This is a genomic window from Streptomyces sp. NPDC050842 (assembly GCF_044456565.1).
In the GTDB taxonomy this organism is placed as follows: domain Bacteria; phylum Actinomycetota; class Actinomycetes; order Streptomycetales; family Streptomycetaceae; genus Streptomyces.
The window spans coordinates 1-57,671 of the sequence record NZ_JBITGA010000005.1 but is presented as its reverse complement, the minus strand read 5'-3'; the positions used below and the strand labels follow the sequence as shown (position 1 = coordinate 57,671).

The following is a 57,671-nucleotide window of genomic DNA, read 5'->3' as shown; positions in this document are numbered from 1 at the left end:
GGCAACACCCAGCGCGCTCTCGTCCGGATGCTCCGCGAGGCCGGCGCGGCCGAGATCCACATCCGGATCTCCTCGCCGCCGGTGAAGTGGCCCTGCTTCTTCGGCATCGACTTCGCCACCCGCGCGGAGCTGATCGCCAACGGCATGTCGATCGACGAGATCGGCAAGTCGCTCGGTGCGGACTCGCTCTCGTACATCTCCCTGGAGGGGATGATCGAGGCGACCACGATCCAGAAGCCGAACCTCTGCCGTGCCTGCTTCGACGGCGAGTACCCGATGGAGCTCCCGGACCCCGAGCTCCTCGGCAAGCAGCTCCTGGAGACCGAGCTGGCCGCGGGACCGGCCGCCACCGCGGCATCCGACGCCCTGCGCCGCCCGTAAGACCCCGCTGCACACCCCGCAGTACGACACGAAAGTTCTTCAGCATGTCTGAGTCCACCAGTGCCGGAAGCGGCGCCAGCTACGCGAGCGCGGGCGTCGACATCGAGGCGGGCGACCGCGCCGTCGAGCTCATGAAGGAGTGGGTGAAGAAGACGCAGCGCCCCGAGGTCCTCGGTGGCCTCGGCGGTTTCGCCGGCCTCTTCGACGCCTCCGCCCTCAAGCGCTACGAGCGTCCGCTGCTCGCCTCGGCGACCGACGGCGTCGGCACGAAGGTCGACATCGCCCGCCAGATGGGCGTGTACGACACGATCGGCCACGACCTGGTCGCGATGGTCATGGACGACATCGTCGTCTGCGGTGCCGAGCCGCTCTTCATGACCGACTACATCTGCGTCGGCAAGGTCCACCCCGAGCGTGTCGCCGCCATCGTCAAGGGCATCGCCGAGGGCTGCGTCCTCGCCGGCTGCGCCCTCGTCGGCGGCGAGACCGCGGAGCACCCGGGCCTCCTCGGCCCGGACGACTTCGACGTCGCCGGCGCCGGCACGGGTGTCGTGGAGTACGACCGCCTCCTCGGCGCCGATCGCATCCGTACGGGGGACGCGGTCATCGCCATGGCCTCCTCGGGTCTTCACTCCAACGGGTACTCGCTCGTCCGCCACGTGGTCTTCGACCGCGCCGGCATGACCCTGGACCAGCGGGTCGAGGAGCTCGGCCGGACCCTCGGCGAGGAGCTCCTGGAGCCCACCAAGATCTACTCGCTGGACTGCCTGGCCCTCACCCGGACCACGGACGTCCACGCGTACAGCCACATCACGGGCGGCGGTCTCGCCGCCAACCTGGCCCGGGTGATCCCGGACGGCCTGCACGCCACGGTCGACCGTTCCACCTGGACCCCCGGCGCGATCTTCGACCTGGTCGGCAAGGCCGGTCAGGTGGAGCGCCTGGAGCTGGAGAAGACCCTGAACATGGGCGTCGGCATGATGGCCGTCGTGCCGGCCGACTCCGTGGACGTGGCCCTGACGACCCTCGCGGACCGCGGGGTCGAGGCCTGGGTCGCGGGCGAGCTCACCGAGCGCGGCGCGCACACGACCGGCGCGGAGCTGGTCGGGACGTACGCGAATTAGAAGCGCCGCCAAGTAAGGACGCATACGGGAGCGGCCCGGCAGCACCCCTGAGGGGTTGCTGCCGGGCCGCTCCCGTATGTCCGTACATCCACTGCCCGCACATCCGCACGGAGCAGGACAGCACGGAAACCCGGCCGGGTGTACCGGACCGGGTTTCGGTGATTCAGAAGGTCAAGCGCGACGTGGAGACGACGGACCGGACTCGTCGTCCTCGTCCTCGTCCTCGTCGTCGTAAAGAGACGCGTACTGCGCGTACGGGTCGTCTTCCTCGTCGTCGTCCTCGAACGGCTCGCCATTCGGCGGCTGGTTCGAAGTCGAAGCGCCCAGCTCATTGGCCAGACGCGACAGGTCAGTCCCGCCGCTGCTGTACTTCAGCTGGCGGGCGACCTTGGTCTGCTTGGCCTTTGCCCGGCCGCGCCCCATGGCTCGACCCCCTCGGTGACGGGGCTCGATGACCCCAGAGTCTTGACACGCGTTCATGATTCGGAACGGGCTCTCGACAGAGAGACCGGCCCGTAGGGCTTCAACGGTACCTGTTTCCTCGGCTCTACGGTACGCCGTGCGCATCACATACCTCGGTACAGAACCCGCGAGGCGCCCTTTCCTCGCTGGTCAATCGCGATTTTAACCTCTTCTTGAGGGTCGACCCGCCGAGGAGCGTGAGCGAAGTCTCGTCGACCTCACCCCATCGGCGGGGCGACCCTCCGTGCAAACGAGCGGGGGCTCAGCCCCGTCGGGCCTCCGCCATCCGCTGCTCGGCGATCCGGTCGGCCGCCGCGGCCGGCGGAATTCCGTCCGCATTCGCACGTGCGAATATGGCCAGCGTGGTGTCGAAGATCTTCGTGGCCTTCGCCTTGCAGCGGTCGAAGTCGAAGCCGTGCAGCTCGTCGGCGACCTGGATCACGCCACCGGCGTTGACCACGTAGTCGGGCGCGTAGAGGATCCCGCGGTCCGACAGGTCCTTCTCGACACCGGGGTGCGCGAGCTGGTTGTTGGCCGCGCCGCAGACGATCTTCGCGGTGAGCACGGGCACGGTCTCGTCGTTCAGGGCGCCGCCGAGCGCGCAGGGCGCGTAGACGTCCAGGCCCTCGACACGGATCAGCGCGTCGGTGTCGGCGACGACGGTGACCCGCGGGTGCTTGTCGGTGATCCGGCGGACGGACTCCTCGCGCACGTCGGTGATGACGACCTCGGCGCCGTCCTCCAGGAGGTGCTCGACGAGGTAGTGGCCGACCTTGCCGACGCCCGCGACGCCGACCTTGCGGCCGCGCAGCGTCGGGTCGCCCCACAGGGTCTGCGCGGAGGCGCGCATGCCCTGGAAGACGCCGAAGGCGGTGAGGACCGAGGAGTCGCCGGCGCCGCCGTTCTCGGGGGACCGGCCGGTGGTCCACCGGTTCTCGCGGGCGACGACGTCCATGTCGGCGACGTAGGTGCCGACGTCGCAGGCCGTCACGTAGCGGCCGTTGAGCGAGGCCACCATGCGCCCGTAGGCGAGCAGCAGCTCCTCGGTCTTGATCTTCTCCGGGTCCCCGATGATGACGGCCTTGCCGCCGCCGTGGTCGAGGCCGGCCATGGCGTTCTTGTACGACATGCCGCGCGAGAGGTTGAGCGCGTCGGCGATCGCCTCGGCCTCGGTGGCGTACGGGTAGAAGCGGGTCCCGCCGAGGGCCGGGCCCAGGGCGGTGGAGTGGATGGCGATGACGGCCTTGAGGCCGGTGGCGCGGTCCTGGCAGAGCACGACTTGCTCGTGGCCACCCTGCTCCGAGTGGAACAGGGTGTGCAGCACGTCTGCGGGAACGACAGGAACGCCGGTCACATCGGTCACGGTGGTGACTCCCAAGTACGAGGCGGCGGTTGCGGCCCTCCCTGCGGGTGGGGGAGGACCAGTTCGGCAAGAGAGTAAGTCCTACCTGTGCGTAGATCGGCCGCAGTGCTCAGGATCACCCCCTGTCCTTCGGGATCACCCCCTCCCGGAGTACCTCCGTGGAAGGATTCGCGGCATGACGGTCGCCTCCTCGGTCCTCGTCCCCTACGCGTCCTACCTGCGGGTGTACGAGCCGCTGGCCGCTTTCCCCGAGCCGGAGCGGAGCCACTGGGCCCGGTACGCCCGCCGGCCGCGCACCCCCGGCGCGCAGGAGGAGTTGCGGCGCTCGCTCGCCGACCTCCTGCCGACGCCTCCGGTGCCGGTGCCGGTCCAGGAGAGCGCGGAGGCGTTCGTCGCACATCTGGACGGGGTGGTGGTGATCTGTCCGTGGCGGACCCGGCTGCGGAGCTGGCTGGCCGTCGAGGAGCTGATGGCCGACGGGTACCCGGGGCCGGTGCTCGACGCGATGCTGCCGCCGGTGGTGCGGTCCCAGATCGCCGGCGACTACGAGCGGTGGCTGGAGCGGAACCCCGACGCGCGGCCGTGGATCCGTACGGCGGTCTGGCAGGTCCCGCTGCGCTGGTTCGCGCTCTTCGGGGACGAGGACCGGCGGTACGAGCCCGGCGGCCCCGAGACCGCGCCGGTGCTGCGCTACCGGACGACGATGGCGCAGGCGCGGCGGCGGCTCGCGCGGGCGCTGCGGGCCCTGCGGGAGTCGATCGAGGAGGGCCCGATGACGGAGGGTCTGGTCGACGTGGGCCGCTGGCTGGAGGAGTTCCATCCGCGGGCGCTCGTGGAGCTGGACTTCGGGGGCCTGGTGCACGCGGTCGCGGAGGAGTGGCTGGCGGCGGAGCGGTCGGCGGCGGAGATGGCGGAGGGGATCGCGGCGCTGCGGGCGGGGGACGGCGAGCGGGCCAGTGAGGTGTACGGGCGGCTCGCGGAGCGCTGGCGGGTCGTCAGGGACCTGCGGGGTGCGAATTGACATCAGTCGGGCATCTTCGTCAGGTCGCCATCGACAAGACATGTCCGGCTGGGGTAAATGATCTTCAGGCATCCGGACCCGACGGCTCCGGGGGCTTCTCGGTGCGCTCGGCGCTCCGAGGTCTTTCGGCACGTCGAGGGTGAGGACGTTGGTCCTGATCCGGGCCTTTGGCTCAAGCGTGACGGACAGCACTTAACGCACCCTTGCGCCCATCACCCACCCTCGTGCCAAAATAGGACAAGGAGTCCGGGGAGGGTTCCTTCCGTCCAAGTATGGGCGGAACGCTCAGCATTGCACTCTATGGGGGGTCTGAGGACTCCTGATCGCTCTGTGACTGATCGTCACAGCCGCGTGACTGTCCGTTATGGCATGGTCCATCGACTTCCGCCGCTGATGAACACCTGCGAGGGCAATTCCATCGGTTTGGCCGACGTGGCTGGACGGATGGTGTAGTTGTAGTGCCGAGGACAAGCCGTTCGTCCTATAACCGACTCGGCCCGCTTCTGCCATTTCGGGCAAGGCGGGTCAAGGTGCAGAATTTAGAGGAAAGAACCGAGATTGGTTCGGTTCTCCCGAGGAGGCCGCTCATGACCGCTCGCACCCCTGATGCCGAGCCGCTGCTGACCCCTGCCGAGGTTGCCACGATGTTCCGTGTGGACCCGAAGACGGTCACCCGTTGGGCGAAGGCGGGCAAGCTCACGTCCATCCGCACGCTGGGTGGGCACCGCCGTTACCGCGAGGCTGAAGTTCGCGCACTGCTCGCGGGTATTCCGCAGCAGCGCAGCGAGGCCTGAGGCTCGCTCAACACCCCGCAGCACCCTGTAACACCGGGCCTGTCCGGATCCCCCAATCCGGTCGCCCACCCCTAGTACTGCCGACGGAATCCTGCCCCAACAGGCCTTCGTCAACGATCGCGCTGGACTCCGCCGGGTCTGGCGCGATCTTTTTTGTGCCCGGCGCCACTCCGCGAGAGGTGGTGCAATTGCACATATTAAATCGGGCTGGTGTAGGAGGGGTGTAAGTGAAGGGGTTCTTGAAACTCACTCCGTGACACCCGTCACACTCGCGAAACCTTGCCAATCACCAGCCTGCCACTCCGGGGATCCCTTCCAACCCGCCGTTGGTCACGGGTCGGTGGGACTTTCGTCCTCCGTCGCCGGCTCCGGCCCCTCGGGGTCCGGGAACTCCATGACGAGCCGCTGGAGGCGATGGCAGACCACGCAGTGGCGGGTGAGGTGTCCGTACCGGGAAGCGGCCGCCAGATGGGCGCGCAGCAGCGCTCTCGTGTCGTGTCGTGCCGCCGATGCCGCGGCCATGCGCGACCACCTCCGCTGCGGTCCCCCGATGCCCTGTCTCCGGGGTACCGGCGGGCGCACCGCGCCGTCAATACACGGGAACACAACGAAGGCCCGCATCTCGCGATGCGGGCCTTCGTGAAAAGCGAACCTGACGGGACTTGAACCCGCGACCTCCACCTTGACAGGGTGGCGAGCTAACCAACTGCTCCACAGGTCCTTGCTCGCAGCCCCTCGTAAGTGGCTGCGAGGAAGACTGTACAGCAGGTCAGCGGTCTGGTCGAACTCACCGCCGGACCCGCCGCCGGTCAGGGTGCCGCGGCGTCGATCGCCTTCACGATCCGCTTGTCCGAGACCGGGTACGCCGTGCCCAGCGCGTGCGCGAAGTAGCTCACCCGCAGCTCCTCGATCATCCAGCGGATGTCGGTGACCTCCGTCGGCACCGGGCGGCCCTTCGGGAGCTGTTCGAGCAGCCACGCGTACTCGTCGAGCATCTCGTGGACCTTCTCCATGCGGGTGGTGTCCCGCTGGACGCCGGTCGCCATCTGCTGGAGCCGCCGGTCCACCGCCACCAGATAGCGCATCAGGTCCGGGAGCCGCTTGAGCCCCGTACGGGTGACGAAGCCCGCCGGCACCAGCCACGCCAGCTGCTCGCGCACGTCCGTGAGGTTGTTGATCAGGGCCAGGCTGTTCGTGGACTTCAGCCGCCGCTGGCAGGCCTGCCAGGCCGCCAGGATCTGCTGGACCTGCCCCACCGTCCGTACCGTCGTGTCCACGAGGTCCGCGCGGACCTTGTCGAACAGCTTCCGGAACGACTCCTCGTCCCAGGCCGGGCCGCCGTGGTCGGCGATCAGCTTGTCGGCCGCGGCGGTGGCGCAGTCGTCGAAGAGGGCCTGGATCGAGCCGTGCGGGTTCGAGGACAGGGCCAGCTTCTGCTGGTTGGTCAGCTTGTCCGAGGCGAACTTCGCCGGGTTCACCGGGATGTTCAGCATGATCAGCTTCCGGGTGCCCCGCCACATCGCCTGCGCCTGCTCGGCCTCCGAGTCGAAGAGCCGCACGGCGACGGTCGCGCCCTCGTCCACGAGCGCCGGGTACGCCTTGACCGGCTGGCCGCCCCTCTTGGTCTCGAAGACCTTCGTGAGGGTGCCGATCGTCCACTCCGTGAGCCCTGTGCGCTCCAGGGAGGGACCGGAGCCGTCCGGGCCGGCCGTCGCCGCCGCGGCGGCCTGGGAGAGCGCCTTACGGGCCTTGGGGCGCAGCTGGAGGCGGAGCGTCTCCAGGTCCTTGTCCTCGGCGAGCTTGCGGCGCCGCTCGTCGACGATCCGGAACGTGACCTTGAGGTGCTCGGGCACCTTCGCCCAGTCGAAGTCCTCGGCGGTGACCGGGACGCCGACCATCCGCTGGAGCTCGCGGGCGAGCGCGCCCGCCAGCGGCTCCTGCACCGGGACGACCGCGTCCAGGAAGCGGGTCGCGAAGTTCGGCGCGGGCACGTAGTGGCGGCGGATCGGCTTGGGCAGGGAGCGGATGAGCTCGGTGACGACCTCGCCGCGCAGACCCGGGATCTGCCACTCGAAGCCCTCGTCCGTCACCTGGTTGAGCACCTGGAGCGGGATGTGGACGGTCACGCCGTCCGCGTCCGCGCCCGGCTCGAACTGGTACGTCACCCGGAACTTCAGCGGCCCCTGCCGCCAGGAGTCCGGATAGTCGTCCTTGGTGACCCCGGCGGCCTTCTCGTTGATGAGCATCTCGCGCTCGAAGTCGAGGAACTCCGGTTCCTCGTGGCGCTTGTGCTTCCACCAGGAGTCGAAGTGGGCGCCGGACACGACGTGCTCGGGGACGCGCTTGTCGTAGAAGTCGAAGAGCGTCTCGTCGTCGACGAGGATGTCCCGGCGCCGGGCGCGGTGCTCCAGCTCCTCGACCTCGGTCAGGAGCTTGCGGTTGTCGGCGAAGAACTTGTGGTGGGTGCGCCAGTCGCCTTCCACCAGCGCGTTCCGGATGAACAGGTCGCGGGAGACCTCCGGGTCGATCCGGCCGTAGTTCACCTTGCGGTCGGCGACGATCGGCACGCCGTACAGCGTCACCTTCTCGAAGGCCATCACGGCCGCCTGGTCCTTCTCCCAGTGCGGCTCGCTGTACGTCTTCTTCGTCAGGTGCTCGGCGAGCGGCTCGATCCACTCGGGCTCGATCCGGGCGTTCACCCGGGCCCAGAGGCGCGAGGTCTCCACGAGCTCGGCCGACATGACGAAGCGCGGGGGTTTCTTGAAGAGCGCGGAACCGGGGAAGATCGCGAACTTGGCGCTGCGGGCACCCAGGTAGTCGTTCTTCGCCCCGTCCTTGACGTCCTTCAGACCGATGTGGCTCAGGAGACCGGCCAGGAGCGAGACGTGGACGGACTGCTCCGGAGCGTCGTCCTCGTTCAGATGGATGCCCATCTGCTTGGCGACGGTCCGCAGCTGCGTGTAGATGTCCTGCCACTCGCGGATGCGCAGGAAGTTCAGGTACTCCTGCTTGCACATCCGGCGGAAGGAGCTGGATCCGCGCTCCTTCTGCTGCTCGCGGACGTACCGCCAGAGGTTCAGGTAGGCGAGGAAGTCGCTGGTCTCGTCCTTGAAGCGGGCGTGCTGCTGATCGGCCTGCGTCTGCTTCTCGGACGGCCGCTCGCGCGGGTCCTGGATGGAGAGCGCCGCCGCGATCACCATGACCTCGCGGACACAGCCGTTCTTGTCCGCCTCCAGGACCATGCGGGCGAGCCGCGGGTCCACGGGCAGCTGGGAGAGCTTCCGGCCCTGCGGGGTGAGCCGCTTCTTCGGATCCTTCTCGGCCGGATCGATCGCGCCGAGCTCCTGGAGGAGCTGCACGCCGTCCCGGATGTTGCGGTGGTCCGGCGGGTCGATGAAGGGGAACTTCTCGATCTCGCCGAGGCCCGCCGCGGTCATCTGGAGGATGACGGAGGCGAGGTTCGTACGGAGGATCTCGGCGTCCGTGAACTCCGGACGCGACAGGAAGTCGTCCTCCGAGTAGAGCCGGATGCAGATGCCGTCCGACGTACGGCCGCAGCGGCCCTTGCGCTGGTTGGCGCTGGCCTGGCTGACCGCCTCGATCGGCAGGCGCTGGACCTTGGTGCGGTGCGAGTAGCGCGAGATGCGGGCGGTGCCCGGATCGATCACGTACTTGATGCCGGGGACGGTCAGGGACGTCTCGGCGACGTTCGTGGCGAGGACGATCCGGCGGCCGGAGTGGGCCTGGAACACGCGGTGCTGCTCGGCGTGGCTCAGGCGGGCGTAGAGGGGGAGGACCTCGGTGTTCCGCAGGTTCCGCTTCAGGAGCGCGTCCGCGGTGTCCCGGATCTCGCGCTCGCCGGAGAGGAAGACCAGGACGTCGCCGGGACCCTCGGCCTGGAGCTCGTCCACGGCCTCGCAGATCGCGGTGATCTGGTCCCGGTCCGACTCCTCGCCGTCCTCTTCGAGGAGCGGGCGGTAGCGGACCTCGACCGGATACGTACGGCCGGAGACCTCGACGATCGGGGCCTCGCCGAAGTGGCGGGAGAAGCGCTCCGGGTCGATCGTCGCGGAGGTGATGACGACCTTGAGGTCGGGGCGCTTCGGCAGCAGCTGGGCCAGATAGCCGAGCAGGAAGTCGATGTTGAGCGATCGCTCGTGGGCCTCGTCGATGATGATCGTGTCGTAGGCGCGCAGCTCGCGGTCCGTCTGGATCTCGGCGAGCAGGATGCCGTCCGTCATCAGCTTCACGAAGGTCGCGTCCGGGCTGACCTGGTCGGTGAAGCGGACCTTCCAGCCGACGGCCTCGCCGAGCGGGGTCCGCAGCTCCTCGGCGACCCGCTCGGCGACCGTGCGGGCGGCGATCCGGCGGGGCTGCGTGTGCCCGATCATGCCCCGGACGCCCCGGCCGAGCTCCAGGAGGATCTTCGGGATCTGGGTGGTCTTACCGGAACCCGTCTCACCGGCGACGATCACGACCTGGTGGTCGCGTATCGCCTCCAGGATCTCGTCCTTCTTCTGCGAGACGGGCAGCTGCTCGGGGTACGTGATCGCGGGCACACGAGAGGCGCGCCCGTCGACGCGCTCCTTGGCCTTGGCCGCCTCGGCGGCGATCTCGTCCAGGACGGCCTCACGGGCCTCGGGCTTACGGATGCGGCGGGCGCCTTCGAGACGGCGGCCGAGCCGGTGGGAGTCCCGCAGCGAGACCTCGGCCAGGACGGACTGGAGGGCGGCGAAGGAAGTAGACATACGGATCCCAGGATCGCACCTGCGGACGAGAAGCGGCGAACCGATTTCCGGGTGGGGGTGCGTACTATTTCGGGCACGTCGACCGGACCCGAGAGGTATCGCATGTTCCGCACCACCCGCGCGCTGGCGGCCTTCGCGGCGCTGACGGGTCTGGTGCTGGGCCTGCTGGTGTGCGGGACGGTGACCGTGGCCGCTTCTGCCGCGCCGCCCGGGACCCAGGCCGTCGCCGTCGTGCCGGGCTGCGACCCGGGCCACGCCGTCGACACCGGCGCCTCCGGTCCCGTCGTACCGCCCCGGGCCAACGGCTTCGCGGAGCTGCTGCCCGCGCTGGCCGCCGACCGGACGCCGTGCGCGGTCCGGCACGGGGAGCCGGAGGGGCGGGGGACGACACCGGGCCGCGAGCCGCCCGAGCGCGTGGCGCCGTCACCGGTGGAGCTCTCGATCCTGAGGGTGTAGACGGACGGCCGCACTCCGCCGTCCTTCTCCCTTTCCTCCTCAGGAGCGCTTCCGCATGTCCAAGTCCAAGCCGATCGTGATCGTCTCCGCGGTGGCGGCCGCCGCCGTGCTGCTCGGCGTCGTCTCGTACACCGCCACCGCGCCGTCCGCCGGCGGCGCGGGCGGCTCGTCCGCCGTCGCCGAGGTCTCCGCCGATCCGTCCGCCGGCGTCTATCCCGAGCTGGAGGCGTACGCCCGCCGCGACGCCTCCGACAAGCTCGCCCTGGGCCGGGCCGACGCGCCCGTCGTCCTCATCGAGTACGCCGACTTCAAGTGCGGCTACTGCGGGAAGTTCGCCCGGGACACCGAGCCGGTCCTCGTGAAGAAGTACGTGGACCAGGGCACCCTGCGCATCGAGTGGCGGAACTTCCCGATCTTCGGCGAGGAGTCGGAGGCCGTCGCCCGCGCCTCCTGGGCGGCCGGGCAGCAGGGCCGGTTCTGGGAGTTCCACAAGGCCGCGTACGCCGAGGGGGCCAAGGAGAAGGGCTTCGGGAAGGACCGGCTCGCGGCCCTCGCGAAGGAGGCCGGCGTCCCCGACGCCGCCCGGTTCGCGAAGGACACCGACGGGACGGCGGCCCGCGAGGCCGTCCGCGAGGACCAGGAGCAGGGGTACGCGCTCGGCGCGACCTCCACCCCGTCCTTCCTCGTCAACGGCCGCCCGATCGCGGGCGCGCAGCCCCTGGAGACCTTCACCGAGGCCATCGAGGCGGCGGCGAAGGCGGCCAAGCCCGCGAAGGCCGGGCAGTGACCTCCGGCATCGGGTACTTCGCCGCGTTCCTCGGCGGCCTGCTCGCCCTCCTCAGCCCGTGCAGCGCCCTGCTCCTGCCGGCCTTCTTCGCGTACTCGATCGACACGCGCGCGAAGCTGGTGGCGAGGACCGGGATCCTCTACGCGGGCCTGGCGACCACCCTCGTCCCGCTGGGCGCGGCCGGATCCTTCGCGGGCCGGTTCTTCTACGGCAACCGCGACCTCCTGGTGACCGTCGGAGGCTGGCTGATCGTCGGGCTCGGCGTCCTCCAGCTCCTCGGCCTGGGCTTCGCCTCCCGCCGCATCGCCGAGGCGAGCGGCCGCATCCGGCCGACGTCGGCGCTGTCCGTCTACGCCCTCGGCCTGGTCTACGGCCTCGCCGGCTTCTGCGCGGGGCCGATCCTGGGCAGCGTCCTGACGGTGGCGGCGCTGAGCGGCAGCCCGGCGTACGGCGGGCTGCTCCTCGCGGTGTACGCGCTGGGCATGGCGGTCCCGCTGTTCGTCCTCGCGCTGCTCTGGGAGCGGTACGACCTGGGCCGGCGGCGCTGGCTGCGCGGCCGGCCGCTGCGGGTCGGCCCCTTCACGCTCCACTCGACCTCGGTCCTCTCGGGCCTGTTCTTCATCGCCCTCGGCACGCTCTTCCTGGTCTTCGACGGGACGACCGCGCTGCCGGGGCTGCTCTCGGTGGACGAGTCGTTCGCGGTGGAGGAGCGGGTGGCCGAGCTGGGGCGCGCGGTGCCGGACTGGGCGCTGCTCGTCGCGGTGGTGACCGTGGTGGCGGTGGCGCTCGTGGTGCGGGGACGGCGTGGGAGCCGTACGGGGGAGCGCGAGGAGGTGTGACCGTACGCGGGGAAGGGGCGCGGGCCCCTTCCCCGTACACGGGTGTCCAGGCGTCCGGTGTCCGGGTGGGCACGTGCGTGCGGGGAAACGACGAAGGCCCCGTTCTTTCGAACGGGGCCTTCTGTTTGTGGCTGGGGCCGGGGTCGAACCGGCGACCTATCGCTTTTCAGGCGATCGCTCGTACCAACTGAGCTACCCAGCCACGAAGCTGTTTCCAGCTTCAGCGACTCTGACGGGACTTGAACCCGCGACCTCCACCTTGACAGGGTGGCGAGCTAACCAACTGCTCCACAGAGCCTTGCAATGTGCGAGACAAGTCTCGCACACGTTAATGCGTACCCCCAACGGGATTCGAACCCGTGCTACCGCCTTGAAAGGGCGGCGTCCTGGGCCACTAGACGATGAGGGCTAAGGGCCCGCCGGGGCGCTTCTCAGCGCGTCGGGGACGTGAGAAGCATATGGGATGTCGGCCGCGATCGCCAAAACGGTTTCCGCGCACCCCCGGCGAGTCCCTCCGACGGGGGGACAATGAGCGCGTGCTGGAGATGACGCGCGAGGAGTTCGAGGAACTTGTCGCCGAGGCGCTGGACCGGATCCCACCGGAACTCGCCCGGCTGATGGACAACGTCGCGGTGTTCGTGGAGGACGAACCCGCCCCGGACGATCCCGAGCTGCTCGGGCTCTACGAGGGGACGCCGCTGACGGAGCGCGGCGAGTGGTACGCGGGGGTGCTGCCGGACCGGATCACGATCTACCGGGGGCCGACGCTGCGGATGTGCGAGTCACGCGCGGACGTGGTCGCGGAGACCGAGATCACGGTGGTGCACGAGATCGCCCACCACTTCGGCATCGACGACGAGAGGCTGCACGCGCTGGGCTACGGCTGAGCCGAGGCGTGTCCCTCGCGGCGCAAAGGGAGTTGGGCAGGGCAACGCGTTCCGTTCCTGCCTGTTGTGTCCCTGGAGGTGCCCCCGTGCGCCATTTGCCCACCCGTTTGCCCACCCGTGTGAGATGGGCCGCCGCCGCGCTGGCCGTCGCGGCCTGCGCCGGTCTGAGCGGCTGTATGAGCGTGAGTGACGAGGGGGCGAAGCCGGCGCCCGGCGCGTCCGGGGGGAAGCGCGGTGTGGCGGCCGAGGCCGCCGGCGGCGGTGGTCTCCAGGACGGAGGCGGCGATTCCTGGAACGGGAGCCCGGACAAGGGCGGGCCCGACGCGGACGGCGGCGGGAAGTCCCCGGTGCCGAGCGGTTCGCCGACGACCTCCGCGAAGCCCTCGCCGGGCGCGTCGCTGCCCTCGGATGGCCCTGACGGTATCGGGGGCTCCCCGAAGCCCGGGCAGACGGGCGGCGGTGCCGGCGGCGCCGCGGGCGGTCAGCAGGGCTCGGGCGGGGGCCCTGCCGACGGCGGAAGCGGCGGCAACGGCGGCAACGGCGGGAGCGGCGGGGGCGGCGCTGCCGGGGGGAGCGGCGGGAACGGCGCGAGCGGGGGCAGCGGCGGCGGCGGTGACGGCGGCGCGGGGAGCGGTGGCGACGGCGGCGGGGCCGGTGGCCCGGGCGGCGGCGGGGTGACGCCGACGCCGGAGCCGACCCCGAACCCGACCGAGCCCCCGACGCCGGAGCCGACCCCCGAGCCCACCCCGGAACCGACGCCGGAACCGACATCGAATCCGACCGATCCGCCGACCCCCGGACCCGAGACCCAGCTGGGTGCGATGCGGGCGGCGGACGGGCCGGGAGCGCCGTCGGAGCCGGCGGCATCTCCGCAGGTCGGACCGGTGTGACGGAGTCCGGTTTGCCATAGGTGGGGGAGGGTGCGTATGGTGGTAGATCGTTTGATCCCATTGCCCGGCGCCGACACAGAAGAGCGCCGTGTGGCGCGTACTCTCCCTAGCCGTGGCTGACCGCATTGAGGCGGTCGATTTGCGAATTCACGGAGTTGACGGGCGCGTGCCGAGACTCCGGAAGGTTTCGCATTTCGCATGTCCATTTTCAGTTCTGACCACGCCGTCATGCCCGAGAACGACGAGATCGTAGAGGCCGTAGAGGCCACCGAGACTGTCGTCACCGAGGCTGCGGCCCCCGCCGAGGCCCGTGCCGAGGCCGTCATCGACACCGACGACGACACCACCGACTTCGACGACGTCGAGGACTCCGCCGAGGCCGACGAGGCCGACGAGGAGCCCGCCGAGCCCACCATCACCTTCGGCGACCTCGGTCTGCCCGAGGGCGTCGTGCGCAAGCTCGCGCAGAACGGCGTCACGACCCCCTTCCCGATCCAGGCCGCGACCATCCCGGACGCCCTGGCCGGCAAGGACATCCTCGGCCGTGGCCGTACCGGCTCCGGCAAGACCCTCTCGTTCGGTCTGCCGCTGCTCGCCGGCCTGGCCGACGGTCACACCGAGAAGAAGAAGCCCCGCGGCATCATCCTCACGCCGACGCGTGAGCTCGCGATGCAGGTCGCGGACGCCCTCCAGCCGTACGGCGACGTGCTCGGCCTCAAGATGAAGGTCGTCTGCGGCGGTACGTCGATGGGCAACCAGATCTACGCCCTGGAGCGCGGCGTCGACGTCCTCGTCGCCACCCCGGGCCGTCTGCGCGACATCATCAACCGCGGCGCCTGCTCCCTGGAGCAGGTCAAGATCGCCGTCCTCGACGAGGCCGACCAGATGGCCGACCTGGGCTTCCTGCCCGAGGTCACCGAGCTGCTCGACCAGATCCCCGGCGGCGGCCAGCGCATGCTCTTCTCCGCCACCATGGAGAACGAGATCGGCACCCTGGTCAAGCGCTACCTGACCGACCCCGTCACGCACGAGGTCGACAGCGCGCAGGGCAACGTCACGACCATGACCCACCACGTCCTCGTCGTGAAGCCGAAGGACAAGGCCCCGGTCACCGCGGCGATCGCCGCCCGCAAGGGCCGCACGATCATCTTCGTCCGCACCCAGCTGGGCGCCGACCGCATCGCCGAGCAGCTGTGCGACTCGGGCGTGAAGGCCGACGCGCTGCACGGCGGCATGACGCAGGGCGCCCGTACCCGAGTCCTCGAGGACTTCAAGAAGGGCTACGTCAACGCCCTCGTGGCGACCGACGTCGCCGCCCGAGGCATCCACGTCGACGGCATCGACCTGGTCCTCAACGTGGACCCGGCCGGCGACCACAAGGACTACCTGCACCGCTCGGGCCGTACCGCCCGTGCCGGCCGTTCCGGTGTCGTGGTCTCCCTGGCCCTGCCGCACCAGCGCCGTCAGATCTTCCGCCTGATGGAGGACGCGGGCGTCGACGCCTCGCGCCACATGGTCGGCGGTTCCGGCGTCTTCGAGCCCGAGGTCGCCGAGATCACCGGCGCCCGTTCGCTGACCGAGGTCCAGGCCGACTCCGCGAACAACTCGGCCAAGCAGGCCGAGCGCGAGGTCGTCGACCTGACCAAGCAGCTGGAGCGCCTCCAGCGCCGTGCGGTCGAGCTCCGTGAGGAGGCCGACCGTCTGGTGGCCCGCGCCGCCCGTGAGCGTGGCGAGGACCCGGAGGCCGCTGTCGCCGAGGTGACCGAGGCCGCCGAGGCCGAGGTCGCGGCCGCTGCCGTCGAGGCCGAGCGTGCCGCTCGCGCCGAGGAGCAGCGCCGTGAGGAGCGCCCGGCGTTCCGCGACGAGCGCGGCAACTTCGAGCGCCGTGACCGTGGCGGCGACCGCGGTGGCGACCGTGGCGGCTTCCGCGGTGGCGACCGTGGCGGTGACCGTGGTGGTTTCCGTCGCGACAACGACCGTCCGTCCTCGGGTGGTTTCCGTCGTGACGACCGTCCGTCGGGCGGTTTCAACCGTGACGACCGCGGTGGCGACCGTGGTGGCTTCCGTCGCGACAACGACCGTCCGTCCTCGGGTGGTTTCCGTCGTGACGACCGCCCCTCGGGTGGCTTCAACCGCGATGACCGCGGTGGCGACCGTGGTGGCTTCCGTCGCGACAACGACCGTCCCGCCTCGGGTGGCTTCCGTCGTGACGACCGCCCCTCGGGCGGCTTCAACCGTGACGACCGCGGTGGCGACCGTGGCGGTGACCGTGGTGGCTTCCGCCGCGACAACGACCGTCCCGCCTCGGGTGGCTTCCGTCGTGACGACCGCCCCTCGGGCGGCTTCAACCGCGACGACCGTGGCGGCCGCCCCTTCGAGCGCCGTGACAACGACCGTCCGGCCGGCGGCCACCGTGGCAGCGACCGTCCGTTCAACCGCGACCGTCGCGACGACCGCCCCGCCGGCGGCTTCCGCGCCGGTGGCGGCGACCGTCCGTACGGCCGTCGCGACGACCGCCCCGCCGGTTCGACCGGTTCGACCGGTGGCTCCTCCTTCGGCCGCCGCGACGACAAGCCGCGCTGGAAGCGCAACGGCTGAGTCCGCGTAGCACCCTGAGTCAGGGCCCGTACGAGCACTTCGGTGCTGGTACGGGCCCTGACTCGTATCCGGGACCCGTATCCGGGATTCGGGTGGCCGTTCGGGCGGATACGCTCGGCCGGTCATCAGGTTGCCCTGGGGAGGGACCTCTCTTTGTCTCGTTTCGCACGCGCGCGGCGTCCCCGCACGCGTACAGCCGTCCTCGCCACCGCGCTCCTCGCCTCGGCCGTCGGCCTCTCGCCCGCCGTGGCCGCCGAGGCGTCGCCGATCGTCGGAGTCGACCAGCTCGACATCGCGCCGAACTGGCGGGCCGTGCCCCGGCAGGTGACCGTCACCGCGGCCGGCCCCACGGGCTACGTGCACGAGACGGAGGACCCCGACCGGTCCTACGGCGGGCAGCTGGAGTGGACGGACTTCACCGACCCCACGAAGAGCGTGCCGCTGGGGTACGGGACGACGGCGGCCCTGCCCTTCGCCGAGTCCGGCACCGGTGGGCGTTACCTGTACGTCCAGCGCGGTATCGGCGTCCATGCCGTCCGCGACCTGGAGACCGGCACCGAGCAGTCGCTCGACATGCCGGCCGACGCGAGCTACCGGGGGCTGCTCGGCTCCACCCTGCTCTTCCAGCAGTACGCCTCCGCCGAGGACCACTCCACGACCGTCGGCTCCTACCTGGTGCGCGCCGACGACCCGAACGGGACCCGCACGCCCGTCACCGGCTGGCCCGAGGGCGCCTATCGGCACGCGGCGCCGCTCGTGGCCGGCGACGACTCCGTCGCCGTGATCCGCTTCGGCCGGTCCGGCGACCCGGCCGCGTACGGCTACTCCGACCTCGGCGTCATCGACCTGCGCACCGGGCAGATGACCGTGATCCCGGCACCCACCCCGCAAGGGAGCGGGCGCGGCGTGCCGGTGGCCGTGAGCCCCGACCGCATCGCCTGGATCGACGAGAACCGCACCGTCCACGTGCGGCAGCGGTCGGCCCTGACCGGACCCGAGCAGAAGATCGTCCTCCCCGAGGGCCTGAGCACCGCCCGTGTCGCCCTCGTCGGCGACTGGGTCCTCGCCCTGGGCGAGGCCTCCGGCGCCGATGCCTCTCTGAAGCGGAAGCTGGTCGCGCTGCACCCCGACGGGCGCTCCCAGACCCTCCTGGCGAAGGCCGAGGCGGAGCTCACCCAGTTCGCGGGCGGGGGCGCGGCCGTCGTCGGCGGGACGTCCTCCTCCGACTGGTCCGCCTTCAAGGCCGTCGCGGCGAAGGACGGCGGCGCGCCGCTCCTGGAGAAGCTGAGCCGCGTGGAGCCGCTGCCCGCCGAGGTGCGTTCGCTCGCCCTCGGCGCGGGCCGGCTCTCCACGCTGGAGCTGGACACCAGGATGGGCAGCGGCTTCTACGGACGGACGCCGCTGCCGGTCGGGCCGGTGCACACCGGTCATCCGCAGTCGGTGTGGGCGGGCGCCGAGTCGAAGCGGCTGGAGAGCAGCACGCCGCTGTTCGACAGCGGTGACGGCCGTACGGTCTATCTGGCCCATGACGACTTCACGCCGCTGGAGGTCACCGCCCGTACCTCCGCCGGTCAGGTGAGCCGGGTGTCCACCGGCGAGACGGACGGACGGATCGTCGACGTCTTCGGCCGGCGGGCGGTCTTCCAGGGCCGCGGCAAGACGCTCGTCGTGGACCTCGACGCGCAGACGGTCGTCAGCAGCAAGGTGTCCACGGCGCCGGTGGCCCTCTGGGGCGACACCCTGTACGCGGGCACGGCCACGGCGGGCGAGGTGGCGCGGACCGACCTGGCCACCGGCAAGGACCTCGGCAAGGTCACGACCGGGACGGCGTGCGTCCCGACGGAGCTCCAGGCGTCCGCCGGACGCTGGCTGTACTGGTCGTGCGGGCGGACCCAGCAGGGCGTGGTCGACCTCAGGACGAACACGAAGCTGCGCTTGTCTCCGGAGATGTCCGCCGACACCCTGCTGGGCGACGGCTACGTCGTCGACCGGGACGCCGACGCGTACCTCCGGGTCACCGACCTCACCAAGGTCACCTCCGGCAAGCCCGAGGTGCGCAGGCTCGTCGACGCCGCGCCCGTGCGCGGCGCCCGCCGCGAGTACTGGACCGTGGACCGCTTCGGCGGGGCCGTCGCCTACAAGGACGCCCGGAACCTCGTCCACGTCGTGTGGCCCGGCGTCCCCACCTCCAGCCTCACCGCCGCCTCGTCGAAGGTGCCGGCGACCATGCGGCTCCAGGACGGCTGGAAGGCGTACTGGACGCTGTCCAAGCCCTCGTCGTACTGGCAGCTGACGGTGCGCGACGTGCACTCCGGGAACCCGGTCCGTGCCTACGGGGGCGGCGAGACCCGGAGCCGTATCGACGTCTCCTGGGACGGCAGGACGACGGCGGGGAAGCCCGTCGCGAACGGCCGGTACACCTGGCACCTCCAGGCGAACACGGCGGACGGGCAGGGCAGCGACCTGTCCGTGACCGGCACGGTCACGGTCTCCGGCGGCCAGCCGGCCTGGCGTGACATGGCCGGGAACGACACGCAGGGCGATCTCCTGGTGATGGACACGGCGGGGCTCGTGTCGATGTACCGGGGCACCGGGTACAGCAGTCTGTCGGCGCGGATCGCGGGCAGCGGCGTGAAGTTCCCGACCGCTTCGGTCCTGGTGCCGTTCGGCGACGTGAACGCCGACGGGTGCGCGGACGTGCTGGTGCGCGTCGGGGACCAGTTGCGGGCCTACCGGCCGGGCTGCGGCAAGGTGGTCTCGGCCTCGTCGCCGTACACGACGATCGGCTCGGGCTGGGGGCAGTACGACGTCCTGACGTCCCCCGGCGACGCGAACGGTGACGGGTTCACCGATCTGATCGCACGCCAGACGTCGACGGGTGACATGTACTTCTACGCCGGCACCGCCGACCACCGGGTGAAGTCCCGGGTCCGGATCGGCACGAACTGGAAGCTGTACAAGAAGGTCGTCGGCGCCGGCGACCTCAACGGCGACGGGCGCGGCGACCTGCTAGGCGTGGACGCGTCGGGCGTGCTGTGGCGGTACCACGGCACGGCCACCGGCGGCGTGACGGCGCGGGTGAGGGTCGGCAGCGGCTGGGGCGTCTACACCTCTCTGGTGGGCGTCGGCGACATCTCCGGCGACGGCTGCGCGGACCTCGTCGCCCGTGACACGGAGGGCCGGCTGTACGACTACGACGGCACCTGCCGCGGCCCGTACGGCTCCCGCATCCTGATCGGCGGCGGCTGGAACGCGTTCAAGGCCCTCTTCTGACACGGCGCGCTACATGACGCACGGCGCGGCCGGTGTCGGATACCCGATCGGTTCCCGGGAGCTCTCGGGCTATGCTGCTCGGGTGTGCTTGTCCACGGGCCGTTAGCTCAATTGGCAGAGCAGTGGACTTTTAATCCATTGGTTGTGGGTTCGAGTCCCACACGGCCTACTGACTGCGCCGACGAGCGCCCCGATCGGTTTCGACCGGTCGGGGCGCTTCGTCGTTTCCGCGGTGTCAGTGCACCGGCCGGCCGGCGCGCAGGAGTTCGCGGGCCGGGAGTTCGTTCGCCTCGCGCCAGGCCTGGACGCGGTGCGGGGTGATGCGGAACCAGCGGTACGGGGCCGGCTCGGCGCGCGGGTCGAAGCCGGTTCGTTCGGTGAAGCGGTCGCCGCGGTCCCGCGGCAGCGCGTCGATCTCCAGGACCTCGACCGTGCCGTCGATCATCGACACGTCGCGGGTGTGGCCGAGGCCCACGCGGACGCGGCCGGTGGCGGCCAGGTTGCGGCCGGTCGGGCTGTTCGCCGGAGTGGACACGAGCAGGGCCTCGCCGTCCCAGTCGAAGGACAGCGGAACCAGGTACGGGGTGCCGTCCGGTGAGGCGGTGGCCACCCAGACGTCGACGTCGTGCGCCAGCCGGTGCTCGGTGTCCTGGCGGCGCTGGGCGCGGGAGCGGGGCGCGGCGGTCATCCGTCCGGCTCAGCTGTCCTGGAGGAGGCCGATGAGGTTGCCGTCGGGGTCGACGACCGTGGCGACCAGGCGGCCGCCGCCGACGTCCTTCGCCGCGTCCTTCACCGTGGCGCCCGCGGCGGTCACCTCGGCGAGCTTCGCCTCGATGTCCGGCACGTGCCAGTAGGCGAGCGACGAGGTGAGGCCCTGCGGGCCGCCGCCCGGCAGCAGTCCGATGTGCTGGCCCTCGGCCTCGAAGGCGACGTAGTACGGCTCGTCGATCTGCGGCGCGACGCCGAGCAGAGCGGCGTACACGGCCTTGGCCTTCGGCAGGTCGGACACGGGGTGCAGCACCGTCTTGATTCCCTGGGTGGTGGACGTACCGGACATGGTCACTCCTGTGGTGTGTGTGGGGCTGTGGTTTCCGGCGGTCTCTCGTTCGCCGTGGTTCCACTCTCCGTCAGGCGGGCGGCCCGCGCCTCCGTGGTGACCACGGAAAGGACTACGGAACGGACTCCGTACGAGCCGATAATGACGTCGTGTCCACTTCAGAGATCTCGTCTCGGGAAGCCGACGTGCTCGCTCTCCTCGGGGAGCACCTCAGCAATGCCGAGATCGCCGCGCGGCTGTTCATCTCCGTCCGGACCGTCGAGTCGCACGTCTCCTCGCTGCTCCGCAAGCTGGCGGTGCCGGACCGGCGGGCGCTCTCCCGGCGGGCGGCCGAATCCGCTCCCGTCGCGATGCCGGCGCCCGTTCTCCCCGCGCCCCTGACGGCCTTCGTCGGCCGTGTGCGGGAGCGCGGGGAGCTCACGGAGGCACTGAAGACGTACCGGCAGGTCACCGCGGTCGGTCCCGGCGGCGTGGGCAAGACGCGGCTCGCGCTGGCCGTCGCCGCCGAGCTGGCCGACGACTTCGCCGACGGGGTCTGGTTCGTCGACCTCGCCCCGGTCACCGATCCGGGCCGGGTGGGCGCGGCCGTCGCGGCCGCCGTCGGTGTGGGCGAACAGCCCGGGCGGGGTGTCGACGAGTCGCTGTTCGCCGCGCTGGCGGACCGTCACGCGCTGCTGGTGTGGGACAACTGCGAGCAGATACGCGACGGCGTGGCGCCCTTCCTGGAGCGGCTGCTCGCGGCCTGCCCGCGCGTGCGCGTGCTCGTGACGAGCCGGGCCCGGCTGATGGTGCCGTTCGAGCGGGTCTTCCCCGTCCCGCCGCTGTCGCGGGACGGAGGCGGGGAATCGGAGGCCGTGGAGCTCTTCCTGGAGCGCGCGGCGGCGGTCGGCGTACGGCCGGATCCGGCCGTACGCGACACGGTCGTGGCCCTCTGCGAACGCCTCGACGGCATGGCGCTGGCCATCGAGCTCGCGGCCGCGCGCTGGCCCACGCTCGGGCTCGACGGGCTGGTCGCCGGGCTCTCCGACCAGTTGCGGATTCTCGCCGGCGGGCCCCGCGCCGCCGACCGGCACCGGTCGGTGCGGGCGGTCCTCGACTGGAGCCACGACCTGCTGGAGCCGGCGGACCGGGCGCTGCTGCGCCGGGTGTCGGTCTTCGTGGTGCCGTTCACCGCCGAGGCGGCCGCGGAGGTCGCGGGTGTCGCCCCGCTCGATCCCGGCGCGGTCGCCGACGGGCTCGGCCGACTCGCCGAGCAGAGCCTGCTCACTGTCACGCCGTCCGCTGCCGGCACCCGCTACCAGGCCCTGGAGACCATCCGGCAGTACGGCGCCGAGCACCTCGCCGAGGCCGGTGAGTCGGCGGTCGTCCGGACGCGTCACGTGGCGTGGTGTCTGGACCGGGCCACCGGCCTCCTGGACGCCGGCGGCGCGGACTGGCGCGCCCGGTTCGACGCCGTGGCCGAGGACCTCAGGGCCGCCCTCGCCTGGGCCGCCGCGCAACCGGAGCTGCGCGCGGACGCCCATCGGCTCGCCCTGTCCCTGGCGGAGGCGGCTTTCACCCGCAACCTGCTCGGCGAGGCCCAGGAGCGGTACGAGCAGGCCGCCGCGCTCGCCGATCCGGGTGCCGAGGTCGGGGAGTCCCTGCGGCGCGCCGCCGCGGTGGCCGGGTGCCGGCGGCTGGGTGACGACATGTTCCGCCTGCACCGGGCCGCCGGGGAGGCCGCCCGCCGGGCCGGCGACCTCGCCGGGGCGGGCCGCGACCTGGCGGCCGCCGCCACCGTCGCGTACCGCTTCTCCAGCGAGTTCACGCGCCTCCCGTCGGCGGAGGAGGCGACGACCCTCCTCGCGGAGGCGCGGGAGCTGTCCGGGGGCGAGGTGGGCGAGGTGGGCGAGGCGGTCGAGGTGGGCGAGGGCGGCGAGGCGGTCGAGGGCGGCGTGTGCCCCGCCGTCGCCGCCGTCGCGCTCGCCGAGGCCGCCGTGCTCGCGGACGCCTTCGGCGCCGTTCAGGGCGCCACGGACAACACCGTGGAGGAGACGATCGCCCTCGCCGAGCGGGCCGTCGCGCTCGCCCGGAGCGTCGGCGACCCGGTGGCGGAGTCCGCCGCCCTCGACGCGCTCTCCGGCGCCCGGAGCTGGGCCGGTGACACCTTCGCCGCCGCGGCCGCAGCGCGCCGCCGGATCGACCTCCTGAGCCCCCTGCCGCCGGACCCCGCGCGTACGCACGAACTCCTCGACGCCCTCGCCATGGCCTCCGGAACCGCCCTCGGCGCCGGCCGGCTGGCCGAGGCCCGCCGCTGGGGGCGGCAGCTCGCCGGCCATCCGATCCTCGCGGAGGTGGGGCACCACGCCACGGCCTGGCTCCTGGTCGCGGACGCCTTCGCCGGCCGCGGCGACGACGTGCTGACCGGCAGCGGGCGGTTCCTCGACGCGTGGGAGCGGAGCGGCCGTCAGCAGTCCTTCTCCCTCGGCCCCGCGGCCGCCTCCGTCGCCATGGTCCACGGCCTGCGCGGCGACGACGACGGCCGGGCGGAGTGGCTCGGGATCGTCGACCTGGCGGGCACCGCCGACGAGTACCGCCACGGCTACGGCGCCATCCTCGACGCCACGGTCCTGCTCCACGAAGGGGACGCCGCCGCGGCCCTCGACCGGGTCGCGCCGGAGCCGGAGCAGGTGTGGAAGTGGGTCACCTGGATCTGGCTGCACTGGTACGTGGCCCTCCGGGCGGAGGCGTCCGTGCTCGCCGGGCACCCGGACGCCCGGGCCCGGACGGCCGCCGCCCGCGCCGTCGTCGCCGGCAACCCGGTCGCCACCGCCCAGCTGGACCGGGCGGAGGCGCTGCTCGACGGCGACCAGCCGCGACTCCTCGCCGCGGCACGGGCGTTCGACGCGGCCGGCAGCCGCTACCAGGCGGCGCGCACGCTGCTCCTCGCCGGGGGCGAGCACGCCGCCGCCGGTACGGCCGCCCTCGCCGGACTGGGCCTGGCTCTGTAAGGCTTCGTGTGGCCCCCGCGAGACCTGCGTAACGCCCCCGCGAGGGGCGAACCCGGGCGACTCGAAGATCTTTTCCTCCGAACGGGCCTTTCCGGAGCGCGGAGTGAGGGACCGTGGGGGAATGTGGATCCGGAGCATGGAGGTGGGTCGGTGACGGCGAGCGGTTCCGGTGATCCGGCGAGGTCGGCCCGGCGGCTGGCCCGTTGCGCGCTGCTGGCCGCGGCCGGCGCGGTGGCGGCGATCGTGACCGCCCTGACGGGCGGAGTGCTGATCCTGCTCACCGGGCTCGTGGGGCTCGTCGCCTCGGCCATGGGCCTCTGGTGGTTCTTCGCCCATCGCGGGCTGCCGCGGGTGCTCGGCGGGCTGCTCGCCGTGGCCGCGCCGATCGCCGTCCTGGTCCTGTACGTCGTCGGCGGCGTCTGGGGCAACGCGCTGGTGGCCCTCGCGCTCTGGGGCACGGCCCTCGGCTGCGCGCGGACCGCGCTGCGCCGCCCCGACCGGGAGCGGAGCGCGCTGAGGAGCGGCGCCCCCGCGCCCCGCCCCCGGCGGCCCGTCCTGATCATGAACCCGAAGTCCGGGGGCGGGAAGGTCGGCCGTTTCGGGCTCGTCGCGCGCGCGGAGGCCCTGGGCGCCCAGGTCGTCCTGCTCGACCTGTCCGCACAGATCGACGTCACCGCGCTCGCCCGGAAGGCCGTGGCCGACGGCGCGGACCTCCTCGGCGTGGCCGGCGGCGACGGCACCCAGGCGCTGGTCGCCGCGGTGGCCGCCGAGCACGACCTGCCGTTCCTCGTCATCTCCGCGGGCACCCGCAACCACTTCGCCATGGACCTGGGCCTCGACCGCACGGACCCGGCGACCTGTCTGAACGCCCTGACCGACGGCGAGGAGCTCCGGGTCGACCTGGGCGAGGTCGCCGGGCGCCCCTTCGTCAACACCGTCTCCTTCGGGGTGTACGCGGACGTCGTCCAGCGCCCCGAGTACCGCGACGCGAAGGCCGGCACCGCCGTCGAGGCCCTCCCCGACCTGCTCCAGGGCGGGGAGGGCGCGCGCCTCGACGCGACCGTCGACACCCTCCGGCTCCCGGCCCAGCAGGCGCTCCTCGTCAGCAACAACCCTTATGCCGCGCCCGATCCCTTCGGTGTCGCCTCCGCCCACCGGCCGCGCCTCGACCGGGGCGAGCTCGGGGTGATCGGCATCCGGGTGGACGGCGCCGCGCAGGCCGCCGAGCTGGCGGTACGGGGGACCCAGTCGGCCGGCCTGAACGTTCTGACGGCCCGTAGGGTCGAGGTCGTGGAAAGCCCGGGAAGTGGCGGCAACGGCAACGGCAACGGCAACGGCAACGGCAACGGTGGGATCTCCGTCGCCGTGGACGGGGAGGCGCTGACCCTGCCCACGCCGGTCGTCTGCACCCTCCGCCCCGGCGTCCTGCGGGTCCGTGTCCCGCGCGACCGGCCGGGGACGGTGCCTCCCCTGCCGCCGCTCGACTGGCGGCGGATCACCACGCTCGCCTTCCACACCCCTCGTACCCCCTGAACCATCCCAAGGAGTGGCGCATGACGGACATGACAGCGGAGACGGCGGAGCCCGAGACCTTCCAGGCCGTCCTGCACGACCTCCGCGCCGTCGACGGCGCCGTGTACGCCGCCGTGGCCGCCACGCCCACGCCCACGCTCGACACGGCGCTGCGCCGGCTGTCCACCGCGGCGAACCACTCCAAGATCTCGCTCGGCGTCGCCGCCGCGCTCGCCCTCGTCCCCGGCCGGCCCCGCCGGGCGGCCCTCGCGGGCGCCGGGGCGATCGCCGTGGCCTCGGCCACGTCCAATCTGCTGGGCAAGCGGCTCGTGCGCAGGCCGCGGCCGGACCGGGAGGCGGCCCGGGTGGTGGTGGGCCGGCACGTCCCCATGCCCGACTCGGCCTCGTTCCCCTCCGGGCACACCGCGTCGGCGGTCGCCTTCGCCACCGCCGTGGGGGTCGTGCTGCCCATCGCCGCCGTGCCCCTCGCGCTTCTCGCGGGGGCCGTCGGCTACTCCCGGGTGCACACCGGGGTGCACTACCCGGGCGACGTCGCCGCGGGTGCCGTCCTCGGCGTCGCGAGCGCCGCCGTCTCCCTGGCGGCCGTGACCTGGGTGGCCACCGGGGAGCGGTGACGCGCGGTCGGTGACGCGCGGTCGGTGACTCGCCGTCAGTCGGCGACGGTGAGGGGCGGGAGCCGCCAGCCGCCGTCGAGGACGGACGGATCGGGGCCGTACACCCGGATGGCGACGGTGAAGGGGCCGTCGGGAGCCGGCAGCCAGTTCGCGGCCCGCTTGGGGTCGGCCGGGCGGTCCTTCCGGATGTGGAGGGTGAGCCCGCCGTCGTCGTCGTACACGAGCCTCGGGGTGCGGTCGCCGATCGAGTACCGGTCGATCTCGTTGTCGACGAGCAGGCGTTCGGGCAGCCGGTAGATCGTGGCCGACCAGAAGAAGCGGGCCGGCGGGAGCTGCCCGGGCGGGAAGCGGACGGTGTGCGCGTGGTGCGCGGCGGTCGGCGGCCGGTTGCCCCGGTCGTCCTGCGCCCAGCCCGCGTACCAGGCCTCGGCGGCCGGGAGCCCGTACAGGCCCTTGTCGACACCGACCGCTCGGGTCAGGTAGTCCGTGCCGTGCTCGGCGCGGGTGCCGAACCAGTGCGTGGAGTCGACCGCGTCCCTCTTGGCGTCCTCCAGCCGGGCGCGGGCGTCGGCGATGCCCTGCTCGACGGCCGTACGGAGTTCGGGGCCGAGGGCCGACGGTTCGAACTCGCCCGTGCCGGAGACGCCGAGCGCCGCCAGGCGGTCGCGCAGCTCCCGCTCCTGCTCCAGGACGGGGAAGAACCCGAGCAGGAAGTCGAGGAGCGTGAAGAACTCGACGTTCCCGAGGTCCTCTTCCCGCCAGACCGGCCAGACCGGCTCGTCGACGGGGTGCGGCGCGGCCGTGTCCGTGTACGCGGAGAGGGGCCGCAGCAGGTACCGCTCCTGGACCGCGCGCAGGGCGGGTACGTCCGCGGGGCCGGACAGGTAGGTGCGGCCGAGGATGCCGACGAGGAAGGTGTCGGCGCGCAGCACGCCTGTGATGCCGTCGGGGACGGTGCCGTTCCAGCCGGGGCCCGCGACCAGGTAGTCGCCCGCCTCCTGGCCGGTCGTCCGGGCGCCGACGTAGCCGACGTACGAGGTGTCGAGGTCGTGGAACGGCAGCACGTAGTAGCGGTCGATCGCCGGGACGGAGACCACGACCGGCTCGGCGCGCAGATCGAGCCAGGCCCAGGAGTACGGGGTGTCGTTGTTCGGGGTCACCACGTCGGTGTTGGCGGCGGTGAACGGCTCCGAGTAGTGCCGGAAGCGACCGAAGCCGCCCACGTACCGGGGGTCGTCTGAGTCGATCGCCTGTGGGTACATCGTGCGGTAGTTCTCGAGGAGCGGGTAGCCCCAGATCCAGGCGTCGGCCGCCGTCCGGCGGGCCTCCTCGGGGGTCAGTCGCACAGCGGCCACCTTTGCGGGTTCGCGGACAGGAGGGGACCAACTCGTACAAAATCGCACGAAAGATCCCCTCCCGCATGCGGTGCGCGGTGTGAGGCCGGAGCCTCAGAACGTCGCGCGGGCCAGGTCCTCCTCCGAGAGGCCGAGCGCGGCGAGCCGCTCCGGGTCCGCCAGGATCTGGAGCCCGACGATCCGGTCCCCGGCGATCGTGAACGACATGAGGACGGTCGGACGGCCGTCGGCGACCGCCACGAACGCGGGCGAGCCGTTGACGACGACGGGCAGCGCCGCCTGACGGAACTTCGCGTACATGAGGGCCTGCGCGATGACGGCCTCGGCGCCGCGCACGACCTTGGACGCGGCCGCGAGGGCCATGCCGCCGTCCGCGCGCAGCACCACGTCGGGGTCGAGGACCGCGAGCAGGCCCTCGAAGTCGCCGCCGTTCGCCGCGGCGAGGAAGGCGTCGGCGATCTCCCGCTGGCGGCGCGCGTCCGGCCCCGCGGCGGGCGAGGCGTCCTGCACCCGGCGGCGGGCCCGGCTGGCGAGCTGGCGGGTCGCGGCGGGGGTGCGGTCCACGATCCGCGCGATCTCGTCGAAGGAGACGGCGAACATGTCGTGCAGCACGAACGCCAGCCGCTCGGCCGGCGACAGCGTCTCCAGGACGACGAGGAGCGCGAGGCCGACGGACTCGGTGAGCTCCGCCGTGTGCTCGGGGTTCATGGTGTCGGGGAGGCTGACGACCGGGTCGGGGACGTAGTACTCCAGCGGGTCCTCGCGGCGCGAGCCGCGGGAGCGCAGCATGTCGAGGCAGACGCGGCCGACGACCGTGGTCAGCCAGCCGCTGAGGTTCTGCACCGCGCTGACGTCGGCGCGGCTGAGCTTGAACCAGGCCTCCTGGACGGCGTCCTCCGCCTCGCTCAGCGAACCGAGCATCCGGTAGGCGACGGCCCGCAGGTGGCCCCGATCGTCCTCGAACCGCCGGGCCAGAGCTTCCTTGGTCTCGCCCGGCTCGTCCTTCAGGTCGCCGTTCACTCGTCGATCTCCCCCTTCGCGTCCCGTCATGCCTTCATGACGGATGGAACCCTGCCGATGTGACACGACCCGCGGTGTTCGAGCGGCCCGAACGGTCTCGTTGCGTGAGATCCCCGCCGCCCGGTGGCCAACGCCCGGGATTCCCCGGTCGAGGCCCCTGACCGCCGTGGATCCGTACTTCAGCACGATGATCTTCGTCCGTAGATTGATCACCATGACGACGACAACGACGCAGGTCAACCCCGTACTCCGCACCCCGCCGGCCTCTCCCGCCGCCGCTGCCGCCTACTTCTCCGCCAGCCTCGCCTTCCACGCCGACGTCTCCGACGTGGCCTCCGCGCTGGCCTCCGCGACCGCCGAGGGCACGGACCCGGGCTTCGTCGTGATCGACTCCCGCTCCACCGCCTCCTGGGACCAGGGGCACGTCCCCGGCGCGCTCCACCTGCCGACCGCGCTCATCCCGGAGCAGGCCGAGCAGCTCCTCGACCCGTCCGTGCCGGTCGTCACGTACTGCTGGGGTCCCGGCTGCAACGGCGCCACGCGCGCCGCGCTGGCCCTCGCCGAGCTGGGCTTCCAGGTGAAGGAGATGCTCGGCGGCTTCGAGTACTGGGTGCGCGAGGGCTTCGCCTACGAGACCTGGGAAGGGCCTGCCGAGAAGGCCGCGGACCCGCTCACGGCGCCCGTGGACTCCGACGACTGCGGCTGCTGAGAAACCGATTTCACGTTTGCGCCGGTCATGACGTAGAGTCGTGTTTACCGACGCGGGGTGGAGCAGCTCGGTAGCTCGCTGGGCTCATAACCCAGAGGTCGCAGGTTCAAATCCTGTCCCCGCTACTCAGTAGCAAACGAAGGCCCGGATCCGATTTTGATCGGATCCGGGCCTTCGTCGTGTTCCCGCACCACGCGTCATCGCGAAGTCCGCTTGACCTTGACGCGACGTCAAGATTTAGCGTTGTCGGCATGGAGTGGTCGATCCAAGAGATCGCCAAGAAGGCCGGCACCACCAGCCGCACCCTCCGCCACTACGGCGAGCGGGGACTGCTGGAGCCGAGCCGGATCGGCGCGAACGGTTACCGGTACTACGACCAGGCGGCGCTCGTACGTCTGCAGCGCATCCTGCTGCTGCGCGAGCTGGGGCTCTCGCTGCCCGCGATCGCCGAGGTCCTCAAGGGGCAGAGCGATCCGTCCGCCGCGCTGCGCACCCATCTGCTCCTCCTGGAGCAGGAGCGGGAGCGCATCGGCCGGCAGATCGAGGCCGTCCGCACCACTCTCCACAAGACCGAGAAGGGAGAAGAGCTCATGGCAGAGGAAGTCTTCGACGGCTTCGACCACACGCGGTACGAGGAGGAGGTCACCGAGCGCTGGGGCCGCGCGGCGTACGAGAAGGGCGACCGCTGGTGGCGCTCGCTCGACGCCGAAGGGAAGAAGGCGTTCCTGGACGAGCAGGCCGGCATCGCCCGCGACTTCGGGCAGGCGGTGCCGGACGGCCTGGCCGCCGACAGCGACGAGGTGCAGGCGATCACGCGGCGCCAGATCGCGTGGCTGTCGGCCACCACGACCCCGACCAAGGCGTACGTCATCGGCCTCGGCCGCATGTACGTCGACGACCCGCGCTTCACCGTGAACTACGACAAGCACGGTGAGGGCACCGCGCTCCTCGTCCGGGACGCGATGGCGGTCTACGCGGAGCGGAACCTGTAGTCACCGCGCCGGAAGTGCTCGGAAGTAGTCGGAAGTAAACGGTGGCCGAAACCGCGCCCGTCGCTTTGCCGGTGCGCGACACCTCACCGTAGTCTCACGCGCACCATGAGTGACGAGCGTGCGAGTGACGTACGACGGCGGGCGCCCGCCGTCCTCGTCCTGTTCGCGCTCCTCGCCCTCGTGATGAGCGTCTGCCACGGAGCGCACGGGCACGTCCTGCCCGCCTCCGGCACCGCGACCGTCTCCGCCCCCGCGCTGCCGCACGGCTGCGAGCGGTCCGGCGAGGTGTGGTCGTTCGACGCCCACCTGCCCGCGCAGACCGCCGCCTCGCAGCTCGCCGCGCCGTACGTCTCAGCCGGGGTCGTCACCCCGTCCTCGTGCGCGGCGGACCACCGCACCGACCCCCGCGCGCGCTGCGTCCGGGGCAGGGCGGGACCCGGCCCCGAGCCGGGTCGTCTGCTGATCGCCCTCGGAGTGGACCGGAACTGAGCCGGGTCCCGAGCGTGCCCCGCACGCGCGTGACCAGGTTCCCTTCGGCGTACCACCTCAAGGACGTACCTCCCGTGAACAGTCTCCTGTTCGGCAACACCCCGCCCATCGCCGTCCAGACCGTCGGCAACACGCCCGTCCTCTGGACGGACGACGGCTACTGGGCCAAGCTCGAAGGCTTCAACTTCGGCGGCATCAAGGACCGCGCCGCCCTCTACATGGTCGAGCAGGCCCGCCGCCGCGGTGAGCTGCGGCCCGGCGCCCCGATCGTCGAGTCGACGTCCGGGACGCTCGGCCTCGGACTCGCCCTCGCGGGCGTGCTCCACGGCCACTCCGTGCACGTCGTCACCGACCCCGGCCTCGAACCGATCGTCGAGCGGATGCTCGTCGCCCACGGCGCCCGGGTCCACGTCGCCGCCGAGCCCAGCCCGCGGGGCGGCTGGCAGCAGGCCCGGATGGACCTGGTCGCCGAGCTGCTCGGGCGCCTCGACGGGGCCTGGTGGCCCAACCAGTACGGGAACCCCGACAACTGCGACGCGTACGCCGGGCTCGCCGCCGAGCTGTCCGGGCAGCTCGACCGGATCGACGTCCTCGTCTGCGCCGTCGGCACCGGAGGCCACTCGGCCGGGATCTCCCGCGCGCTGCGCGCCGGCGGCAGCCCCGCCCTGGAGCTGGTCGGGGTGGACTCGGTGAACTCCACCGTCTTCGGTCTCCCGGCCGGGGAGCGGCTGATGCGCGGCCTCGGCTCCTCCATCCATCCGGCCAACGTCGACCACGGGGCGTTCGACGAGGTCCACTGGGTGGCTCCCGCGGAGGCGGTACGGGCGGCCCGCCGGCTGGCCTCGCGTCAGTTCGCCACCGGCGGCTGGAGCGTGGGCGCGGTCGCGCTCGTCGCCGGGTGGCTGGCCCGCACCCGGCCGCGCGGGACGCGGATCGCGGCGGTCTTCCCCGACGGGCCGCAGCGGTACTTCGACACGGTCTTCAACGACGAGTTCTGCGCGGCGCACGGGCTCCTCGACGGGCCGGTGCGGGAGGACCCCGTCGCGTACGAGGCGGACACGCCCGTCGACGGCTGGACCCGCAGGGTCCTGGACCGGCGGGGGCTGGGGCGTTGAGCACCACGACCGCGCCTCCCCAGGGAGGCGTCTGGAAGCAGAGCCGCACCTTCGACCCGGCCGTGCGGCTGCTCTTCCTCAACCAGCTCACCATCAACCTCGGCTTCTACATGCTCATGCCGTTCCTGGCCGCGCACCTCGCGGACGGGCTCGGCATGGCGGCCTGGTCGGTCGGCCTCGTCCTCGGCGCCCGCAACCTCTCCCAGCAGGGCATGTTCCTGGTCGGCGGGGCGCTCGCCGACCGGCTCGGCTTCAAGCCGCTCATCGTCGCCGGCTGCGCGCTGCGGACGGTCGGCTTCGGGGCGCTCGCCTTCGCTCAGTCGCTGCCGATGCTGATCGCCGCCTCGCTCGCGACCGGGCTCGCGGGGGCGCTGTTCAACCCGGCGGTCCGGGCCTGCCTCGCGGCGGAGGCGGGGGAGGAGCGGCGGGTGCAGGCCTTCGCGCTGTTCCACGCGTACTACCAGGCCGGCATCCTGCTCGGGCCGCTCGTGGGGGTGGCGCTGACCGGGGTGTCGTTCCGGCTGACGTGCACGGTGGCGGCCGTCCTGTTCGCCGGCCTGACCCTCGTACAGCTCCGGCATCTGCCCGTCCGCGGCGGGGACGCGCCTTCGGCGGGGGAGGACGGGCGGGGGCAGTTCCGTACGGTCCTCTCCCACCGCACGTTCTGGCTCTTCTCCCTCGCCATGACCGGCTCGTACGTGCTGTCGTTCCAGGTCTATCTGGCGCTGCCGCTCGCGGCGGAGGGCACGGGGCTCACGACGGCGCTGTTCGTCGTCTCGGCGCTGGTCGCGCTCGCCGGGCAGCTGCGGATCACGGCCTGGTGCCGGCGCCGCCTCGACCGCGAGCGGTGCCTGGTCCTCGGGCTCGCGCTGATGGGCGGGGCCTTCCTGGTCCCGGCGGCGCTGGGCAGGGGCGTGGCGGGGCTGCTGCTGTGCGCGGCGGTCCTGGCCGTCGCGAACGCCGTGCTCTACCCGTACGAGATGGACACCGTCGTCGCCCTCTCCCGGGGGCGCTGGGTGGCCACCCACTACGGGCTCTACAACACGGTCTGCGGGATCGGGATCACCCTCGGGAACCTGGCGACGGGCGCGCTGCTCGACGTCACGGGGTGGTCGGCGGTGCCGTGGCTGGCGCTGTGCGCGGTGGGTCTGGTGTGCGCGGGGGCGGTCGCCCTCCTCGCCCGCGGCGGACGTCTCGCGGAGCCGCCGGCGCCGGAAGCCCCTTAGGGGGCGTACGCCAGTCGGCCCCACGGGGGTCGCCGCCGGGTGCGGCGGCGGCCACCCTGGGAGGGCGCGGTACGAGAACACCGTGGCCGGTACGGACCGGGCAGGAGAGCACAGGTGGGGCACCCCCGAGGAGCAGCGGGTCGCGGGCGGCGGGGCGGAGAGGGCCGCCCCGGCACGTACGGACGGGCCCGGCGGTTCCTCCGGGCGCTGCCCCCGCTGATCATCGTGGGCGGTGTCGTCTTCGACCTGTCGACGCCGGCCACGTACACGGCCGCGCCGCTCTTCTCCGCCGCCCCGCTGATCGCCGCGCCGTTCTTCTCGACGCTCACGACCCTGCTCACCGGGATCGCCGCCGTCCTCGCCTCCGTCGGGCTGCACGTCTACAACGGCACGGCGACCCAGGTCCCGTCCCTCACCGAGGTCTTCACCGTCGTCACCGTCTCCGCGCTCGCGATGCTGGTCAACCGGGTCGTGCGGCGCAGCGGCGAGCGGCTGGCCTCCGCCCGGGTCATCGCGGAGACCGCGCAGAAGGCGGTGCTGCCGACGCCTGCCGAGCGGATCGGCGGGCTGCAGTGCGCGGCCCGTTACGAGGCGGCCCAGGCGGACGCGTTCATCGGCGGTGACCTGTTCGCCGTGCAGGACACGCCGCACGGGGTGCGGCTCGTCGTCGGGGACGTGCGCGGCAAGGGGATGGAGGCGGTCGAGGCCGTCGCCGTCGTGATCGGGGCGTTCCGGGAGGCGGCCGAGCAGGAGGCGAGTCTGGAGGGGGTGGCGCAGCGGCTGGAACGGGCGCTGGCCCGGGAGGGGACCCGCAGGGACGGGCTCGACGCCTTCGAGGGGTTCACGACGGCCGTCCTGGCGGAGATCCCGCGCGCCGACGGGACGGGCGGGGGCGAGGGCGAGGGTGACGCCGGGAGCGTGCGCGGGGCCGGGAGCGTACGGGTCGTCAACCGCGGCCATCCGCCCCCGCTGTTGCTGTACGCGGACGGGAACCTGGACGTGCTGGATCCGGCGGAGCCGGCGCTGCCGCTCGGCATGGGCGAGCTGGCGGCGTGGCCGGACCGGGCCGAGGAGCGGCCGTACCCGCCGGGCGCGACGCTGCTGTTCTACACGGACGGCCTCTCGGAGGCGCGGAACACGGAGGGCGTCTTCTACGACCCGGCGTCCCGCCTCGCCGGGCGGATCTTCCCGGGACCCGAGGAACTGCTCGACGCCCTCGTGGACGACGTACGGCTCCACACGGGTGGCGGGTCGACGGACGACATGGCGCTGCTCGCGCTGAGCAGGCCCGCGACGGGGCAGCAGGAGCGGCGCCGGACGATGCCGGTGGTGCCGCCGGCGTCACCGGGAGCGCCCCCGATCCGCCCCGGTCACCAGGCGTAGTCGCGGGGTGTCGCTGCGATAACAATTGACATAACGTCAGATCGCGAGTGTTTGGCCGTCTCTTGCTGAAGGGCGGTCAACTCGGGCGATTCCCCACCAATTCAATGAATGATCACCGGGAACAGCTTGGAATCGGACCCCCCTGTCTATTAACGTTCGATAACGCAGCGCGGTCGTCACAACCGTCGCAAGAGACGGCACCGTGCGCACGCGCCGAATCCTGAAAAGGAACCGGGGAACCACTACTTGGGGTGAATCGGGCCCTTCGCACCTTGTGCGACCGCGCCCGTAGGAGACCTTCCTGCTCCGAACCCGTCAGCTAACCCGGTAGGCGAGAAGGAAGGAAAGGAGCGCGCCTTCGTGGCGTCCAACACTCCCGCACCCGAAGCCCCCTTCGATGCCTTCGGTGGTGGTGCGGGTCCTGCCGCTCCGGACACCGAGTGGAACCCCACCGAGGGAACCCTCCGCGCCGAGAGCCGCTCCGGCGGCCGGCACCGGGTCGTCAAGCAGCGCTCCAACTTCGCCCGTTCCTCCACCGTCCTCGGCGTCGGCGTCATCGCGGCCGTCGGTGCGGGCGGCCTCGCCACCGCGCAGGAGAAGCCGCCGGTCGCGATATCGCTCCCGGACCTCCCGGACCTCGCCGACCTGAACCTCCCGGCCGCCGAGGACCTCCCCGGTGTCGGCGAGCTGTTCGCCGACGACGCGGACGACGCCGACCAGCGCATCCAGGACACCATCGACCGGACCGGCGGCAACCCGAACCCGCTCACCGCCGCCACGTACGTCACCCCGGCCGGCGAGAAGGCGGACGGCACCGCCGCGACCGCCCGGACCACCCAGGCCGGTTACACCACGCAGACCGGGACCGCCGAGACCACCGCGACGGCCACCGCCGCCGGCACGGCCGACGCGGGCGAGATCCTGCGCGCCCGCATCCTCCAGCAGGCCGAGCAGCAGCAGGCCTCCGCCGACGCCGCCGAGAAGCTCGCCGCCGAGAAGGCCGCGGCCGAGAAGGCGGCGGCCGAGGCCGCGGCCAAGGCAGAGGCGGCGGAGAAGGCGGCCGCCGAGGCGAAGGCCAAGGCCGAAGCGGAAGCCAAGGCCAAGGCGGAGGCGGAAGCGAAGGCGGAGGCCGAGCGGAAGGCCGCGGAGGCCGAGGCCGAGCGCCTCGCCCAGCTCGCCGCCAGCTACTCGATGCCCCTCTCCTCGTACTCCGTCAGCGCCACCTACATGCAGTCCGGCTCGATGTGGTCCTCCGGCTACCACACCGGTCTCGACTTCGCCGCCCCCACGGGCACCCCGCTCAAGGCCGTCCACAGCGGCACGGTCAAGTCGGCGGGCTGGTCCGGCTCCTACGGCTACCGGGTCGTCCTGGAGCTGGAGGACGGCACCGAGGTCTGGTACGCGCACCTCTCCTCCATGACGGTCGGCGCGGGTCAGACCGTGACCACCGGCGAGACGATCGGCCGCGTCGGCGCCACCGGCAACGTCACCGGCGCCCACCTCCACATGGAGGTCCACACCTCCGGCGGCGACGGCATCGACCCGGCGGCCTGGCTCCGCTCCAAGGGCCTGCCGATCTGATCCCGCCTGCCGATCTGATCCGCCCAGCGCGGAATAGGCCCGGCGGCGCGGAGGGTTGACGAACCCATGACTTCTCTCCGCACGCTGGGCTCTTCCGATCTGCACGTCTTCCCGCTCGCCCTGGGCGGCAACGTCTTCGGCTGGACCGCCGACGAGGCACAGTCCTTCGCCGTCCTCGACGCCTACGCCGCCGCCGGCGGAAACTTCGTCGACACCGCGGACATGTACTCCGCCTGGGCCGAGGGCAACGAGGGCGGCGAGTCCGAGACCGTCATCGGCCGCTGGCTCGCCTCCCGCGGCAACCGCGACGACATCGTCGTCGCCACCAAGGTCGGCGCCCACCCCCGCTTCAAGGGGCTCTCCGCCACCACCATCAAGGCGGGCGTGGAGGAATCGCTGCGCCGCCTCGGCACCGACCGCATCGACCTCTACTACACGCACTTCGACGACGAGTCGGTCCCGGTCGAGGAGATCGTCACCGCCCTCGACCAGCTCGTGAAGGACGGCACGGTGCGGGCCGTCGCCGCCTCCAACATCTCCCCGGAGCGGCTGCGCGCCTCCCTCGACTTCGCGGAGGCCGAGGGCCTCGCCCGGTACGTCGCGCTCCAGCCGCACTACAACCTGGTCTCGCGCGACACCTACGAGGGTCCGCTCCTGGAGACCGTCGAGAGCGCCGGGCTCGCCGCCGTCCCGTACTTCGGGCTCGCCTCCGGTTTCCTCACCGGCAAGTACCGCCCCGGTGCCACCGTCGACAGCGTCCGCGCCTCCGGGGCCGGCGAACACCTGGACACCGAGCGGGGCCGGGCCGTGCTCTCCGCGCTCGACGCGGTCGCCGAGGCCCACGAGGCCGAGCTCGCCACCGTCGCCCTCGCCTGGCTGGCCTCCCGGCCGACCGTCGCCGCGCCGATCGCCTCGGCCCGTACGGTCGAGCAGCTCCCGGCCCTGGTGGCGTCCGCGGACCTCACCCTGACGGAGGCCGACCTGACGCTCCTGACGAAGGCCTCGGCAGTCTGATTCCGCCTAACTGCGGTAGGGGTTGTAGCCGCCGTAGTCCAGATACTGCGGCGGCGCCCACACCCGGCCGGTCGCCCGCGCCGCGTACGTGAGCGCGGGGGAGGCGACCGCCCGGCGCTGCCAGAGGTGGTGCAGGAGCTCCTGCTCCCGCGCCGGGAAATCGGGTCCGGCCGTGCCGCGCCGGGCCCGGTCCCGCAGGAACGCGAGGGTCGTCGCGAAGGACTCGTACTCGCCGACGGCCCGCGCCGCCGGAGCGCCGTACGTCCGGGCGGCGAAGGCGCGCGCCACCTGGCGGGCGCGCATCGAGGAGAGGGCGAGCGGCTCGGCGGGGGAGAGCCAGCCGGCCGCCGCGTACGCCGGGAGCGTCCCGGATATCGTGCGCAGCTCGCGCTGCCGGCTCCACACGGCAAGCCAGGTCAGCAGGCCGAAGGCGGGGACCATGAAGCAGGCGTACACCACGTAGAAGGCGAGGGGTCCGCCGAAGGTGGCGGCGCCGTTCCAGGCGGCGTGCATGCCCATGGCGAGCAGCAGTCCGGTGATCGGCAGCAGCACCCGCCGGACCCGCTTCCCGCGCGGTGCGAGCGCGGCGAGGCCGAAGCCGATGCCGGTGAGCACGGTGAAGAGCGGATGCGCGAACGGCGACATCACGACCCGTACGAAGAAGGTTCCGGCGGTCACCGAGCCGATGCCGGAGGAGCCGAACTCCTGGTCCTCCCCGAAGGCGTTGCCGAGGTAGAGGATGTTCTCGGTGAAGGCGAAGCCGGTCGCGGTGAAACCGGCGGCGACGACCCCGTCGACGAGTCCGCCGAAGTGCCGTCGGCGGAAGAGGAACAGCAGCAGGATCGCGGCGGCCTTCGCGGTCTCCTCCACGACCGGCGCGATCACCGTGGCGCCGAGGGTGTCCGCCGAGTCCGGGTCGGCGGTGGCCGTCGCGATCCAGCGGACCGCGAAGGTGTTCGCCAGGATCGCGACGAGCGCGGCGGCGAAGGCGCCCCACGCGAAGGCGAAGAGCAGGTTCTTCCAGGGGCCCGGCTCGACCCGGTCGAGCCAGCGGAACGCGGCCATGAGCAGCGGTACGGGGAACACGGCGAGGCCCAGGCCGACGAGGAAGCCCTGGGTGCCGGTCTGCTCGCGGACCAGCGCCAGGATGAACAGGGCGCAGGTCGCGAGCACGGTGATCACGACGACGGCCCGGAACAGCCGGCTGCGCCAGAAGGCGCGGCGGGGCCGGTAGCGCCACTGGGACCGGTCGGCGGCGGCCGGGAAGGCCGGCTCGTCGGTGTCCCGGTGCGGGACGGCTGCGGCTGCCGCTGCGGCTGCCGCTGCGGCTTCGGCTGCTGCTTCGGCTTCGGCGGGGACGGGGTTCGACACGTGAGCGACCCTAACGACCCCCACCGACACCGGGCGAAGGAGTGACGTACTCCCTGTCACTTCTTCCTGTCACTTCCTCCGGAAGAGGAGATCGTGCACGACGTGCCCCTTGTCCAGGCCCTGCCCCTCGAAGCGGGTGACGGGCCGGAAGTCCGGGCGGGGCGAGAAGCCGCCGTCGGCGCGGGTGTTCTCGAAGTCGGGATGCGCGGAGAGGACCTCCAGCATCTGCTCGGCGTACGACTCCCAGTCGGTGGCGCAGTGCAGCACGCCGCCGGGCTTGAGCCGGGTCGCGAGCAGGCTGAGGAACTCGGGCTGGATCAGGCGCCGCTTGTGGTGGCGGGCCTTGGGCCACGGGTCCGGGAAGTAGACGCGGCAGCCGTCGAGGGCGTCCTTCTCGATCATCTCGCGGAGCAGGATGATCGCGTCGCCGTTGGCCACCCGGACGTTGGTCAGACCGTTCCGGTCGGCGAGGCCGAGGAGGTTGCCCTGGCCGGGGGTGTGGACGTCCACGGCGAGGATGCCGGTGCCGGGGTCGGCGGCGGCCATCTGCGCGGTCGCCTCGCCCATGCCGAAGCCGATCTCCAGGACGACCGGAAGCCCGTCGAACATCTCGCCGAGATCGAGGACCCGCTTGCCGTCGATGTCGAGGCCCCAGTCGGGCCACCGCTTGAGCATGGCCTCGGCCTGCCCGTACGTGACGCGGCTGCGGCGCGGCTGGAAGCTCCGGATCCGCCGCTCGTGATGAGCCCCGGCGGGATCGGGCAGGGGCCCCTCACCGGGGGCGAACATCCGACTGCCCCGCCGCGCGACGGGCTGGACGGGTTCGGCGGCGGACTGCGGGCTGTTCTCTGGCTGCTCGGACACAATGTCCGATTCTACGATCGCACCGCACATGGTGAGGGCGGCGCGAAGCTGCCGCCTCGGGGGGCCGGGGGCGGAGCCCCGGAAAGAAGACCACCCGCGGAGCTACAACCGCGCCAGCGCCCGCCGGGCCACCTCCCGCCCGATCGGCAGCGACGCCGTCGCCGCCGGCGAAGGCGCGTTCAGCACGTGCACCGTCCGCGCCGCCTCCCGGATCAGGAAGTCGTCGACCAGCGTCCCGTCCCGCAGCACCGCCTGCGCCCGCACCCCCGGCGCCGCGCGCCGCAGGTCGGACTCCTCCACCACCGGCAGCAGTCTCCGTACCGCCTCCGTGAAGGCCCGCTTCGACAGCGAGCGTCGCAGCTCACCCGCCCCGTACCGCCAGTGGTCGCGGGCTATCGCCCACGATCCGGGCCAGGCCAGCGTGGCGGCCAGCTCGCGCGGGCGGACGACGGACCAGCCGTATCCCTCGCGGGCGAGCGCCGGCACCGCGTTCGGCCCGATGTGGACGCCGCCGTCGATGCCCCGGGTCAGATGCACCCCGAGGAACGGGAACGCCGGATCCGGCACGGGATAGACCAGCCCCCGCACGAGCGAGGGGTCCGCCAGCTCGTAGTACTCGCCACGGAAGGGGACGATCCGCATCCCCGGATCGTCGCCCGCGAGCCGCGCGATCCGGTCGCAGTGCAGCCCGGCGCAGTTCACGAGGACCCGTGCCCGCACGATCCGCCCGTCCGCCGTCCGCACGGCGACGCCCCACGGCCGCCGGTCGATGACGGTGACCTCGGCCCCGTACAGGATCCGCGCCCCCGAGGCCTCCGCGAGCCGCTCGGCGACGGCCGTGTAGTCGCAGATGCCGGTCGTGCCGACGTGGATCGCGGCCAGCCCCCGCACCCGCGGTTCGTACTCGCTGATCTGGGCCGGTCCGAGCTCCCGCACCGGGATGCCGTTCTCCCTGCCGCGCTGCACGAGCGCGTGCAGCCGGGGCAGCTCGTCGCGCGAGGTGGCGACGACCAGCTTCCCCGTCACCTCGTACGGAATGCCCCACTCCGCGCAGAACTTGACCATTTCGGCCGCGCCCTCGACCGCGTACCGCGCCTTGAGCGAGCCGGGCCGGTAGTAGATCCCGCTGTGGATCACCCCGCTGTTCCGGCCGGTCTGGTGCCGCGCGGGGGCGTGCTCCTTCTCCAGGACCGTGACCCGCGTGCCGGGGGCGGCGCGCGTCAGGGCGTACGCCGTCGACAGACCGACGATCCCGCCGCCGATCACCAGCACGTCACAGTCAAACACCGGCGCCACCTGTCACCTCCCACCCCCGATAGTGCACTGGCCCACTGACAATCCCGCGAAACCTCGCGAGAGCGCACGAGACGCAGGTCACGTGGATCGGGTCCTGCCCGGCGGATCAGGACCGGACAGGCCGGACAGACCCCAGGCCGGGGCCGGACGTCGCCGGGCCGGACGTCACACCGGCGCGACCAGCAGCGGACGCGCCCGCTCCCGCAGCTCCATGACGCGCGGCTCGTCCCCGTACGGTTCGAGCCGGTGCAGCAGATCCCGTACGTACTCGGTGGTCCGCGCCGAGGAGATCCGCCCCGCCACCTCCACCGCGCGCGTGCCCGCCGCGCAGGCCGCGTCCAGATTGCCGGACTCCAGCTCGGCGACGGCGGAGACGACGAGCCGCAGCCCGTGCGAGCGGACGAACTCCTCGGTCGGCCGGGACAGCGCCTGCTCGGTGAAGCGGCGCACCTCGCGGGGTGCCTTCAGGTCCCGGTAGCACTCGGCGGCGTCGGCGCAGAACCGGTCGTACGAGTAGAAGCCCAGCCACGTCGGGTCGGCGTCGCCCGCCCGGGACCGCTCCAGCCACCCCTCGGCGGCCTTCAGCGTGGCCGCGGCGGCCGGCCCGTCGCCGGCCTTGGCGTGCGCGCGGGCCTCGACGAGCCGGAAGAAGGACATGGTGCGGGCGGTGGCGAGCCCGCGGTTCCGCTCGAGCGCGGCCTGGGCGAGGTCGACGCCCTCGTCGGCGAAGCCCCGGTAGGTGGCCTGGAGGGACATGGAGGCGAGGACGTACCCGCCGAGGGGAACGTCGGCGGCGGCGCGGGCGAGCCGCAGGGCCTGGATGTAGTAGCGCTGGGCGGCCTCCTGCTGGCCGGTGTCGAAGGCCATCCAGCCGGCCAGGCGCGTGAGCTCGGCGGTCGCCCCGAAGAGGGCGCGGCCGACCTCGTCCGAGTACGAGCCGAGCAGCAGCGGTGCCGCGTCCACGCGTAAGCACTCGGGCACCATCGACGAACGCCAGTCCCCGCCGCCGTACTTGGAGTCCCAGCGCCGCGCGTCCTCGGCGGCCTCGCGGAGCTTGGCGACGTCGCTGTGGCCCACGCGCGCGTGCTCCGCGGCGGCCGTGGCGGCGGAGCCTGTGATCTCCCCTGAGCGGGGCGCCTCGCGCTCCACCGACGGGTCGGCGGGGGTTATCAGCCAGCGGGACGCGGGTGTCGCGTAGGCGCTCACGGCGAAGGAGCCGGCCAGCGACTGCCAGATGCCGCCACCGCCGGCCCGCCGCCCGGCGAGATCCAGCCGGTACAGGTCGGTCGCCGAGCGGACCGCCTCGCCCACGTCGCGCGGGAAGGCGAGCCCCACCTCGGGCGCCGGGTCGGCGTCCGCGAGCCCGATCTCGTGCAGCGGCACGGGCCGGCCGAGCTTCTGGCCGATCGCGGCGGCGATCAGGTGCGGGGCGGCGCCCTGCGGCACCATGCCCTTCGACACCCACCGGGCGACCGAGGTCTTGTCGTAACGAAGCGTCAGACCCCGTTGTGCGCCGAGGTCGTTGACGCGCCGGGCCAGCCCGGCGTTGCTGATTCCCGCGAGGGCGAGAACCGTGCCGAGCTTTTCGTTCGGCCCGCGTTGCTCCCTGGACATGACGCCACCCCTCGACAACACAGACGGCCGCCACGACGCCGGGCATAGGCGTGCGGCATTCGTAAACACAGCGTAGTTCGCCGCATCCCTACCGTTAAGGGGCGGTGTTCCGGATGGCGAGATTGTTGTGTGAACGGTCGGCGCCGAGGGTCGCCGGCCCGCCCCGTGCTCCCGCCGTGTGGCCGTGCGCCCGGCCGTGCGCTCTCCTCCGGCCGGTGCGGGGAGCGCTTCCATGGTCGGTGCGTGGGTCGGCCCGCTCGGCCGGGAACGGTGTCCCGGACCAGTGGGCTGGGGGACACCGCCGCTCTGCTCCCCGCGGGCGGCGGACGGCGCCGGGAGGCGGGATCGCCTCCCGGGCTGCCGGTGACGCATGAGGGCCGGCGGTGCGCCGGGCAGAGCCCGGACGCCTTCGGGGCCCTCCGGGGAGGGTCGATATTTGGCCGAATGACGCCGGTTCCCAACTGGCCCATGCCAGGGGCGCATTCGGCTTTCGTACGCGTGCGCCCGGACTCCGCCCCGTGCGCCGTTGTCGTGGCAGCATGGCCTCCACCGAAACGGACGTGGAGGCGCCGATGCGATGGCTGGTGGGCTGGAGCAGTGTCGCCGCGAGCTTCGCAACGACCGCGGGGGCGCGGGCGGGAGCGGTGAACGGCGGCTACGACTCCACGAGGGGCTACGACTCCGGCGCGTCCGGCTACGGCTCCACGACGGGCTACGACTCCGGCGCGACCGGCTCCCCGAGCGCCGGCTCCACGAGCTCCGGCTACGCAAGCCCCGGCTACGCAAGCTCCGGCTACGCGAGCGCCGGCTACACGAGCCCCGGAACGGCGGCGTCCGAGGGACGCACGGTGCAACCGGTGGGCGCGCAACTCCTCTGGGGCGACCCCGATCCCCTCTGGGCGGTCGGCGACTGGCGCCCCGACGAGGTGCGGGTGGTGGCCGTCGACGACCACACCCGCCTCGCCGTGCTCGGCTGCTGCGCCGCCACCGACGAGGAGCTGCGAGTCGGCCTGCTCACCGCGCGCGGGGGCGCACTGCGGCATCTGACGGCGTGGCCGGGCAGCTATACCGCCGTCGTCAAGGCCGGCCGCCGCGTCACCGTCACCGGTGATCTCGCGGGTGCCCGGCCGGTGTTCCACACCCCGTGGGCCGGCGGTACCGCCTTCGCGACCGCCGCCCTGCCCCTCGCCGACCTCGTCGAGGCCCAGCTCGACATCGGCCACCTCGGCGCCCTGCTCGCCTGCCCCGAGACCCCGGAGGCGCTCCGCGACTCCACCCCGTACGAGGGCGTGCGGCGGGTGCCGCCCGGCCACGCGCTGATCCTGCGGGAGGGTTCGCGGGAGATCGCCGGGTACGAGACGGTGGCCTCGCTCGCGGTCGCGGCGGCCGAGACCGACGCCCGGCAGGCCGTCGAAGGGGTACGGGACGCCCTGGTCGAGGCCGTCAGGGCCCGGCTCACCGCGCCCCGGCACGCGCCCGAGGCCCCGCTGCCCGACCCGGGTCCGGTCCCCGGGATGGGGCCCGCCGACCGGCGCGCGGCCCGGGGCGGCGGCCCGGCGGCCGGCATCGGCGCCGACCTGTCCGGCGGCAGCGCCTCCGGCACGATCGCGCTCCTCGCGGCGGGGCTGCCGGGCCGGCCGGGCACGATCCTCGGCCACGGCACGGGCGCGGGGGAGCGGCTGCTCGCGGTCACCTTCAACGACCTGGCGACCCGCGCCGGTTCGGGCCGCGAGGACGAACTGAAACGGGCCGGGGAGCTCGCGGCCGACCCCCGCCTGCACCACGTGGTCGTCGCGGCGGGCGAGGAGGCGCTCCCGTACGCGGCCCTGGACGGGCCCCTCACCGACGAGCCGGGTCCGGCCCTGGTCACGGCGGAACGCCACCGAAGGCGCCTCGCGGGAGGCAGCGCCGACCACTTCACGGGCATGGGCGCCAAGCAGGTCCTGGACGCGCACCCGGCGCGCCTCGCCGACCTCCTGATGGACCGCAGGCGCCGCTCGCTGGTGCGCCCGGTGGCGGCGCTCGCCAAGGCGACGGGCGCGTCGGCGGGGGCGCTCCTGGTACCGCTGACCGTGTACCGGGCGGCGCGGAAGCTGGCCCGTACCCCGTACCGCACCGGTCTGGAGGCGGCGGCGCGCCGGGTCCAGGAGGCGAACCGCACGCCCCCCGACGGCTTCGGCCCCCTGGAGGCCTCGCTCTCCGCGCTCACCTGGTCGAGGCCGGGCCCCGCGGCGCGCTGGATGACGGGGGAGGCGCTGGCTGAAGTATCGGTTCGCCTGAACCGCGCGGCGACGCTCCCCACCTCCGTCCAGCGCCCGGGCGAGGCACGCGCGCGTGCCGCCCTCGCCCGCGCCGCGGCCGACCACCGGGTCCTGGAACAGGCCGCCGAGATCCGCGGCCAGCGCCTCCACGCCCCGTTCCTCGACAACCAGGTGGTACGGGCCTGCCGCGCGCTCCCCGAATCACTCCGGGTCCAGCCGGACGCCCGAGCAGGCATCCTGCGCACGGTCCTCACGGGCGCCGGCGTCCACGACCTCCCCCCGGGCTGGGGCGCACCGCACCCGGCGGTCCCGGCCGCCGCCACACGCGCGGGCCTGCGTGCCGCGCTCCCCCACCTCCTGGCCCTCTTCGACGCCCCGCTGCTCGCGGACGCGGGCCTGATCGAGGCCCGCGTCGTCCGCGAGGCCCTGTGCGCGGCGGCCGACGGCGCCCCCGTCCCCCTGGACGGCCTCGCCGACCTGGTCTCCACCGAACTCTGGCTCCACCGCCTCCTCGCCCGCCGAGGCTCCTGCTGGACGAACACGACGGAGCCCCGCGCCCACCGAGCGGTCCAGGGCCCGCTGATCCCGGCATCGAGGTCCCTACCGGCGTGAGGCCCCCCGAAGGGGGAAGGAGGGGAAGGATGGGGCCATGACGACGGTGGAGCAGGTCTTCGACCTGTACAGCGCGCAGGAGCCCGAGGGCTGGCGGGTGGAGCTGGTCGAGGGAGAGGTCTGCCTGACGTCGGTCAACGACGGTCAGCACGCGGAGATCGTGGCGGACCTGCGTGACCAGCTGACGGTCCCCGACCCCGACCGGCGAGTCAGCGCGTACACCGGCATCGGGCTGCGAGTGCCGCCTGGTGGGCCCGGCGAACGGGCCGAGGGCCGCGTGGTCCCGGACCTCATCCTGGCCACAAGGGGCAGCTTCGGGAACGCACTCGTCTGGCAGACCCCTGACCCCGTCCTCCTCGTCGCCGAGGTGACCTCCCCCGTCACCGCGCACCGCGACCGCGTCCGGAAGGCCCGGGCCTACGCACGGGCCGGGATCCCCGTCTACCTGCTGATCGACCGCGAGGCGGGCGAGGCCGTCGTGCACTCCGAACCGTGCGGAGGCGGCTACGGCCACAAGTCCGTCCACAGGCTGGGGACACTCGTCCCGCTCCCGGCTCCCGTCCCCCGCACGCTGGAGACGACCGCACTCTGACGGCCGCACGCTCAGGGTCCCACCCGGGTAAACCCCGAGGCGCGCCCCGAGCCCACCGGACACAATGAGCCGGTGCGGTACCTCATCCTCGGCACCACCGAGGCCCTCGACCCCCGCGGCACCCCCCTTCCCCTCGGCGGCGCCCGCCTGCGCGCGCTCCTCGCCGCGCTCGCGCTGCGCGGCGGACGGGCCGCCTCCACCGCCGAGCTCGCCGACGACGTGTACGGGGACGACCCGCCGCAGGACGCGCCCGCCGCCCTCCAGGCCCTCGTCGGCCGGCTCCGCCGGGCCCTCGGCGCGGAGGCCGTCGTCTCGACGCCCGGTCCCGGCTACCGGCTCGTCGCCGGTCCCGACGACATCGACCTGTACGTCTTCGAGCGCCGCGTCAGGGACGCGGGCGCCCGCCTCGACGCCGGCGACCCCGACACCGCAGCCACCCTCCTCCGGGAGGCCCTGGCGCTCTTCCGGGGCCCCGCCCTCGCCGACCTCCCCGCCCCGGCGGGCGTCCGGCCCGAGGCCCAGCGGCTCGCGGCCCTGCGCCGCCGCGTCGAAGCCGACCTGCGCCGGGGCGCCACCGACGGACTCGTACCGGAGCTGACCGAGCTCACCACCACCTACCCGTACGACGAGGCCTTCCACGCCCACCTCATCCGCGCCCTGCGCGCCGAGGGCCGGCACGCCGACGCCCTCGCCGCGTACGAGTCGGCCCGCCGCACCCTCGCGGACGCCCTCGGCGCCGACCCGGGCCCCGAACTCACCGCCCTCCACCACGAACTCCTCGCGGCCACCCCCCAGCCCCAGCCCGGTACGGAGCCCCAGCCCGCTACACAGCACCAGCCCGCCGACGACCCCACCCCCGACGCCCCCACCCCCGGCAACATCCGCCCCCGCCTCACCTCCTTCGTCGGCCGCGAGCCCGAGATCGCCGCGCTCCAGGGCGACCTGACCCGCTCCCGCCTCGTGACCCTCACCGGGCCCGGCGGTTCCGGCAAGACCCGGCTCGCCGAGGTGGCCGCGCTGCGCGCCGTCGGCCCCGCCGCCTGGATCGCCGAACTCGCCCCGCTCGACGACCCCGAGGCGCTCCCCGGCGCCGTGCTCTCCGCGCTCCGCCTCCGCGAGATCAACCTGATCAGCCGCGACGGCCTGCCCCTCCAGGACGATCCGACCGCCCACCTCGTGGAGCACCTCGCCCGCCGCCCCCTGCTCCTCGTCCTCGACAACTGCGAGCACGTGATCGGCGCGGCCGCCGCCCTCGCCGAGACCCTCCTCACCCACTGCCCGCGGCTCCGCATCCTCGCCACCAGCCGCGAACCCCTCGGCGTCCCCGGCGAATCGGTCCGCCCCGTCGAGCCCCTCCCGCCCGACCCGGCCCACCGTCTCTTCGCCGAGCGCGCCCGCGCCGTACGCCCCTCCTTCGACCCGGCCGCCGACGCCGACACCGTCGACGAGATCTGCCGCCGCCTCGACGGCCTGCCGCTCGCCATCGAACTGGCCGCCGCCCGCCTCCGGCTGCTCACCCCGCGCCAGATCGCCGACCGCCTCGACGACCGGTTCCGGCTCCTCACCTCCGGCTCCCGCACGGTCCTGCCCCGCCAGCAGACCCTCCGCGCGGTCGTCGACTGGTCCTGGGACCTGCTCGAACCCGCCGAGCGCACCCTGCTCCGCCAGGTCTCCGTCTTCGCCGGCGGCTGGGACCTCGCCGCCGCCGAGGCACTCGCCCCCGGGGCGGCCGACACCCTCGGCGCGCTCGTCGACAAGTCGCTGGTCGTGGCCGCGCCCACCGACGAGGGCGAGATGCGCTACCGACTCCTGGAGACCATCCACGAGTACGCCGCCGAGCGGGCCGCCGAGACCCCCGCCCTCCTCGCCGCCACCGGCGCCGCCCACACCGCCCACTTCACGGCCCTCGCAGAGGAGGCCGAGCCGAAGCTGCGATCAGGGGAGCAGCTTCCCTGGATCGACCGGATCGAGCGGGACCTCGACAACATCCGCGCCGCGCTCCACCGCGTCCTCGCCGCCGCCCCCGACGAGGCCGCCGCCCATCGCCTGGTCTTCGCCATGGGCTGGTTCTGGTGGCTGCGCAACTACCGCCCGGAGGCCCTGGCCTGGGTCGACCGCGCGACCGCCCTCGGCGAGGACCCCGACGATCCGGCCGACCCCCGGTACTGGCCGCGCATGCATCTGCGCATGCTCCACTTCTTCCTCGCCGTCGAGAACCATTCGGCCGCCCACTACCGCGACGACCCCGACGCCCTCGCCCTGGTCGGCCGGGTACGCGCCGCGTTCGGCACCGAGCCGGGCCCCGAGGGCGCCCGCTTCCCGGGCATGCTCTGGCCGTTCACGGCGTACCTCACCGAGGAACCGGCGCGGATCCGCGCCCTGCTGGATGCCTCCGTCGCCAACTGCCGCCGCCACGGCGGCGACTGGGAGGTCGGCGTCAGCCTGATGTTCCGTACGCACCTCGTCGTCGACATGCCGGGCGGCATGTCCGGCGGCATCTCCGGCATCGACGAGGACCTGGCCGAACTCCGCTCCCTCTCCCGGCGGGTCGGCGACCGCTGGATGGGCGCCCAGATCGCGAGCGCCGCGGCCGAGGCCAACATGATGCGCGGCCGCCACGAGGAGGCGGGAGAGGCGTACGAGGAGGCCCTCGGCCTGGCCCGCGAGGTCGGCGCCCACGCCGAGACCCCGTTCCTCATCGCCCGCCTCGCCGAACTCTCCTACCGCGCCGGTGACATGGAGGCCGCCGCGAAGGGGCTCGAAGAGGCCTCACGGGAGGCCGAGCGCTACCACGTACGGGACACCGAGATGTTCGTGTGCTTCCTGGGCGCCGCCGTCGCCTTCCACCTCGGCGACGTCGAGGCGGCCCGCGCCCGGCTGGAGACCGCGGGCAGCCTGGTCGACACCGGCCCCGCTCCACCGCACTTCGCGGCGGTGCTGGCCGGACTCGGCGCTCGCGTCGAGGCGTACGAGGGCAGGGGCGCCGCCGCCGTGGCCTCCGCCGCCGAAGCGCTGCGCGCCGCGCGGGACGCCCAGTGCGCCGACCTCATCGTCGCGGCGCTCGGCGAGGGGCTCGCGGTCACCCTGGCCGAGGCGGACGAACCGGCCCTCGCGGTGACGGTCCTGGCCGCCGTCGACTCCTGGCGCCAGGAGCTGCCCCGCTCGGTCCCGGAGCTGCGGGAGGCCGAGGAGGTGACGGCGCGGGCGCTCGCCGCCCTCGGCCCGGCCTGCCTCGCCGCCGCCCGCGCCGCCGGCACGGGCCTCGGCCCCGACGACGTCCTGGCACTCGCCGCCGCCTACACCGGCACCGTCCCGGAGGGACCGGGGCCGGTCAGGAGCAGCTGATCCGGGACTGCGCCCAGTCGGCGACCGCGGCCCGGCCGAGGGGCGTGTGCTCCTCCACCACGAGCCGGATCGTGGAGCGGCCCGTGATGTCGACGTGCACCGGGAGCGGCGGGTCGCCCGCCCGGACCACGTCGGAGCGCCAGAGCCGCTCGCCGTCCCCGAAGACGGAGAAGCGGACGCCGGCCTGCGGGCCCAGCAGACCGCTGATGTCGTCGATGCCGACGACCGCGTCGTAGCCGGTGCACTGCCGGTTGAGATCGACGAACAGCGAGGACGGCGCGTGCACGCTCACCCCGTGGGCGTACCGGGCGCCGCCGATCGAGGGGCCGTTCCGCGGCCACATCCAGCTGCTGTCGGAGAGCGACACCTCGGGCTTGGTGCCGTCGCCGAAGATCCCGTACTCCAGCTCGTTGACCTGGTAGACGACGGGCGGCGCGGGCGGAGGCGGGGTCGGCTTCGGAGAGGTCTTCTCGGCGCTGGGCGTCGGCGCGGGCGTCGGTGTGGGCGTGGGAGTCGGCTTGGGACTCGGCGTCGGCGTCGGCTTCGGAGGCGGTGTGGGCGTCGGCGTCGGCGTGGGGCTCGGCTTCGGGGAGGGCTTCTCCGGGCTGGGCGTGGGCGTCGGGGTCGGCTTCGGCGTGGGCTTCGGCGGATCGGACGGTACGGGCGGAGGCGGCGGTACGGGCGCGGGCGTCGGCTTCGCCGCGGGAGCGGGCGCCGGCGGTACGACGGGGGTGACGACCGGCTGCGTGGGCTTGGGCGCGGCGACGGGCTGCGGGTCCCCGGCCATGGCCCAGACGAGCCCGGCGGCCGCGGCGACGGCCAGACCGGCCGCGATGCCGGCCTTCGCGGGCATGCCGAGCCCCTCGGCGGCGGCACCGCCCGAGGCCGCGCCCCCGGAGGCCCCGCCGGCCGTACCTCCCGGCGCGCCGGCGGCCGCGGCCGCCGCGCCCGCGCCGGCGGCACCGACCGCACCGCCCGCGACGACACCGGCGGCCTTGAGGGAGTACCCGGCGGCGAACCAGCCGATGACGGCGACCGGCAGCAGCGCGGGGATCCCGGCGTTGACATGGGCCAGCTCACCGGCGGCGAGCCGGCACTTGGCGCACTCCTCCAGGTGCTTGCGCAGGCCGCGCTCGGCCCGCATCCGCAGCCCGCCGCGCGCGTAGGCGCCGAGCCGGTCCGCGTACCGGGCGCAGTCGCCGCCCGAGGTGAGGGACTGGCTGACGTGGGCCTGGAGGTAGGCCTGCTTGAGGCCCTCGCGGGCCCGGCTGGCGAGCACGGCCGTGGCGTTGGCGGTCAGCCCGAAGAGCGGGGCGACGTCGCTCGGCGACTCCTCCTCGACGGTGGTGTGCCACAGCACGGCCTGCCAGCGCTCGGGCAGCGAGCGGAAGGCCTGCATCGCGAGCGACTGCTCGGCCTCGTGCATGGCCCGTACGTCGGCGCCGAGGTCCATCGTGTCTTGGTCGGAGACCTCGGAGGAGCGGGAGGCCTCCGCGGCGAACACGGCGAAGTCCTCGACGAGGTGCTCGCGCTTCTGCGTCCTGGCCCAGTTGGCCGCGACCCGCCGGACGGTGGTCATGAGGTAGGCGCGCACGGCCTGTTCGGGCCCGGCTCCGCCGCGTACCGCCTGGAGGGTGCGGGCGAAGACCTCGGCGGTGAGGTCGTCGGCGGTGTGCGCGTCGCGGCAGCAGGTGCGCGCGTACCGCCGGACGGCCTCGGAGTGGCGCCGGAACAGCTCCTCGTACGCGGAGTCGTCGCCGTCCCGCATGAGCTGGACGAGTTCGGCGTCGGAGGGCGGCAGTTCGAGGGGCGGCGGAAGGACACCGCCGGGTTCGTCGGCGGGATCGTCCCCGACCGGACCCGCCTCGGCGCCGACCGCCCCCGCGAAGACCCCGGCACCGGCACCGACCCCGGCACCGGCACCGACCCCGGCACTCACCCCGGCACCCGACTTGCCCTCGCGCTGCGGCGGAACGCTCGCTTCGACGGTCCCCGCCCCGCTCGGCGGCCCGCTCAAGGGCGCACCGGAGAGGCTTCCCGGGCCACCCTGGCTCGGCACCTGGCGGGGAGGCAGACCACCGGTCTCCGCGCCGCCGTCGCTGCCCAGCGGATCGTCCCGACCGTCACCGCTCATCGCGGAAGCCCCCGTACGCACGCCCAGACCCGAACACCGGCCAAGACTGCCACAGAGCGCGGGCACGCCGAAGCGGCGCGTCCACTTACCACTCGTCCGGGGCGACTTCCTGTATCCGGGCGTAACCGCTCACACGTTCGTGCGATGCTCGTTGGTCCGCCCGGAGCACAGGAACGCCCCGCACCACAGCAACATCCCGCACCACAAGGGCGCCCGGGCGCTACCGGGAGCGCAGACCCTCGAGCAGGATGTCGAGGAGCCGCGTCGAGGCCGCCGCCTGCTGCGCCGCGTCCGGCAGGGCCGGGGCCGCGGTGGCGATGACGAGCAGCACGTCGGCCACGGTCACGTCGGCCCGCAGCTCGCCCGCCTCACGCGCCCGGTCGACGAGCCGGCCGACGACGTCGAGCAGCTCCGCCGCCCCCGCGTCGTCCCGCTCCTCGGCCGGCACCGCGCGCGGCGCGATGACCCGCGCGTCGGGATCGGCGACACCCCGCTGGTACGGCACCCGGGCAGCGTCCTCCGCGGCGTCGGCGCCGACCGGCCCCGAAGGGTCGTCCACACCCACCCGCAGCACCTGCGGCGGCAGCAGCCGGCCCGCACCCGAGGCCACCGAGGTCCGCAGGAACCGCGAGAGCGCCGACCACGGCTCGTCCTCCTGGCCCAGCGCGGCCCGTGCCTGCTCGGTCAGCCGGGAGGTCTCCTCCTCGGCTATCCGCCGCACCAGCACGTCCTTGCTGGGGAAGCGCCGGTAGACGGTGCCGACACCCACCCGGGCGCGGCGCGCCACGTCCTCCATCGGCGCCCCGTAACCGAGCTCGCCGAAGACCTCGCGCGCGGCACGCAGCACGTGCTCCAGATTGCGCTGGGCGTCCACCCGCAGCGGCGCGGACCTGCCGCCCGCCAGCGGGGACACCGCCCCGGCACCCTGGCCGTCGTCGGCGGTCGCCGTCCCGACGACCGACTGCCACCGTGAATCCTGAATCTGCATAAGCGTTCCCCCGCTCATGATGTCTCCCCCCGGAGACTCCCCGCCCTGACACGGGGCTTCCGGTACGTGAGCGCTTCGGTCCACGCGCACCCGTCCGACACCCCGATGAACTACGAACATAGTTGAGTCCGGGTCAATTCAGAAGGGGGAGTTCCGTACGGTGCGCCCCCCGATCGGAGCAAGGCCCGGAAGACTCCCGATTCCGACCCCACGACCCACCCGTCACGCCCACTGTGACCTGCACCGTTCACCCCGCACCCCGCTCGCGCGCCACCCCGCGCCTCCGTACCCCTCCGGTCACACAATTTGTCAGGCCTGTGGACAAACAACGGACGGCGTTGCGTCATGGGACAGTGACGGAACCTGCGCGCATTCTCGTGGTCGGCGGTGGCTACGTCGGCATGTACACCGCGCTGCGCCTCCAGCGGCAGCTCCGGGCCGAGCTCAGAGCCGGCACCGTCGAGATCGTGGTGGTCACCCCCGATCCCTACATGACGTACCAGCCGTTCCTGCCCGAGGCCGCGGCCGGCTCCATCTCCCCGCGCCACGTGGTCGTCCCGCTCCGCCGGGTCCTCGACCGCTGCCGGATCCTCATCGGCGAGGTCGGCTCGATCGACCACGCCAAGCGGACCGCGACCCTCTCCACCCTCGCCACCGAGGAGGAGGGCACCGGCGCCATCGAGCTCGCCTACGACGAGCTGGTGCTCGCCCCCGGCTCCGTCTCCCGCACCCTCCCGGTCCCCGGCCTCGCCGACCACGGCATCGGCTTCAAGACCGTCGAGGAGGCCATCGGCCTGCGCAATCACGTCATCGAGCAGATGGACATCGCCTCCTCCACCCGTGACCCGGCGCTCCGCGACGCCGCCCTCACCTTCGTCTTCGTCGGCGGCGGCTACGCGGGCGTGGAGGCCCTCGGCGAGCTGGAGGACATGGCCCGCTACACGTCGCGGTACTACCACAACGTCAAGCCCGAGGACCTGAAATGGGTCCTCGTCGAAGCCTCGGACCGGATCCTCCCCGAGGTCGGCGAGGCCATGGGCAAGTACGCCATCCGCGAGCTCCGCGGCCGCAACATCGACGTCCGTCTGGAGACCCGCCTCGAATCCTGCGAGGACCGGGTCGCCGTCCTCAGCGACGGCACCCGCCTGCCCACCCGTACCGTCGTCTGGACCGCCGGAGTCAAGCCCGCCCCCGTCCTCGCCGCCTCCGACCTGCCCCTGAACGGACGCGGCCGGCTCCGCTGCACCGCCCACCTCGCCGTCGAAGGCGTCGAGCACGCCTGGGCGGCGGGCGACGCGGCCGCCGTCCCCGACGTCACCTCCGGAGAACCCGGCAAGGAATGCGCCCCCAACGCCCAGCACGCCGTCCGCCAGGCCAAGGCCCTCGCCGAGAACGTCGCCGCCTCCCTGAGCGGCCGCCCGCTCAGGGAGTACGCGCACTCCTACGCGGGGTCCGTCGCCTCCCTCGGCCTCCACAAGGGAGTGGCCCACGTCTACGGACGTAAACTCAAGGGCTACCCGGCCTGGTTCATGCACCGCGCCTACCACCTCAGCCGGGTCCCGACCTTCAACCGCAAGGCCCGCGTCCTCGCCGAATGGACCCTTTCCGGGCTGTTCAAGCGGGAAATCGTCTCTCTCGGCTCGCTGGAACACCCGCGCGCCGAATTCGAACTCGCCGCCGCACCGCCACCCGACCACGGCGACAAGCCGTCGTCCTGACATCACTGTCAGTGCACTCGTCCACACTGGACGTGTGACCATAGGTGGGCTCACACCTGCACAGCGTGACTCTGCACGGCACCGACACCACGAGGCATACAGATCCGTGAACTTCACCCGTTGGAGCGCCCGGCTCCCCGGCACGCAGCGCCGCGCGGCGCGGGGGACCGAAGGCTCCGTGCCCGCCGCCCGCGGTGAGTACGCGCAGCAGCTCGAGCATGTGGCCGACGAAGCCGACCAGGCAGCCGACGTCCCCGCCCTGGAGGACTTCTCCGTACGGGAACTCCTCGGCCGGCTCCCCGGCCTGGTCGCCCTCGTGTACGGCCCGGAGCACCGCATCGCGTACGTCAACGACGCCTACGCCGCCGCCTTCGGCCCCCGCCCCGCGGGCGCCACCGTCGCCGACACCTGCCCCGAGGCCGAGGACCTCGGCCTGCTGCCCCTCATGGACCAGGTCCTGCGCAGCGGCAAGCCCCGCACGGTCAAGTCCCGCCGCACCCAGGACGGCGGCTCGTACACGGTCACGTGCCTGCCCGTCGACAGCCCCCAATTCGAGGGCGGAGTCCTCGTCCACGCCGCCGACGTCACCGACCACGCCGAGGCCGCCGAGCGCCTCCGCGCCAGCGAGCGCCGCCACCGCGAGACCGCCGTCACCCTCCAGCGCTCCCTGCTCCCGCAGGAGCTGGAGCAGCCCGACGACCTGCGGATCGCCGCCACCTACCAGCCCGGCGGCACGGACGCGGCCGTCGGCGGCGACTGGTACGACGTGATCACCCTCGGAGCGGGCCGCACCGCGCTCGTCATCGGCGACGTGATGGGCCGCGGCGTGCGCGCCGCCGCCGTCATGGGCCAGCTCCGCACCGCCGTCCGGGCATACGCCCGCCTGGACCTGCCCCCGCACGAGGTGCTCCAGCTCCTCGACGGCCTCGCCGCCGAGATCGACGCCAGCCAGATCGCCACCTGCGTCTACGCGATCCACGACCCCAGCGAAGGCAAGCTGGTGTACGCATCGGCCGGCCACCTCCCGATCCTCGTACGGGACGAGGACGGCACCGTGCGCCGCGCCGAAGACCCCACAGGCCCGCCCCTCGGCACCGGCGGCTGGCTGCACGCCTCGGGCTCCATCGCCCTGCCGCCCGGCTCCACCGCCGTCCTCTACACCGACGGCCTGGTCGAGCGCCGCCGCGAGGACATCGACGAGGGCGTCGCCGCCCTCGCCCGCGCCCTCTCCGGCGCCAGCGGCACCCCGCAGGTGGTCTGCGACCGGCTGCTCCGCGCCCTGGGCGTCACCGCCGAGCACGACGACGACGTGGCCGTCCTCGTCGTCCAGCACCCCTCCCGCCAGGGCGCGGACGCCGAGCTCTTCCACAACGCCGCCCTGGAACTGCTCGGCGGAGTGGAGGCCGCGCCCCGTGCGCGTGCCTTCGCCTCCGGCGTCCTGTCGTCCTGGCGCTTCCCGGTCGAGCTGCGCGACCTGGGCGTCCTCGCCACCAGCGAGCTCGTGGCGAACTCCCTCCAGCACGGCACGCCGCCGATGCGGCTGCGCCTCCGCCGCACGGACCGCCGACTGATCATCGAGGTCACGGACGGGGACGACCACCTGCCCCGCCGCCGCAGGGCGGAAACGGAAGACGAGGCGGGTCGCGGTATCTCGATCATCGCGACGATCGCCTCGTCCTGGGGGAGCCGCCGCACACCGGGCGGCGGCAAAGCGGTGTGGTGCGAGTTCGCCCTGCCGAACAAGAAGGGCTAGGCGGCGGCCTCCACCTTCTGTTCCGGCTGGTGCCGCGCCACGACCTTCGACGGCTTGGCGGCGGTGAGCGACGGCTGGTTCTGCTCGGGGGTCAGCTGCCGGCCGAGCCGGACCGCGAGGAACGTGATGCCGAGCGAGAAGAGCACGAAGGTCACGATGTACGGACCGTGCAGCGCGGCCCCCATGGGCCCGCCGACGGCCGGACCGACGGCCAGCGCGAGCTGCTTGACCAGGGCGAAGGCCGAGTTGTACTGCCCGACCATCGACTCCGGCGCCAGGTCGGCCACCAGCGGCGCCACGGTCGGCGACAGCATCGCCTCACCGAGCCCGAAGAGCGCGTACGTGGAGACGAACGCCGCGGTCGCCATGGCCTGGCTGCCGTGCCCGAGCCCCGCGTACCCGGCGATGAGCCACGCCACGGTCCAGATCAGACCGACGGCCGCGATCACCCGGGTCCGCTTGCGGCGCTCGACGAACTTCAGCACCAGGAACTGGGCGGCGACGATGACCGCCGTGTTGGCGGCCAGCGCGATCCCGAGCGTCGACGGCTCGATCCCGGCGGCCTCCGTGCCGTAGGCGGCGAGACCCGACTCGAACTGTCCGTAGCAGGCGAAGAAGAGGACGAAGCCGAGGACGCACAGCTGCACCATCGCCTTGTGCCCGAGCAGCGCGCGGACGCCGCCACCCTTGCCGCCCTCGGAGGGACGCGTCCCGCGGAACGCGGGGGAGCCCGGCATCCGGACGGTCCCCACGACCGCGGCGAGCACCAGGAACATCGCGGCCTCGATCGAGAACAGCAGGATGAAGCTGCCCGGCCGGCTCGTGTCGACGAGCAGGCCACCGATCAGACCACCGACACCGAGGCCGAGGTTCTGCAGGAAGAACTGCGTGGCGAAGGCCCGCGTCCGGCCCACCGGCGTCGAGCACCAGACGATCATCGTGGCGAGAGCCGGCTGGAGCACGGCCGTACCGGCACCCAGCAGCGCAGCGGCCGCCACGGCCGCCGGCACGCTCGACGCGAATCCCATGGCGACCGCACCCACGGCGGCCACGACGGACGCCACGAGCAGCACGGGCACCGGCCCGCGCCGGTCGATGGTCCGCCCGCTGAAGGGCAGCACCACGAGCGCGGCCATGGCGAAGACGGCGAGAACGATGCCCGCGGTCGCCGCGCCCAGATCCCGCACCTGGGCGACGTACACATAGAGGTACGGCACGGTGAAGCCGAGTCCGAACGCGCTCAGCGCGCTGCCTGCCTGAATACGGCGCATCGCAGCGCCCCTCGCCTTGGTCACACTCACCCACTTCGGTCGCAGGTTCAGAGGTGTAGCCCTGAACCCTGAAGACTTCAATACTAAAGTTCGATCCTTAACAGTACACACCGAAGGACTTCAACGCCAACGAGAGCCGTGGGATACTCGCCGCATGTCCGACACCCCCGAGCGGTCCGGCCCGCAGGCCCCCCAGGAACCGACCCTCGACGAGCAGATCGCCGCCTACCAGCGCGAGTACCGCGACCTCGACCCCCAGGTGGAGAAGGTCGTCTCGGCCCTCGGCCGGCTGAACCGCCGGATGAACGTGGCGTACGGCCGCCAGCTCGCCGAGCTCGGCATCAGCAATGCCGAGTGGGAGGTCCTCAAGACCCTGGTCCTCGCCGGAGCGCCCTACCGTCTGGGCCCGGGCGAGCTGGCCAAGCGACTGGGCCTCACCCCGGCGGCGATGACCCACCGCATCGACCGCATGGCCGGCGAGGGCCTGGTCACCCGCGACCGCGACGAGAACAACCGCGTCCGCGTCATCGTCGAGCTCACGGACGAGGGCCGCTCGAAGTGGCTGGAGGCCATGCACATGGCCACGGACTTCGAGGAGGACCTGCTCCAGGACCTCACGGCGGAGGAGAAGGGCGTCCTCGGCGAGGTGCTCATCCGCCTCCTGCGCCGCGTGGAGCTCACCCAGCCGGACGCCGGCGGCCGCCTCACGGACCTGGACTGACACCACCGCGCGCAGCCACCGGCCGGGGGTTGACACGCCCCCGCCGGATACGTAATGTTCTCCGAGTTGTCACGGAGCCGGAACGGTTCTTCGACAGCCACTCCCGCCGCTGATGCGGCACCTCTACTCAGCACGATCTCCCCACCGGGAAGAATTTCGGCATGCCGAAATTCAATTCGAAAGACTCGATTATGAGTTGACGGGGAAATCCGCTAGAGTTTGAGACGTCGGAACGGCCCAACAGCCGGAAAGACAAACCCCGCTGACTGGGGGTCAGACACCGAAAGGATCTGATAGAGTCGGAACCGCCGGAAGGGCCTGGAGCGAAAGCGAACGGGACCGGAAAGCACCGAGGAAATCGGATCGGAAAGATCTGATAGAGTCGGAAACGCAAGAACACGAAGTACCGAAGGGAAGCCCGGAGGAAAGC

At 72.9% G+C, this 57,671-nt stretch carries 43 protein-coding genes, 6 tRNA genes and 1 riboswitch (1 of these 50 running past the window's edge); of the genes, 30 read left to right on the top strand and 19 right to left on the bottom strand.

Going from position 1 to position 57,671, the window contains the following annotated elements:
- Positions 1-381 carry the end of an amidophosphoribosyltransferase gene (gene purF, locus ACIBG6_RS17160; RefSeq protein ID WP_399223421.1) on the top strand. Its footprint begins 1,146 nt before the window's first position, so only the last 381 of its 1,527 coding nucleotides appear in the window; its start codon lies off the left edge, out of view; the stop codon is at positions 379-381.
- Between the two features lie 44 nt (positions 382-425).
- Complete coding sequence (gene purM, locus ACIBG6_RS17155) at positions 426-1,505, top strand: phosphoribosylformylglycinamidine cyclo-ligase (protein ID WP_399223420.1); 1,080 nt, start codon at positions 426-428, stop codon at positions 1,503-1,505.
- Between the two features lie 171 nt (positions 1,506-1,676).
- Here the strand turns inward: purM and ACIBG6_RS17150 are convergent, their stop codons facing one another.
- Both ACIBG6_RS17150 and ACIBG6_RS17145 read right to left on the bottom strand, forming a co-directional pair.
- The gene (locus ACIBG6_RS17150; RefSeq protein ID WP_024756846.1) at positions 1,677-1,928 is read right to left on the bottom strand and encodes a DUF3073 domain-containing protein; all 252 of its coding nucleotides are present in this window, start codon (positions 1,926-1,928) and stop codon (positions 1,677-1,679) included.
- Between the two features lie 301 nt (positions 1,929-2,229).
- Positions 2,230-3,330: a Leu/Phe/Val dehydrogenase gene (locus ACIBG6_RS17145; protein WP_399223419.1), complete on the bottom strand. Its 1,101-nt coding sequence runs from the start codon at positions 3,328-3,330 to the stop codon at positions 2,230-2,232.
- Between the two features lie 175 nt (positions 3,331-3,505).
- Between ACIBG6_RS17145 and ACIBG6_RS17140 the strand changes: the two genes are divergently transcribed.
- Both ACIBG6_RS17140 and bldC read left to right on the top strand, forming a co-directional pair.
- Positions 3,506-4,351, top strand: a complete 846-nt coding sequence (locus ACIBG6_RS17140) for a hypothetical protein (protein WP_399223418.1) — start codon at positions 3,506-3,508, stop codon at positions 4,349-4,351.
- Positions 4,352-4,938: 587 nt separating this feature from the next.
- A complete protein-coding gene (gene bldC / locus ACIBG6_RS17135; RefSeq protein ID WP_003949541.1) occupies positions 4,939-5,145 on the top strand; it encodes a developmental transcriptional regulator BldC in 207 nt (68 codons plus the stop codon).
- A 330-nt stretch (positions 5,146-5,475) separates the two neighbouring features.
- Here bldC and ACIBG6_RS17130 read toward each other — a convergent pair whose 3' ends face one another.
- The 3 genes from ACIBG6_RS17130 to hrpA all read right to left on the bottom strand — a co-directional run bounded on the left by ACIBG6_RS17130 (position 5,476) and on the right by hrpA (position 9,893).
- Positions 5,476-5,667, bottom strand: a complete 192-nt coding sequence (locus ACIBG6_RS17130; RefSeq protein WP_399223417.1) for a DUF6274 family protein — start codon at positions 5,665-5,667, stop codon at positions 5,476-5,478.
- A gap of 125 nt (positions 5,668-5,792) precedes the next feature.
- Positions 5,793-5,866, bottom strand: a tRNA-Asp gene (locus ACIBG6_RS17125).
- An 88-nt stretch (positions 5,867-5,954) separates the two neighbouring features.
- Positions 5,955-9,893 carry an ATP-dependent RNA helicase HrpA gene (gene hrpA, locus ACIBG6_RS17120; RefSeq protein ID WP_399223416.1) on the bottom strand — a complete coding sequence of 1,313 codons (3,939 nt, stop codon included), beginning with the start codon at positions 9,891-9,893 and terminating at the stop codon, positions 5,955-5,957.
- 102 nt (positions 9,894-9,995) lie between these two features.
- On the opposite strand from hrpA, the gene ACIBG6_RS17115 reads away from it, so the two are divergent.
- Genes ACIBG6_RS17115 through ACIBG6_RS17105 form a run of 3 tightly spaced genes read left to right on the top strand, consistent with a single transcriptional unit; the run spans position 9,996 to position 11,975 of the window.
- A complete protein-coding gene (locus ACIBG6_RS17115) occupies positions 9,996-10,349 on the top strand; it encodes a hypothetical protein (protein WP_399223415.1) in 354 nt (117 codons plus the stop codon).
- A gap of 55 nt (positions 10,350-10,404) precedes the next feature.
- Positions 10,405-11,136 (top strand): DsbA family protein, encoded by a 732-nt coding sequence (locus tag ACIBG6_RS17110; protein ID WP_399223414.1) that lies wholly within the window; start codon positions 10,405-10,407, stop codon positions 11,134-11,136.
- The gene (locus tag ACIBG6_RS17105) at positions 11,133-11,975 is read left to right on the top strand and encodes a cytochrome c biogenesis CcdA family protein (RefSeq protein ID WP_399223413.1); all 843 of its coding nucleotides are present in this window, start codon (positions 11,133-11,135) and stop codon (positions 11,973-11,975) included. The genes ACIBG6_RS17110 and ACIBG6_RS17105 overlap by 4 nt, the downstream gene beginning before the upstream one ends.
- Positions 11,976-12,103: 128 nt before the next feature.
- Here ACIBG6_RS17105 and ACIBG6_RS17100 read toward each other — a convergent pair.
- The 3 genes from ACIBG6_RS17100 to ACIBG6_RS17090 form a co-directional block, all read right to left on the bottom strand.
- Positions 12,104-12,177: transfer RNA gene (locus tag ACIBG6_RS17100), tRNA-Phe, on the bottom strand.
- 22 nt (positions 12,178-12,199) lie between these two features.
- Positions 12,200-12,273 (bottom strand) — tRNA-Asp (locus ACIBG6_RS17095).
- Positions 12,274-12,311: 38 nt separating this feature from the next.
- A tRNA-Glu gene (locus tag ACIBG6_RS17090) sits at positions 12,312-12,384 on the bottom strand.
- Between the two features lie 127 nt (positions 12,385-12,511).
- Between ACIBG6_RS17090 and ACIBG6_RS17085 the strand changes: the two genes are divergently transcribed.
- The 5 genes from ACIBG6_RS17085 (at position 12,512) to ACIBG6_RS17065 (ending at position 19,792) form a co-directional block, all read left to right on the top strand.
- Entirely contained in the window at positions 12,512-12,862 is a 351-nt protein-coding gene (locus ACIBG6_RS17085) for a metallopeptidase family protein (protein WP_024756838.1), read from the top strand.
- Between the two features lie 119 nt (positions 12,863-12,981).
- The gene (locus tag ACIBG6_RS17080; protein ID WP_399223412.1) at positions 12,982-13,752 is read left to right on the top strand and encodes a hypothetical protein; all 771 of its coding nucleotides are present in this window, start codon (positions 12,982-12,984) and stop codon (positions 13,750-13,752) included.
- Positions 13,753-13,950: 198 nt separating this feature from the next.
- Positions 13,951-16,350: a DEAD/DEAH box helicase gene (locus ACIBG6_RS17075; RefSeq protein ID WP_399223411.1), complete on the top strand. Its 2,400-nt coding sequence runs from the start codon at positions 13,951-13,953 to the stop codon at positions 16,348-16,350.
- Positions 16,351-16,503: 153 nt separating this feature from the next.
- The gene (locus ACIBG6_RS17070) at positions 16,504-19,623 is read left to right on the top strand and encodes an FG-GAP-like repeat-containing protein (protein ID WP_399223410.1); all 3,120 of its coding nucleotides are present in this window, start codon (positions 16,504-16,506) and stop codon (positions 19,621-19,623) included.
- 96 nt (positions 19,624-19,719) lie between these two features.
- Positions 19,720-19,792 (top strand) — tRNA-Lys (locus tag ACIBG6_RS17065).
- A gap of 66 nt (positions 19,793-19,858) precedes the next feature.
- Here ACIBG6_RS17065 and ACIBG6_RS17060 read toward each other — a convergent pair.
- Positions 19,859-20,311, bottom strand: a complete 453-nt coding sequence (locus tag ACIBG6_RS17060) for a pyridoxamine 5'-phosphate oxidase family protein (protein ID WP_399223409.1) — start codon at positions 20,309-20,311, stop codon at positions 19,859-19,861.
- 9 nt (positions 20,312-20,320) lie between these two features.
- Positions 20,321-20,680 (bottom strand): VOC family protein, encoded by a 360-nt coding sequence (locus tag ACIBG6_RS17055; RefSeq protein WP_399223408.1) that lies wholly within the window; start codon positions 20,678-20,680, stop codon positions 20,321-20,323.
- A gap of 149 nt (positions 20,681-20,829) precedes the next feature.
- Here ACIBG6_RS17055 and ACIBG6_RS17050 point away from each other — a divergent pair, with 149 nt between their 5' ends.
- The 3 genes from ACIBG6_RS17050 to ACIBG6_RS17040 all read left to right on the top strand — a co-directional run bounded on the left by ACIBG6_RS17050 (position 20,830) and on the right by ACIBG6_RS17040 (position 25,817).
- Positions 20,830-23,670, top strand: coding sequence for an ATP-binding protein (locus ACIBG6_RS17050; RefSeq protein ID WP_399223407.1), 2,841 nt, complete (start codon positions 20,830-20,832; stop codon positions 23,668-23,670).
- A gap of 150 nt (positions 23,671-23,820) precedes the next feature.
- Positions 23,821-25,203, top strand: coding sequence for a diacylglycerol/lipid kinase family protein (locus tag ACIBG6_RS17045; RefSeq protein WP_399223406.1), 1,383 nt, complete (start codon positions 23,821-23,823; stop codon positions 25,201-25,203).
- 20 nt (positions 25,204-25,223) lie between these two features.
- Positions 25,224-25,817 carry a phosphatase PAP2 family protein gene (locus ACIBG6_RS17040; RefSeq protein WP_399223405.1) on the top strand — a complete coding sequence of 198 codons (594 nt, stop codon included), beginning with the start codon at positions 25,224-25,226 and terminating at the stop codon, positions 25,815-25,817.
- A 35-nt stretch (positions 25,818-25,852) separates the two neighbouring features.
- On the opposite strand, the gene ACIBG6_RS17035 is transcribed toward ACIBG6_RS17040, so the two are convergent.
- Both ACIBG6_RS17035 and sigJ read right to left on the bottom strand, forming a co-directional pair.
- On the bottom strand, positions 25,853-27,163 hold the full coding sequence (locus ACIBG6_RS17035) for a DUF1254 domain-containing protein (protein WP_399223404.1): 1,311 nt from the start codon (positions 27,161-27,163) through the stop codon (positions 25,853-25,855).
- 102 nt (positions 27,164-27,265) lie between these two features.
- Entirely contained in the window at positions 27,266-28,222 is a 957-nt protein-coding gene (gene sigJ, locus ACIBG6_RS17030) for an RNA polymerase sigma factor SigJ (RefSeq protein WP_399223403.1), read from the bottom strand.
- A gap of 184 nt (positions 28,223-28,406) precedes the next feature.
- Here sigJ and ACIBG6_RS17025 point away from each other — a divergent pair, with 184 nt between their 5' ends.
- From ACIBG6_RS17025 to ACIBG6_RS16985, 9 genes are all read left to right on the top strand, one after another.
- Positions 28,407-28,901 (top strand): rhodanese-like domain-containing protein, encoded by a 495-nt coding sequence (locus ACIBG6_RS17025; RefSeq protein WP_399223402.1) that lies wholly within the window; start codon positions 28,407-28,409, stop codon positions 28,899-28,901.
- 51 nt (positions 28,902-28,952) lie between these two features.
- Positions 28,953-29,026, top strand: a tRNA-Met gene (locus ACIBG6_RS17020).
- Between the two features lie 126 nt (positions 29,027-29,152).
- Positions 29,153-29,893 (top strand): MerR family transcriptional regulator, encoded by a 741-nt coding sequence (locus ACIBG6_RS17015; protein WP_399223401.1) that lies wholly within the window; start codon positions 29,153-29,155, stop codon positions 29,891-29,893.
- Between the two features lie 105 nt (positions 29,894-29,998).
- Entirely contained in the window at positions 29,999-30,382 is a 384-nt protein-coding gene (locus tag ACIBG6_RS17010) for a hypothetical protein (protein ID WP_399223400.1), read from the top strand.
- Positions 30,383-30,456: 74 nt separating this feature from the next.
- Positions 30,457-31,497, top strand: a complete 1,041-nt coding sequence (locus ACIBG6_RS17005) for a PLP-dependent cysteine synthase family protein (protein WP_399223399.1) — start codon at positions 30,457-30,459, stop codon at positions 31,495-31,497.
- Positions 31,494-32,723, top strand: coding sequence for an MFS transporter (locus ACIBG6_RS17000; RefSeq protein ID WP_399223398.1), 1,230 nt, complete (start codon positions 31,494-31,496; stop codon positions 32,721-32,723). Before ACIBG6_RS17005 ends, ACIBG6_RS17000 begins: the two co-directional genes overlap by 4 nt.
- A gap of 114 nt (positions 32,724-32,837) precedes the next feature.
- A complete protein-coding gene (locus tag ACIBG6_RS16995; protein WP_399223397.1) occupies positions 32,838-34,106 on the top strand; it encodes a PP2C family protein-serine/threonine phosphatase in 1,269 nt (422 codons plus the stop codon).
- A gap of 201 nt (positions 34,107-34,307) precedes the next feature.
- Positions 34,308-34,455, top strand: a riboswitch (cyclic di-AMP (ydaO/yuaA leader).
- A gap of 11 nt (positions 34,456-34,466) precedes the next feature.
- Positions 34,467-35,687: a M23 family metallopeptidase gene (locus tag ACIBG6_RS16990; protein WP_399223396.1), complete on the top strand. Its 1,221-nt coding sequence runs from the start codon at positions 34,467-34,469 to the stop codon at positions 35,685-35,687.
- Between the two features lie 66 nt (positions 35,688-35,753).
- Positions 35,754-36,701, top strand: a complete 948-nt coding sequence (locus ACIBG6_RS16985; protein ID WP_399223395.1) for an aldo/keto reductase — start codon at positions 35,754-35,756, stop codon at positions 36,699-36,701.
- Between the two features lie 6 nt (positions 36,702-36,707).
- Here ACIBG6_RS16985 and ACIBG6_RS16980 read toward each other — a convergent pair whose 3' ends face one another.
- From ACIBG6_RS16980 to ACIBG6_RS16965, 4 genes are all read right to left on the bottom strand, one after another.
- On the bottom strand, positions 36,708-38,072 hold the full coding sequence (locus ACIBG6_RS16980; RefSeq protein WP_399223394.1) for a PrsW family intramembrane metalloprotease: 1,365 nt from the start codon (positions 38,070-38,072) through the stop codon (positions 36,708-36,710).
- A 69-nt stretch (positions 38,073-38,141) separates the two neighbouring features.
- Positions 38,142-38,936, bottom strand: a complete 795-nt coding sequence (gene trmB, locus ACIBG6_RS16975) for a tRNA (guanosine(46)-N7)-methyltransferase TrmB (protein ID WP_399223393.1) — start codon at positions 38,934-38,936, stop codon at positions 38,142-38,144.
- A 102-nt stretch (positions 38,937-39,038) separates the two neighbouring features.
- Complete coding sequence (gene lhgO, locus ACIBG6_RS16970) at positions 39,039-40,223, bottom strand: L-2-hydroxyglutarate oxidase (RefSeq protein WP_399223392.1); 1,185 nt, start codon at positions 40,221-40,223, stop codon at positions 39,039-39,041.
- A 174-nt stretch (positions 40,224-40,397) separates the two neighbouring features.
- On the bottom strand, positions 40,398-41,846 hold the full coding sequence (locus tag ACIBG6_RS16965) for an MFS transporter (protein ID WP_399223391.1): 1,449 nt from the start codon (positions 41,844-41,846) through the stop codon (positions 40,398-40,400).
- 572 nt (positions 41,847-42,418) lie between these two features.
- Between ACIBG6_RS16965 and ACIBG6_RS16960 the strand changes: the two genes are divergently transcribed.
- From ACIBG6_RS16960 to ACIBG6_RS16950, 3 genes are all read left to right on the top strand, one after another.
- Positions 42,419-44,719 (top strand): asparagine synthase-related protein, encoded by a 2,301-nt coding sequence (locus tag ACIBG6_RS16960; RefSeq protein WP_399224000.1) that lies wholly within the window; start codon positions 42,419-42,421, stop codon positions 44,717-44,719.
- A 37-nt stretch (positions 44,720-44,756) separates the two neighbouring features.
- Positions 44,757-45,311, top strand: a complete 555-nt coding sequence (locus ACIBG6_RS16955; RefSeq protein WP_399223390.1) for a Uma2 family endonuclease — start codon at positions 44,757-44,759, stop codon at positions 45,309-45,311.
- Positions 45,312-45,383: 72 nt separating this feature from the next.
- On the top strand, positions 45,384-48,656 hold the full coding sequence (locus ACIBG6_RS16950) for an ATP-binding protein (RefSeq protein WP_399223389.1): 3,273 nt from the start codon (positions 45,384-45,386) through the stop codon (positions 48,654-48,656).
- Here the strand turns inward: ACIBG6_RS16950 and ACIBG6_RS16945 are convergent.
- Positions 48,643-50,790, bottom strand: coding sequence for a sigma-70 family RNA polymerase sigma factor (locus tag ACIBG6_RS16945; RefSeq protein ID WP_399223388.1), 2,148 nt, complete (start codon positions 50,788-50,790; stop codon positions 48,643-48,645). The genes ACIBG6_RS16950 and ACIBG6_RS16945 overlap by 14 nt on opposite strands.
- 220 nt (positions 50,791-51,010) lie before the next feature.
- Positions 51,011-51,778, bottom strand: coding sequence for a TetR/AcrR family transcriptional regulator (locus tag ACIBG6_RS16940; RefSeq protein WP_399223387.1), 768 nt, complete (start codon positions 51,776-51,778; stop codon positions 51,011-51,013).
- Between the two features lie 353 nt (positions 51,779-52,131).
- Here ACIBG6_RS16940 and ACIBG6_RS16935 point away from each other — a divergent pair, with 353 nt between their 5' ends.
- Together ACIBG6_RS16935 and ACIBG6_RS16930 are read left to right on the top strand one after the other, a co-directional pair.
- Entirely contained in the window at positions 52,132-53,496 is a 1,365-nt protein-coding gene (locus ACIBG6_RS16935; RefSeq protein ID WP_399223386.1) for an NAD(P)/FAD-dependent oxidoreductase, read from the top strand.
- Between the two features lie 106 nt (positions 53,497-53,602).
- A complete protein-coding gene (locus ACIBG6_RS16930) occupies positions 53,603-55,249 on the top strand; it encodes a SpoIIE family protein phosphatase (RefSeq protein WP_399223385.1) in 1,647 nt (548 codons plus the stop codon).
- Here ACIBG6_RS16930 and ACIBG6_RS16925 read toward each other — a convergent pair.
- Positions 55,246-56,520, bottom strand: coding sequence for an MFS transporter (locus ACIBG6_RS16925; RefSeq protein ID WP_399223384.1), 1,275 nt, complete (start codon positions 56,518-56,520; stop codon positions 55,246-55,248). The two genes, ACIBG6_RS16930 and ACIBG6_RS16925, sit on opposite strands and share 4 nt — an antisense overlap.
- A gap of 154 nt (positions 56,521-56,674) precedes the next feature.
- On the opposite strand from ACIBG6_RS16925, the gene ACIBG6_RS16920 reads away from it, so the two are divergent.
- A complete protein-coding gene (locus ACIBG6_RS16920) occupies positions 56,675-57,241 on the top strand; it encodes a MarR family winged helix-turn-helix transcriptional regulator (RefSeq protein ID WP_399223383.1) in 567 nt (188 codons plus the stop codon).
- Positions 57,242-57,671: the final 430 nt, after the last annotated feature.

Excerpts from the sequence above, each read along its gene's own strand:
- hrpA (WP_399223416.1), bottom strand. The coding sequence starts at position 9,893 with ATGTCTACTTCCTTCGCCGCCCTCCAGTCCGTCCTGGCCGAGGTCTCG.
- sigJ (WP_399223403.1), bottom strand. The coding sequence starts at position 28,222 with ATGACGGGACGCGAAGGGGGAGATCGACGAGTGAACGGCGACCTGAAG.
- ACIBG6_RS17130 (WP_399223417.1), bottom strand. The coding sequence starts at position 5,667 with ATGGCCGCGGCATCGGCGGCACGACACGACACGAGAGCGCTGCTGCGC.
- ACIBG6_RS16920 (WP_399223383.1), top strand. The coding sequence starts at position 56,675 with ATGTCCGACACCCCCGAGCGGTCCGGCCCGCAGGCCCCCCAGGAACCG.
- ACIBG6_RS17140 (WP_399223418.1), top strand. The coding sequence starts at position 3,506 with ATGACGGTCGCCTCCTCGGTCCTCGTCCCCTACGCGTCCTACCTGCGG.
- ACIBG6_RS16960 (WP_399224000.1), top strand. The coding sequence starts at position 42,419 with ATGCGATGGCTGGTGGGCTGGAGCAGTGTCGCCGCGAGCTTCGCAACG.
- ACIBG6_RS17110 (WP_399223414.1), top strand. The coding sequence starts at position 10,405 with ATGTCCAAGTCCAAGCCGATCGTGATCGTCTCCGCGGTGGCGGCCGCC.
- ACIBG6_RS17150 (WP_024756846.1), bottom strand. The coding sequence starts at position 1,928 with ATGGGGCGCGGCCGGGCAAAGGCCAAGCAGACCAAGGTCGCCCGCCAG.
- ACIBG6_RS17015 (WP_399223401.1), top strand. The coding sequence starts at position 29,153 with ATGGAGTGGTCGATCCAAGAGATCGCCAAGAAGGCCGGCACCACCAGC.
- ACIBG6_RS17040 (WP_399223405.1), top strand. The coding sequence starts at position 25,224 with ATGACGGACATGACAGCGGAGACGGCGGAGCCCGAGACCTTCCAGGCC.
- ACIBG6_RS16955 (WP_399223390.1), top strand. The coding sequence starts at position 44,757 with ATGACGACGGTGGAGCAGGTCTTCGACCTGTACAGCGCGCAGGAGCCC.
- ACIBG6_RS16925 (WP_399223384.1), bottom strand. The coding sequence starts at position 56,520 with ATGCGCCGTATTCAGGCAGGCAGCGCGCTGAGCGCGTTCGGACTCGGC.
- ACIBG6_RS16985 (WP_399223395.1), top strand. The coding sequence starts at position 35,754 with ATGACTTCTCTCCGCACGCTGGGCTCTTCCGATCTGCACGTCTTCCCG.
- purM (WP_399223420.1), top strand. The coding sequence starts at position 426 with ATGTCTGAGTCCACCAGTGCCGGAAGCGGCGCCAGCTACGCGAGCGCG.
- ACIBG6_RS16940 (WP_399223387.1), bottom strand. The coding sequence starts at position 51,778 with ATGCAGATTCAGGATTCACGGTGGCAGTCGGTCGTCGGGACGGCGACC.
- ACIBG6_RS17075 (WP_399223411.1), top strand. The coding sequence starts at position 13,951 with ATGTCCATTTTCAGTTCTGACCACGCCGTCATGCCCGAGAACGACGAG.
- ACIBG6_RS17010 (WP_399223400.1), top strand. The coding sequence starts at position 29,999 with ATGAGTGACGAGCGTGCGAGTGACGTACGACGGCGGGCGCCCGCCGTC.
- ACIBG6_RS16945 (WP_399223388.1), bottom strand. The coding sequence starts at position 50,790 with ATGAGCGGTGACGGTCGGGACGATCCGCTGGGCAGCGACGGCGGCGCG.
- ACIBG6_RS16965 (WP_399223391.1), bottom strand. The coding sequence starts at position 41,846 with ATGTCCAGGGAGCAACGCGGGCCGAACGAAAAGCTCGGCACGGTTCTC.
- ACIBG6_RS17060 (WP_399223409.1), bottom strand. The coding sequence starts at position 20,311 with ATGACCGCCGCGCCCCGCTCCCGCGCCCAGCGCCGCCAGGACACCGAG.
- bldC (WP_003949541.1), top strand. The coding sequence starts at position 4,939 with ATGACCGCTCGCACCCCTGATGCCGAGCCGCTGCTGACCCCTGCCGAG.
- ACIBG6_RS17055 (WP_399223408.1), bottom strand. The coding sequence starts at position 20,680 with ATGTCCGGTACGTCCACCACCCAGGGAATCAAGACGGTGCTGCACCCC.
- ACIBG6_RS17025 (WP_399223402.1), top strand. The coding sequence starts at position 28,407 with ATGACGACGACAACGACGCAGGTCAACCCCGTACTCCGCACCCCGCCG.
- ACIBG6_RS17115 (WP_399223415.1), top strand. The coding sequence starts at position 9,996 with ATGTTCCGCACCACCCGCGCGCTGGCGGCCTTCGCGGCGCTGACGGGT.